Below are 56,797 nucleotides of genomic sequence, written 5' to 3' on the forward strand. Positions count from 1 at the left end.
CTGAGGTGTAGATGATGTAGGCGGGGTGGTCGAGCCGGTGCGGCGCCGACCGCGCGAAATCCGGACGCTCCGCATCCGACAGGTCCGCGCCGGGGAGCGCGTCCATCTCCGCCTGCACGGCCGGGTTGTCGAGGCGTACCGCTCCTGCGACATCCGGCAGTGCCGCCTTTGTCGTCAGCACGCAGACGGGAGCGGCGTCTGTGAGCATGTACGCGATGCGGTCGTCGGGCAGGTCGAGTTCGAGCGGCAGGTACGCGGCGCCGGTCTTGAGGACGGCGAACAGCGCGGCGACCATCTCGGCCGTACGCGGCAGCCCGAGCGCGACGGCCTTCTCAGGACCGGCTCCGCGCGCACGCAGCAACCGCGCGATGCGGTTGGCGCGTTCGTTGAGTTCGCGGTACGTCCACACGGTCGGCGCGGGCCCGTCGGGGTCCTGCACGACGGCGGTCTCGTCCGGGGACAGCGCCGCACGCTCCTCCAACAGGTCCGCGACCGTCAGGTCGGGAACCGCCCGGACCGTCTCGTTGAACTCGACCAGCACGCGGTGCCGTTCGGCGGCCGACAGCACATCGATGTCCGCGCAGGGCCGCTCGGGAGCATCGGCGAACGCTTCAAGAACGCGCGTGTAGCGGTCGGCCAGCGCCTCGACCTCGGCTCGGTCGAACACGCCCTCGTGGTACATCGCCCGCAGCCGCGTGGCCTCGCCGGGACTGATCACGAAGGAGACCGGGTAGTGCGTCGCGTCGCGGACCGCGTGGCCGAGGACGCGCACTGCCCGGTCGGGGCCGAACGCGCGGCTCTTGTCGGGCAACGGCAGGTTCTGGAAGACGAAGAACGTATCGAACAACGGACCGATCCCGGCCATCGTCTGGAGTTCGCTCAACCCCAGGTAGGGATGGTCGAGCAGTTCGGTTTTCTCGTCCTGGACCCGCAGCCACAGATCACGTGGGGCCTCCTCGGGCCGTACGCGCATACGCACCGGAACCGTGTTGAACAACAGTCCGACCGTGGTCTCCACGCCCTCGACATCCGGGTGCCGTCCGGAGACGAGCGCGCCGAAGGTCGCGTCGTCGCGTCCGGTCAGGCGGCCCAGCAGCAGGCCCCAGGCCGTTTCGTAGAGCGTGCCGACGGTGACGCCGGCGTCGCGGGCCCGGGCGGCGAGGCGTGCCACCAAGTCGGCGGGCAGTTCGCGGTGGAACTCCCGCGCGGAGTCCAAAGTGGCACCGTCACCGGCACGCCCCGCCTCGGCGAGCAGCGTCGGCTCCTCGACGTCGGCGAGGTACGCTCGCCAGGCTTCGCGGGCCTGGTCCTGGTCGCGCTCGGCCAGCCACTCCAGGTAGCTGCGGAAGGGCGTTGTGGGACGCGCGAGTTCAGCCTGCACATCGGTGTAGAACTCGAGGAGCGAGGTGAGCAACAGCCCGCCGGACCAGCCGTCGAGGAGGACCACCTCGGACGTCGTGACGAGGCGGTACGCGGACTCTCCGACACGGGCAAGGCCGAATCGGATCAGCGGCGGCCGGGCGGGGTCGAACCGCTCCGCGCGCTCGGAGTCGGCGAAGGCCTCGAAGGCGGTGTCGACGTCCGCGGGAGGCGTGCCGTCGTCGGTGAGGTCGGCGTACGTGAACGGGACCTCGAACCGCTCCGGTATGACCTGCATGGTCACGTCGTCGACGGTCACGAACCCGGCGCGCAGGTTGGGGTACTTCTCCAGCACGCGACGGGCGGCCTCGGCGAGCAGGCCCGGGTCCACAGGCCCGTCGAGGAAGAGCACCGCCTGCTGGATGTAGATGTCGCGTTCGTCGCCGCCCAGCAGGAGGTGGAACAGCAGGCCTTCCTGGAGCGGAGACAGCGGCAGGATCTCGGCGACCCCTGCGCCGCCGAGCGCGTCGTCCAACTCACGGGCCGTGTCGGGGTCGAGGGGCGCGCCCGGTGACACGGAAAGGTCGGCGGCGGCCGGAAGAAGGGGTTCGAGTGCCGCCCGCCACGCGGCAACCAGCGCCTGGGTGTCGAGTTCCGGCAGCGCCGACGTGTCGACTGTGACGCTCAGTCGCACGGCGCCGCGCACGTGGTCGACCCACGCGGCGAGACGCACCGCGTACCGCGACGCCGGCGGCGCGGCCGGGTCCGGGAGGGCGACGTCGACGAGCTGCGGGTCGTCACCGAAGTCGGTGCGCGCGTATTCCAGCAGCACCCCGGCCTGGGCCACGTCCGCAAGGGCGGCGGAGGTCTCCGCACCCATGTACAGCGCGGTACCGAAGTCCGCGGCGGAGTCGGCGTCGGGCGGCAGCGCGGCGCCCACCGCCGCGGAAAGACCGGTATCGGGTTCCCGCGGCACATCGATCAGCACCGGGAACACCCGGCGCAGGTCGCCGACCGTGCGGGCGAACCGATCGCCGTGGCGGTCGCGGTCGGCTTCCGCGACGTCGACGAACAGGTGACGGCCGAAGGAACCTTCGTTCCGGGCCAGGGCGTTCGCCGCGGCTGTCAGCAGCGCCTCGCGCAGGAGGGCGTCGGACACCACGGCCGTGCGGCCGTCGACGGGGGCGAACACGACTGAGGCGACAGCATGTTCGGCGGAGTCGGCGGCCTCCGAAAGATCTTCGGCGCCCATGGGCTCGCGGGTCACCCAGGGTTCGGGCAACTCGGCGTCGTCGAGTTCGTCCACCCGGTCCGCAAGCGACAGCCAAGGCGCGGCCCGGTCGATGAGATCCGGAGCGGCGGCCTCGTCGGCCAGTGCGGCAGCGTAGTCCCAGAACCCGGGGTCGGCCGCGTCGCTGTCCGTACCGGCCTCGGCGCCCACCTCGGCCCCGGCGGCCAAGCCGGCCAGTGCCGTCCGGAGTTCGCCGCCCAGGACAACCCATGACGTCTCGTCCGCGCAGGTGGGGGAGAGGGCGACCACGGCGAACCCGGAGGTACCGGCGGCCGTTTCGACCCAGGCCGCGGCAGCGGGCGCACCGGCACGCACCGCAGCCGCAGTCGACGCCTTGGCGTCCGCGAAGACGCCGACGAGGCTGTCACCCACGGAGGCGCCGGGGGCGAACTCACCGCACCAGGCGACGTCTTGGACGGCGTCGTGGCGCATGAGCACGGCCGGGACCACGGCCTGTGCGCGTACCGCATCGCAGCCGGGGCCGGCCAGGACGCGTACTGTCGCGGCGGTTCCTGCGAAGGCCTCACGGCGCCACAGCGTTGCGGGGGTGACCGGTGCTCGGGTCGCGGCCGGTTCGGTCGTGAAAGCGTGGAGCTCGCTCAAGTCGTCCGCCCAGGGTCCGTGTCTGTCATGGAGATCAGGGAGTTCGGAGAATGCGGGGAGTCAGGGGACTCCGAGGAGTCTGATGAGTTCCGGGGCGCGAGGGGCCCGGCGCCCGGAGCCGGGTCCGCCGAACGGCGTGCGACGCCATCCGACGAGACGGCCGCGACCCACAGGTCGAGAAGGTCCCGCAGACGGTCGCCGGGCACCGGGCGGCGCGGGGTCAGGCTCAGCCGGCATGCGACCTTGTCGCCGTCGGCGCCGCACGCCAGGGCGGCATCGAGCGTCCAGCGCGGCGCCGCGCCCCAGGCGGGGGCGAGGTCGACCGCCCCGGCGGCTCGGGCATCGCGGAGCAGCACTCGGGGCACGGTGGTGCGGGCCAACTCGCGCGCGCCGCCACGGCTCGCGTAACGGAGTGACGTGTACGCGGCGCCTCGCGCGTCCAAGTCGGCCACGTCCGGCAACGGTCCCGCGGCGGCGAAGGCCAGCGGATAGACGTAGGTGAACGACCCGACTGTGTCCAGGGATTCGAGAACGACGTCACGGCGGGGATCCACCATGCGGTCGACGACAAGTCGGTCCGCGTCCGTGGGCAGCCAGCCGCGTACGGCGGTCAGGAATGCGGTCACCGCGATGCTCCGGGCGTCGGCGGTCGTGCCGGACAGCAGCACGACCGCTTCGAGTCCGTGGCCGGGCACCGCCGCTGCGGGGTCCGACGCGGCACCGGAGAATTGCTCGGCCACGGGAGGCTCGACGGCCACCGCGTCGCGCAACGCCTCGACCCACCAGGCCACATCGCTCGTGCCCGAGCTCGTGCCGACGCCGACGCCGACGCCGGTGCCGGTGCCGGTGCCTGTGGCTTCGCGTGCGTCCGGCGTCGCCGTCGGTCGCGAGGCCGATGGCAGCTCGTTCGATCCGATCGCGGCACCGGACTCGTCCACGGCCGTGGCCAGTTCGTGCGCGATCCGCTCCACCGACGCTTCGTCGAGAGCCAGCGGATGGGCGATGACGAGCAGGTGGTCCGCCGCGCCGGCGGTGCCGGGGATCCCGACGACACGCAGCGTGCGGGCGGCGGTGAGGTCGAGCTGATCGGCGGCGCGCCGGACTTCTCGGCGGACGACATCCGCTAGCGCGCTGGGGTCGACGGGCTCGGCGACGGTGACGTCGGCATGGGTGTCCGACACGCCCGCCGGCGCCGCAGTGGTCCGCCACAGCCGTCGGCTGACGGGCGTGACCGTGAGCCGCAACGCATCGTGCCGCCGGGCAAGTTCCGTGCTCGCGGGGCCGAGCCGGCCCCAGCGCGCCGAACCGGTGGGGATCCCACGGAGTACGGCGACGTGACAGCCGCGAGGCCCGACGACTTCTGCCTGGTCGCGGAGGATGTGCAGCAGCGGGGGCGCCGGAACGACACGGGGCTCGGCCGTCGTGGTCGGCACCGCATCGCGTGCCGCGTCTCGGCCCGGTTCGGCCGGGGGCCACGCGGGCGTTGACGCAGCGGTCTCCGGCTTCGGGTCGGTGACGACAACGCGGGCGAGTGCGGCGACGCTGGGGTGCCGGAACACGTCGCGGACAGTGAAGCGCAGCCCTGCCTTCCGGGCCCTCGCGGCCAGCAGCGTCGCACCGATGCTGTCGCCACCCAGGGAGAAGAAGCTCTCTTTGGCGCCCACTCCGTCGACCTTCAGCACATCGGCGAACAACCGGGCCAGCGCCTCTTCCACCGGACCGGACGGCGGAACCGCCGCCTCCTGCTCGGTGCGCTCGGGTTCGGGGAGTGCGGCGAAGTCGGTCTTGCCGGTCGCCGTCGTCGGCAACGCGTCGAGCACCACGACCGCGGCGGGCACCATGTGTTCGGGCAGCCGTTCCGCGGTTTCGCCGCGCACCGTCTCGGCGTCGGGCGACGTGCCGGGGGAGGGCACCACGTACGCGATGAGCCGCTGTGCCCCCGTCGGACCGGGGCGGCTCATGACGACTGCCGTCCTCACATCCTGCCGCGATGCCAACTCGGCTTCGATCTCCCCGAGTTCGATACGGACGCCGCGCAACTTGACCTGAGTGTCCGTCCGACCGACGAAGACGAGAGCGCCGTCGGCACGACGGCGGACCAAGTCGCCCGTGCGGTACATACGTTCGCCGGGCGCACCGAACGGATTCGCGGTGAACCGCTCGGCGGTGAGCCCCCGCCGGTTCAGGTAGCCGTCGGCGAGCCCCGCACCCGTGAGATACAGGTCGCCGGTGCGGCCGACGGGTGCCAGGCGAAGCCTTTCGTCCAGGACCAGGGCACCGGTGTTCCATACCGGTCGGCCGATCGGCACCACGTCTTGGGCATCGCCGGTGCCCGGCGCCCACGCGGTGGCGGTGATTGTCGCCTCGGTGGGTCCGTAGGTGTTGTGCGGGGTGAGCCCGAGGACGCGTTCGCTGCGGATGGCGGTGCGCGGGGGCAGTGCCTCGCCGCCGCACAACAGGAGCCGCAGCTCGGGCGGCCGTACGGCTCCCGGTTGGTTCTCGGTCTCGATCGCGGTGAGCACGGCATCGAGAACCGGGGGCACGAAGTGCACCGCGCTGACGCGGTGTTCGATGAGCGCGGCGGCCAGGTAGGCCGGGTCGCGGTGCCCGTCCGGGGCCGCCAGGACCACGGCCGCCCCGGCGCACAGCGGCCAGAACAACTCCCAGATCGATACGTCGAACCCGATCGGGGACTTGTGCAGCATCCGGTCGTGCCCGGTGAGTTCGTACTCGTTCTGCACCCAGGCGAGCTGGTTGGCCAGCGCCTGGTGCGGCACGACGACGCCCTTGGGGCGCCCTGTGGATCCCGACGTGTACATCACGTAGGCGGGATGCGCGGCGAGCAGCGGCGTCACGCGGTCCGCGTCACCCACCGGCGAGTCCGGGAAGTCGCCCAGGCGCTCGGTGTGCTCCGGGCTGTCGCACACCACGAGTCGCCCGGGCATCCGGGCGGCGTGTGCCGAGGAAGTCACGGTGAACGACGGCGCCGCGTCGGCGATCGTGCCCGCGATGCGGTGGTCGGGATGGTCGAGGTCGATCGGCAAGTACGCCGCGCCGCTCTTCAGAACCGCGAGCAGGGCCACCACCAAGGCGGGTGAGCGGGGCACAGCCACCGCGACAATGCGTCCCGGGCCGGCGCCTTCGGCGATGAGGAGGCGGGCCAGGCGGTTGGCCCGGGCGTCGAGTTCCGCGTACGAGATCGTCGTGGTCGTAGTGGATGTGGCATCGACGAGCGCCGCCGCGGCGGGGGTACGCGTGGCCTGCTCCGCGACGCGATCGACGACCGTGCCCGCCGGGATCGGCCGCGTGGCGCCGACCGAGTCCCGGAGCAGGGCCTCGCTTTCAGCGGTCGGCAGCACCGGTGCCTCGGAGACGCGCAGTGAGGGGTCCTTGGTGACCGCGTCCAGCAGGTGGGTCAGCCGGACGAGCAGCCGGGTGACGGTGTCGTGGTCGAACAGGTCGGTCGCATAACCGGCGTGTACTGCAATGCCGTCGTTGCCGGTCTCGACGAGGCGCAGGTCCAGGTCGAACATCGCCGCGGTCGACGTGGGCAGGAAGGCCTCGGCGTCGGCGCCCGTGAGGCTGAAGTCGACCTCCTCCGCACGGTGGTGGGCGATCATCACCTGGAACACCGGGTGGCGTGCCGCGGAGCGTTCGGGGTGCAGCCGGTCGACCACGCGCTCGAAGGGGATGTCGGCGTGGGCGAACGCCGCGAGGTCCGCCGTGCGTACGCGGGCCACCAGGTCGGCGAAGGTCGGGTTGCCCCCGATGTCGGTGCGCAGGACGACGCTGTTGACGAAGAACCCGACCACGTCGTCCAGGTCCTCGTCGGTGCGCCCGGACACCGGGGCGCCGAGGACGATGTCGCTGCCGGATCCGTGCCGGTGCAGCAGCGCCGCGACGCCCGCGTGGAGCACCATGAACACGCTTGCCCCGGTGTCGTGCGCGATGCGGCGTACCGCGTCGGTGAGAGCGGGCGAGAGCGTGTGCAGGACGTTGCCGCCCCGATGGGACGGGGTGGCCGGGCGCGGACGGTCGGCGGGCAACGGTGTTTCGGCCGGGGCTCCGCGCAACGTTTCTTCCCAGTAGGCGAGTTGCTGCTCGGCCAAGGCAGTCGGCCGGTCGCGTTCGCCGAGAAGAGCACGCTGCCATGCGGAGTACGCGGTGTAGCGCACGGGCGGGACGTCGCCGGCGGGCAACGGGCGCCCGCCGCGGCGGCTTTCGTACGCGCGAGCCAGGTCGGCCAGGAGAGGGGTGAACGACCAGCGGTCGGCCGCGGCGTGGTGGAGCACGAGGACGAGAACGCTCGCCGGGGTCCCGTCGGGTTCCTGGCGTAGGAACAGCCCGGCCCGGACCGGGATATCGGTGTCGAGCCGGAACGGCCGCGCGACCAGTGCGGAGATCTCCGCGTCGAGGCGTTCGGCCGGCCAGGTGGCGGCTTCGACGACGTCGAAGCGCAGCCGGGCGACGGAGTCCGCGACCGGCAGGACACGCTGGACGGGCAGGGCGTCGGGGCCCGCGCACAGCACTGTGCGCAGGGCCTCGTGCCGGGCGACCACATCGCGCAGTGCGGCGCGCAGCGCCTCGGGGTCGACCGCGCCGCGTAGTCGGACGCCGAGGGGGAGGCAGTAGGCGGCGGAGGAGCCGCGTACGTGTTCGTCGAACCACAGCCCGGCCTGGGCGAACGAGGCCGGGGCCTCGACAGGTCGCGTTGCCCCGAGGCTGTCGGTCGCGTCGGCGGTCGGTGCCGCGTGCGCGAAGTCGCGGACCCTCGGGCGGACCGGAGGCGCGTCGGCGGCGAGCCGGGCCAGCGCGGCGACCGTCGGGGCGTTGAACACGTCCGCGACGGACACCTCGACGCGCAGTTCACCGCGTATTCGGTTGGCGACGCGGGCGGCCAGCAGCGAGTGGCCGCCGAGGGCGAAGAAGTCTTCGTCCACGCCGAGTTCGTCCGGCGGGAGACGCAGGAACTCCGCAAAGACCGCGTGCAGCGCGCGCTCGCGGGTGTCGGCGGGGGCGCGGCGCTCGGCGGACGACGCACGCGCACCCGGGGCGGGCAGCGCGGCGCGGTCGACCTTGCCGTTCGGGTTCAGCGGCAGCTCGTCGAGGACGACGAACGCGCCGGGGACAAGCTGTGCGGGCAGCTTCTGCGCGAGTGCCGCGCGCAGCTCGGCCGGGTCGGCCGTGGCGCCGGGCGCGGCGACCACGTAGGCGCACAGGATCGGCTCGGGCGGTACGGCGACGACGACCGCGCGCGCGACCTCGGGGCGGGCGAGGAGAAGCAGCTCGATCTCGGCGGGCTCGATGCGTATGCCGCGGATTTTGACCTGGTGGTCGGCGCGGCCGTGGAAGGAGAGGGTGCCGTCGTTGCGGCGGCGGGCGAGGTCGCCGGTGCGGTAGAGGCGGGAGCCGGGCGGGCCGAAGGGGTTGGCGACGAAGCGTTCGGCGGTTGCCGCGGGTTGGTCGAGGTAGCCGCGCGCGAGACCGTCGCCGCTCAGATACAACTCGCCGATGACGCCGGGCGGCACGGGAGCGAGGTGGGCGTCGAGGAGGTACGCGCGGGTGCGGGCGATCGGCCGGCCGATGGGCACGGCTTCGCCGGAATGCGCGGACGCCGCAGTGTGGGCGAGGCTGTCGCCCGCGGCCTCCGAGCAGCCGTACAGGTTCACCAGTCGCGCGTCCGGCGTGCGGGCCGCGACGGTGTCGGCGAGGGCCGCGGGCAGGGCTTCGCCCGAGACGATCCACGTCTTCACCGACGCGAGCGATCCGGGGGCGGCGGTGTCGAGCAGGGTGGCAAGAAGGCTCGGGACGGCGGTGACGACCTCGATGGCGTGGCGGTCGATGAGTGTGGTGAGGGCGAGGGGGTCGGTGGCGGTGGTGTCGTCGGCGATGACGACGGTGTCGCCGTCGACGAGGCCGCCGAGGAGTTCGGTGGTGCCGTCGATGAACGTCAGGGCGCTTTTCGCCACGCGGACGCGCGGGGTCTGCGAGCCGATGTCGGCGGAGTCGCGGCCCCAGCGCAGGCGGTTGGCGAGGGCGCGCTGTGTGCCGACGACCGCTTTCGGGCGGCCGGTCGAGCCGGACGTGAACACGACGTAGGCGGGGGAGTCGGGGCTGATGGCCGGACGGTCGTCGAGCGGCTTGGCGTCCGCTTCCACGGCGTCGAGGCGCAGCACCGGCACGCCCGAGTCGGGTACGCGGTCGTCATCCGTGCCGAGCAGCAGGTCGGGCTGTGCGTCGGCGAGCATCGTGGCGACGCGTTCGCGTGGGTGGTTGAGGTCGAGTGGCAGGTAGGCGGCGCCAGTCCGCAGCACACCGACCAGCGCCGCGACCAGGTCGGCGCCGCGCGGCAGGGCGAGGGCGACGACCGGTTCGGCACCGGTTCCGGGTTCTGCGCCCGACGCGCGCAGGTGGGCGAAGACCGCCGCGGCGATCTCGTCGGCGCGCGCGTCGAGTTCGGCGTACGTCCACGTCGTGCCGTCCGCGACCACGGCCACCCGGTCGGGGGCCTGCCGGATCCGACGGTCGATCAGGGCCGCGACAGGGCTCGGGGCGAGGGAAGGGGCCGTCGATCCGTCCTCGGCCTCGGAGTTCGCGGCGGTGAGGTCGGCGAGTTCGTCCGGGGTCAGCATTGCCAGCCGACCGACGGGTGTGTCCGGATCCGCGACGGCGGCGGCAAGCACGGTCTCCAGGTGGCCCAGCATCCGGTCGACGGTCTCGGCGGCGAGCAGGCCTTTGCGGTATGTCGCCTCGACGACCAGCGAACCGGGACGCAGGAACCCTTCCAGTGCCAGGTCGAACTGCGTGGTGCCGTTGTGGATGTGCCGCCACGTGGTGCGTAGTCCGGGGAGCTCCAACTCGCCGAGCTCCTGCGTCAGCAGCCCGAACATGGTGTCGAACAGGGGAGTCCGCCCGGGCCGCCGGGGCGGCCGCAGCGCGTCGAGGACCGCGTCGAACGGCGTGTCCTGGTGGGCGAACGCGTCGGCGCAGACGTCGCGCATCCGCGCTGCGGCCTGACGGAACGTCAAGGGAGCGTCACCGCCGGACAGATCGGCGCGCAGCACCACCGTGTTGCCGAAGTTGCCGACCAGCGGCGCGACATCGGGATGTGAGCGGTCCATCACGAGGGTGCCCACGGGGATGTCGACGTCGCCGGTGTACCGGTGCAGGACGACCGCGAAAGCGGTGAGTGCGGCGGTGAACGCGGTGACGCCCTCACGGGCCGCGAAATCGCGGAGCGAATCGGCGAGTTCCGGGGCGAAGGAGCGAACCCTCCGGCCGCCGCGCTCCTCGGCCAGGGCGGGCCGGGGGCCGTCGGCGGGAAGCGCGGTCGGCGCCGGCGGCGGGGTCAACCGCTCGCGCCAGAACGCGAGCCCGGCCTCGGGCACGGGCCGGGTGTGCTCCCAGGCGGCGAAGTCCGCGTACTGGATGCGCAGATCGGCGGCGAGGGATGCTCCGTCGGCGGCCTCGCCGGCCGATGAGGGCGCCGCTGCCGCGAAGCGCCCGTAGAGCTCCGCGAGATCGCGCGACAGGACGCCCCAGGTGCCGCCGTCCCACGCGATGTGATGGACGACCTGCACGAGCGCGTGTTCCTCCGGTGCGAAGCGCAGCAGTTCGAACCGGATCGGGTGGTCGCGGGAAAGGTCGAAGGGTCGCGAGGCGAGGCGCACCGCATGACGCTCGGCCTCGGCCTCGCGGTCGTCGGCGGCGACGTGCCCGAGGTCGTGCACCGGCAGCGGCGTCGTCACGTCGGCGGGCGACACGACCTGGTGCGGTTCGCCGCCGGCGTCCACGCGGTAGGTGGTGCGCAGGATTTCGTGGCGGACGACGAGGCCGTGCAGCGCCTGCCGCAACGCGTCCGTGTCGAGCGGCCCGGAGATCGCGACGGCGAGGCAGCCGTTGTACGAAGTGCTGCCCGGGTACATCCGGTGATGCGTCCACAAACTGTGCTGCACCGAGGACAGCGGGGCGCGGTCGGCCCGGTCACGAACCGGGATCGCGTCCTCCTGTCGGTTGGCGTCGAGGCCGGCGTCGGCGCGGAGGCGCCGCAAGAGTTCACGGCGTCGTGCAGCAGCATTGCTCGGGCTGGTCAATGGCGTGGCCTCCTCGGCGCCGCGTGTCTGGGACGGCCGCGAATACGGCCGTCATTTGGGGAAGCCTTGCCTAAGTTAGGTTTGCCTAGCCTATATTTGTGGCGCCTGAGATCAGTGTCAAGGCTGTGTCCGAGCGTCGGGGCATGACTTCGCGGACGATCCGGACAATCGCGGCAAAGGAGTATCAGCGTGCGCTTGACGGCCGAGGAACTACGCCGAGACGTTGCCCAACTGCTCGACGTGGAACCAGGAACCGTGCGGGACGAGGACGACCTCATCACCCACGGTCTCGACTCCCTCCGACTCATGCGGCTCGCCGGAGGATGGCGCCGGCGCGGCGTCGAGGTCACGTTCGCCGACCTCGCCGCCACCCCGAGCGTCGGCGCATGGCTCGCACTGCTCGCCGACGAGGGTGGCGCCGACGACGGCGGCAGCCGCAACGGCACCGAGGCCGCGGCGTCCGACGAAGCGCCCCCCGACACAGAGTTCGCCGATACGGAGTTCGCCGACACGGAGTCCGCCGGGGAAGGGGCCGACGAGGACGGCACGTTCCCCCTCGCGACCATGCAACACGCCTACTGGATAGGCCGGTCCGAGAACCAGGCGCTCGGCGGCGTCGCCGCGCACCTCTACATCGAGTTCGACCACGGCACCGAAGCCGCCGCGGGGCAGGCGGCCGCAGCGCAGCCGGCCATCGACCCGGCCCGCCTCGAAGCCGCCGCGCGGGCGCTCGTCGCCCGGCACCCCATGCTGCGCGCCCGCGTCACCGACGACGGACGCCAGGAGATCCTGGCCGCCCCGCCCGGGCCGGTGCTCCGCGTCGAAGACCTGAGCAAGCTCGACGAAACCGACGCCGCCGCAAGGCTCGACGAGATCCGCGACACCTGCTCGCACCAGATCCTCGACATCGAGGCCGGACAGGTCTTCGACCTGCGCCTGACCCTCCTCCCCGGGGCCCGCAGCCGCGTGCACCTCGACGTCGACATGGTCGCCGCGGACGCGCTCAGCTACCGCACGCTCCTCGCCGATCTCGCCCACTTCTACGAGCACCCCGACCGCCCGCTGCCCGAACTCGCGTACGACTACCGCCGCTACCTCGCCGAACGCCCCCCGCTGCGCGCCGCCGCCGCCGAACGGGCCCGCGCCTACTGGGACGAACGCATCCCCGACCTCCCCGGCGCTCCCGACCTCCCGCTGCGCCCCGAAGGCCACGAGCAGTCCGCCGGTCCCGCCCCCGACATGACCCGTGTCACCCGTCGCCACCTGTGGCTCCCGCCCGAGGCCAAAGCCGGCTGGACCGAGCAGGCGCACGCCCACGGCGTCACCCCCGCGATGGCACTCGCGACCGCCTTCGCGACGGTCCTGGCCGCGTGGAGCGCCGAATCGCGGTTCCTGCTCAACGTCCCGCTGTTCGACCGCGAGGAGATCCACCCCGATGTGCCGCGCCTCGTCGGCGACTTCACCGGGTCGGTGCTCCTCGACGTCGACCAGTCGACACCCGGCACCTTCCTGGACCACGCCCGCGCACTCCAGGCCCGCATGCACGCCGACGCCGCACACGCCGACCAATCCGGCCTCAACGTCCTGCGCGACCTGTCCCGGGCACGCGGCGAACAAGTCCTGGCCTCGGTCGTCTACACCAGCGCGCTCGGCCTCGGCGAACTCTTCGACCCCGCGGTGACACGCCTGTTCGGCGAACCGACCTGGATCATCTCGCAGGGCCCGCAGGTGCTGCTGGACGCGCAGATCACCGAAGTCCGCGGCGGACTCCTCGTCAACTGGGACATCCGCGAGAACGCGTTCCCCGACGGCCTCGCCGACGCCATGTTCGGGGCCTACCGCGACCTCGTCACCCGCCTCGGCACCCGCGCCGAGGACTGGAACCGCCCCCTCGGGAACCTCACCCCCGCCGCCCAACTCGCCGTCCGCGCCCGAGCCAACGACACCGCCGCTCCACGCTCGCACCGACGGCTGCACGAAGGCTTCTTCTCCCACGCCGCCGCGCACCCCGACGCACCGGCCGTGCTGTGGGGCACCGAGGACGCGGGCAACAGCGGTGGAGACACGACCGGTTCCGCGACCGGGCAGCTCACGTACGGCGAACTCGCCGACCGAGCGCTGCGCGTCGCGGCGGCACTGCGCGAACGCGGCGTCCGCCCCGGCGACCGCGTCGGCGTCACGCTGCCCAAGGGACCCGACCAAGTCCTGGCCGTACTCGGCGTGTTGAGCTCCGGCGCGGCGTACGTCCCGATCAGCGTCGAACAGCCGCCCGCGCGCCGCGAACGCATCCACCGCACCGCCAAAGTCGCCCTCGTCGTCGACACCGACGGGCAGGCGGGCGCGTCGCCGCTCGCCGAGGCGCTGCCGCTCGCCACCGCCGCCGCGCACCCGCAACCGCTCGACGCCCCCGAGCTCGGCCCCGAAGAGGCCACCGCCTACCTCCTGTTCACCTCCGGATCCACCGGGGAGCCCAAGGGGGTCGAGGTGCCGCACCGCGCCGCGATGAACACCATCGACGACCTCAACGACCGCTTCGCGATCGGCACCGGCGACCGCGCGCTCGGGCTGTCGGCGCTCGACTTCGACCTCTCCGTCTATGACATCTTCGGCCTCCTGTCGGCGGGCGGCGCCGTCGTCGTCCTGCCCGACGAGGACCGCCGCGAGGCACCGCGCTGGGTCGAACTCGTCCGCCGCCACCGCGTCACCGTCGTCAACTGCGTGCCCCCGCTCCTCGACATGCTGCTCACCGCGGGAGCGGGGGCCGGGCAGGGCGCGCTCGGCGACTCCCTGCGCGTCGTGCTGCTCGGCGGCGACTGGGTGACCGTTGACCTGCCCGGCCGCCTGCACGCACAAGCCCCCGGCTGCCGGTTCGTCGCGCTCGGCGGCACCACCGAGACGGCCATCCACTCGACCGTGTACGAGGTCCCGGCGGGCACTCGACTCCCCGCCGAGTGGCGGTCCGTGCCGTACGGCACGCCGCTGCGCAACGTCCGCTGCCGCGTCGTGGACGAACACGGCCACGACCGGCCCGACTGGGTGCCCGGTGAACTGTGGATCGGCGGCGACGGCGTGGCCCTCGGCTACCGCGGCGACCCCGAGCGCACCGCCGACCGATTCCCGAGTGTCGACGGAGAAGCCTGGTACCGCACCGGCGACCTGGCACGCTATCTCCCCGACGGGACACTGGAGTTCCTCGGCCGCCGCGATCACCAGCTCAAGCTGCGCGGCTTCCGCATCGAGGCCGGCGAAGTCGAGGCCGCGCTCGCGACCCTTCCCGGCGTCCGTCGCGCGATCGTCGGCATCCACGGCCCCGCCCTCGTCGCGGCCGTCGCCGCGGCCCCCGGCACCACGGAAGCACACGCCATCGAACGCGCCCGCGAACTGCTGCCGCCCCACATGGTTCCCGAACACGTCGTCGTGCTCGACGAGTTCCCGCTCACCGCGAACGGCAAGATCGACCGGCGCGCGCTGGCCGCGCTGTGGGACCGGCGGCCCTCGGACGCGACACACAACCCGCCGCGCACCGATCTCGAACGCGTCATCGCCGCGGTCTGGGCCGAGTCGCTGCCCGAGGGCACCGGACCCATAGGACGCGACGACGACTTCCTCGCCGTCGGCGGTGACTCCGTCCTGGCGACCGCCATCGTCGGGAACCTGCGGGAGGCACTGGACACCACGCACGTGACCGTGCGGGCGATGTTCGGCACCCGTACCGTCGCGGCACTCGCGCGCTACCTCGCCGAACGGCACGACGACCCCGCAGAACTCGAACAGGCCGCCGCGCTGTACCTCCAGGTCGCCGCACTCACCGACGAAGAGGTCGAAGCCGCGCTGTTGTGACGGCCGGGTGGCCGCCGGTTCCCGCGGCCCCGACAGGTCTCCCGCGCGCTACGACACCGGAGCCCTCGGGCGCCCGTGCCCGAGGGCACGGGCGCCGCGCGGCGGTCGCCCTGCGGACTCGCCGGAACAACCGCCCCCGGGGCACGCACAAACGACCGACCACAGTCCCGACCCCGACCCGCCCCCGACCGGACGACAAGGACACCCATGCCCGCCACGCCCGCCGAACCCAAACCCGAGGACACCGTCACCCGCAGCCGCCTGGACGGCTTCACGCCGTGGCCGGACGAGTTCGCCGACCGCTACCGCGCCGCCGGCCACTGGCGGGGCGACACCCTCGGCGACCTGTCGCGCGCGTGGGCGCGCACCTGGCCCGAACGCACCGCCGTCGTCGACGAGAAAGGGCGCCTCACGTACGCCGAACTCGACCGGCGCGCCGACCGCACCGCCGCCGGATTCGCCGACCTCGGCATAGCGCCCGGCGACCGGGTCATCGTGCAACTGCCCAACACCACCGAGTTCGTCGTCGTCCTGTTCGCCCTGCTGCGACTCGGGGCGGTCCCCGCCCTGACGCTGCCCGCCCACCGCGCGCACGAGATCGGGCACCTCGCCGCCCTCGCCGACGCCGCCGCGTACATCGCCCCCGACACCCACGCGGGCTACGACCACCGCGAACTCGCCCGCGAAATCCGCGGTTCCGCACCCTCCGTGCGCCACATCGTGATCGCCGGCGACCCCGGCCCCGCGAATGACGGATTCATCCCGCTCGACCGGGTCGACGCCGAGCCGCGCCCGCTCCCGGGGCCCGACGCGTCCGACGTCGCCGTGCTGTTGGTCTCCGGCGGAACCACCGGTCTCCCGAAGCTGATTCCGCGTACTCACGACGACTACGCCTTCAACGCCCGGGCCAGTGCCGAGGTGTGCGAGCTGACCGGCGACGACGTCTACCTCGTCACACTCCCCGCCGCGCACAACTTCCCGCTCGCCTGCCCCGGCATCCTCGGCATCCTCGGGGTCGGCGGCACCGCCGTGCTCGCGTCCGCGCCGAGCCCCGACGTCGCCTTCCCGCTCATCGAAGCCGAACGCGTCACCGTCACCGCGGTGGTTCCCCCGATCGCCGACCTGTGGTCCATGGCGTGGGAATGGGAGGACGGCGACCGCTCCTCGCTGCGTCTGCTCCAGGTCGGCGGCGCCCGCCTCAACGCCGACCTCGCCCGCACGCTCGGCCCCGCGCTGGACTGCACCGTGCAACAGGTCTTCGGCATGGCCGAGGGGCTGCTCAACTTCACCCGCCTCGACGACGCGGAGGACCTGGTCGCGGAGACCCAGGGGCGACCGCTGAGCGAAGACGACGAGGTGCTGGTCGTCGACGACGAGGGAAACCCCGTCGCACCGGGCGAGGTCGGCGAACTCCTGGTGCGCGGGCCGTACACCATCCGCGGCTACTACCGTGTCCCGGAGCACAACGCCACCGCCTTCACACCGCAGGGCCACTACCGCAGCGGCGACCTCGTCCGCCGTCTCCCCACCGGCCACCTGGTCGTCGAAGGCCGCGTCAAGGAGGTCATCAACCGGGGCGGCGAAGGCGTCCCCGCGGGTGAACTCGAAGAACACCTCGCCGCCCACCCCGCGGTCCGCCAGGTCGCCGTGATCCCGCTGCCCGACCAGGTCCTCGGCGAACGCGTATGCGCCGTCGTCATCCCCGCCACCGCGGGAGCGGCCCCGACGCTTCCGGACCTGAAGGCCTTCCTGACCGGGCGGGGCCTCGCGGCATACAAGTCCCCGGACGTCCTCAAGATCGTCGAGGAACTGCCCCGCACCGGCGTCGGCAAGATCAACAAGCGGGAGCTGAGCGCGCGCTTCGCCCCGGCCCAAGGCTGACCGGCGCGGTCACGCGGAAGAGAGCGGGCGCATGTGCGGTCGGCGCCGCAGGCGCCGGGCGGAGGCGACGGCCACCGCCGTGGCGAGCAGAAGCGTCGTCGCCACGCCATGCGCCGCTCCGCGCATGAGGAAACCCGAATCGGTGTGGTCGATCGCGTACGTCCCGATCTCCCGTCCCGACCAGAAGGGCAGCAGCCGCGCGGCGGGAGACGCCGGATCGATCATCATCTGCATGCCGGCCGCGACGAGCAGCAACAGCGCGCCTTCCAGTTCGCGCGGGACCAAGAGGCCCAACAGCAGGCCGAACGGTGCCGCCGCGGCCACGCACAGCGCCATCGCCGCCGCGATGGCGCCGATGCGCACGCCCGGCTGATCGACGGCGACAAGCACGAGGTACGGCGCCGCCACCAGCACACCCAGCGCCCACAGCGCCAGCATCCGCCCCACCCACACCTGTGCGGCGCGGTAGCCGGAAACGCTCAGCCGCTGCTCCAGCACCCGCCCGCCGTGCCCGACGAACAGCGCCGCCGCGCTCACCGCCCAGGCCAGGCCCAAGAACAGAAAGCGGATGGACTGCCCGGTGTGCTCGTTGTGCCGGCTCAGATAGAACGGCAGTGGGAACAACACCAGCAACACCAACACACCGCGCCGGCGCACCAGTTCGCGTGCCGTCGCCTCGGAGACGGCCAGCAGCCTGTGCAGATTGCCCATCGTGTTCATCGGCCGCTGCGCTCCTTGCGGGCCAGGCGTGCGGCAGTCCGGCCACCGGTCGGCGGCGACGCCTCGGTCAGGTCGAGCACCGTGTCCACGCGGTCGAGCCGGTCCAGCAGATGCGTCACGACGACCACGGCCTTCCCGGCGTCGCGCCACAGCCATATCCGCTCCCAGAAATCAAGGTACGAGCCGCGATCGAACCCTTGGTACGGCTCGTCCAGGAGCAGGATGTCCGGATCCCCGAGAACCGCCAGCACGACATTCAGCTTCTGCCGCGTGCCGCCGGACAGCCGCCCGGCCGGAGCCGGGTCGGGCTGCGTCCAGCGCAAGGAACGCGCCTGCCCGCGACCGTCGTTGCGGGACCGGCCGCGCGACAGACCGCGCCCCGCCCCGACCAGGGCGAAGTGTTCGTCACCGGTGAGGAAGTCACTGGTTCCCGACGCCTGCGGGCAGTAGCCGAGCGAACCGTCCACCGCCACATGGCCGGTGTCGGGCGACGCGAGTCCGGCGCAGATCCGCAGGAACGTGCTCTTGCCGCAGCCGTTGGCGCCGACCACCGCGGCCACTTCGCCGGCGTGCACGTCGAGGTCCACACCGCGCAGGACATGACGGCGGCCGTACCGCTTGCCGATGCCGCGCGCGCTCAACCGCAGCGGGCCGCGCGTGCGGGGGCGGTCGGGCGCGGCGGGCTGCCCGAGGCTTTCGGCCACGGCCGCCGCGTACCGGTCCACCGCTCCGAACACCGCGGTCGCGGGCTCGCCGCTGTCCCTCAGGTGCGCGGCGGCCTCGTCGACGACTTGGCGCGCCTGGTCCGGCCCGACTCCGCGCCGATGCAGGTCCTCCGCCAGGGCCGCGAGCCACCCGAGGTCGTCCGTCACGTCACCACTCCTTGCAGAATCGCGTCCACCCGGCCGCTGAAATCCCGCCACTCCGCCGCCGAGTCCCGCAGCACCGTGCGGCCTTTTGCGGTCAGCCGGTAGTACTTGCGGGCGGGACCGGAATCACCGGACCGCCAGCGGGCGGCGACGAACCCGGCCTGCTGGAGCCGCAGCAGAACGGGATACAGCGTGCCGCCCCGGATCTCGCCGAGGCCGGCCGCCTCCAACTTCTGCACGAGCTCGTAGCCGTACGACTCGCCGTCGGCCAACAGGCCCAGCACGCACAGGTCGAGCACACCGCGGAGCCACTGGCTCCGCCGTCCGGAATCCACGCGGCATAAGGTAGCAGCACAAGCTAGATGGCGTTGCAATCTAGCGTCGCAATCTAGATGGGCCCGCGGAAGTCGGAAGGCCTGCAATCTGGATGGCGCAGCGGAAGGCCCGGGAGGTTCGGGACTCTCCGTACAGCCTGTCGTCCGCGCCTACGCGTCGCCGCCGTTTTCCGTCTCCGGCGGGCCGAGGACATCGCGCAGCGCTTCGTCCAGGTGTCGCAGCGCGGCGGCGATCCACGGGAGCGCCAGGGGGTCTTCGGACGCCAGCGCTGCTTCGCGTTGCTCGGGGGCGGTGCCGTACAGCAGCGAGGTCGCCACCCGCAGGCGCAGCGCCTCGGGTGCGTCGCCGAAGACGTGGCCGGGCAGCACGCCGACCCCGTGGCGGTCGAGCAGCAGGTCGGACAGGTCGCCGCCGGTGGTCACCTCCCACTTGTCCGCCAGGTGGGCGCGCCGCGACTCCAGGTCGGGGTAGACGTAGAAGGCCGCCCGCGGCTCCGCGGCCCCCGCCCCGTACGCGCGCCACCGGGCCGCGACCGCGGCGGCCACGCGCGCGTGCAGCCGGGCGCTCGCCGCCACGTGCTCCACCAGCACCTCGGGCTCGTCGTACGCCGCCACCGCGGCGCTCTGCACCGGCAGCGGAGCCGTTGACCAGATCTCGCTGCCGATGCCGATGACATGCTCGCGCAGTGCGCGGCCGTGCGCGCTGTCGGGGAACCGCGCGACGCCGAGCCGCCAGCCGCCCAGCGCGTGGCTCTTGCTGAGTCCCGCGGTGACGATCGTCCGCTCCGGGGCGAACATCGCCGGGAACGACACCGATTGGCCGGGGTGGGCGAGTTCGCGGTAGATCTCGTCGGACACGATCGTGACGTCGTGCTCGCGCGCCACCTCGCACAGCGCGCGGACGGTCTCGGGCGACGCGATGGTGCCCGTCGGGTTGTCCGGCAGCGTCATGACGATCTGCCGGATCTCGCGACCCGCGGCACGCGCCAGGCGCACGGTCCGCGCCACACGCTCCGGGTCGGGCACGCCGCCGCTGTCCGGCAGCGTGTCGACGTGCCACACGCGTGAGTTGAGAAGCTCCTCGTGCGCCGCGTAGCTCACCCAGCTCGGACGCGGAAGGATGACGTCACCGCCCCACGCCAGACGCAGCGCGAACAGCAGCGCCTTGCTGCCCGGCGCGACCACCACCTGGTCGGCGTCCGTGCGCAGACCGCGCCGCGTCCAGTAACCGGCCGCGGCGGCGCGCAGTTCGGGCAGTCCGGCGACGGGGCCGTACGCGTTGCGCCCGGCCGCCGCGCACAATTCGTCGCGCAGCAGCGGATGGACCGGCAACCCCGCCTCGCCGAAGGCCATCGGCAACACCCGCTCACCACGCGAACGCCGCTGCTCCATCGCTTCGTTGGCTGCCAAAGTTGCGGATGTCCGGAGCATGGAATGCCTTCCCGTCGTTGGTTTTCCGCACCGCAATCAGAGCCGCGTCCGAGCCGCACCGAGGGCATCGGAAAATGGATTACCCGGTGATTCGGAGCATAGGAGCGGTTTATCGGCAGGGTCAATATCCGTGCAGGACAGCGCATTTCGGCTATACGGCGTGCTTTTTGCCCGGTGTGCACATGCGCACCTGGGGCTCCGCTCGCGGTGCAGAAATCACCCTCGGCTCTTCTTGCGCAGGTCGGGCGGTACGCACGAGTCTTGTGCCGCATGGGGTTCGACCTGCGCCGGCCAAGGCAGGGAATTCGCCGGGGCATCACGAAAATGACGGCTGCGGGGCCTCGCATATTGTTCTGGCCGGCCCGCGGCGGCCGCGGCGGAGAAATCGGTTCCGATCCCGCGAGCGAAATGCCGCGCGGGATGTTGTCGCCGGATCCGGCTCGTTTGTTCCAGGCCGACGGCCTACGGCGCGCTGCCGAGGGCCTGCCACAGCGGAAGCTTTCCGGTGGCTATGTGGATTCCGCGCGCCACGATGCGCGCGTTGGTCGTGTCGAGCGACGACAGCCGGGTCAGCGGCACGGGGCCGTCGTCGTGCAGCCCGCAGCACAGCAGGAGCAGCGTGCGCAGTGCCTCGTCATACGGGCTGTCGGGGCTCTCGGCCAGCGCTCGCAGCGTGTCCCACTGCACGGTCGCGTAGCGGCCGTCATCGGTCCAGGTCAGGCAGACCGCGTACAGATCCGCGCGGCGCACGAACGAGCCCTCCTCGGTGAGGATGTACGCGGCCGCCTCCGACGCCGCGTGGCCCTGTGCCGCGCGGTAGAGCGCCGCCTCGATCACCTCCGACGACAAGGCGGGCACGGCCGCGCCCGCGCGGCGCTTGGCCGCCGCGTCATCGTGGTCCGTCGTGCTGTGCTGCGTATTCATACGGCGCCTCCGAGCGCGAAATCCGAGGCGGGGAGCGAACTGCCCACAAGCTCGCCTGTCTTGCCTGCCTTGCCTGTCCTGTCCGTCCGGATCGTCGTTGCTGTCCTGTTTGTCCGAACTGCCCTGCTTGTATCAACTGCGCGGACTGTCCGGTCCGTTCTGCCTGTGTTGCGCGTGCCGAGGCCGATGATGCCGGAGTTGCCGGTGCGGCCTCCACACGCAGCAACGTTCGTCGGTATTCGCGCGTTCCCCACGACCATCCGTCTCGGCCCTCCCATCCCCGTTGCACGCGCCGAAGGCGCAGCGACCCTCAACGGAGAAGACTAGAACGTGACAAGGGCGTTCGGCGGTTGCCGTGGAATTGAACACGTGTCCCGCGCAGGTCGTCCCGGCGAAGTTCCGGGCGTCAGCCCGCCATCGGGTACGGCACGGCACGGCTGGAGTCGCGTACGACGAGCTCGGGGTTCAGGACGATGCTCCGGTGCGCGTGGCCCCGCGGCCCCGGCTCGGTGTTCTCCGTCTCGTCCAGCAGAAGTTCCGCGGCGGTACGGCCGATCCGCGCGGCAGGCTGGCGCACCGACGTCAGCGGGACCACCGCCGCCGCGGCGAACTCGATGTCGTCGTAGCCGACCAGCGCCACATCCTCGGGAACCCGCACACCCGCCGCGTACAGCGCCTGCAACACGCCCAGGGCCAACAGGTCGTTGGCGCAGAAGACCGCCGTCGGCCGCGGGGTCAACCCCAGCAGTCGCGCGCCCGCGTCGCGCCCCGAGGCGACGTCGAGCCGTTCGGCCTCGATGTGGACCAGCGCGCTGTCGGGGAGACCGGCCTCGCGGACCGCCGTCCGGGCGCCGAGGTGGCGGTCGCGCACCTGCGTCAGGTGGCCGGAACCGGACACGTACACGATGCTCCGGTGCCCCGCGTCGAGGAGGTGGCGGCCCGCCAGGGTGCCGCCCAGGACGTCGTCGACCGACACCGAACAGCCGTCCGCGAAGGGGAGAGTGCGGTCCACGAGCACGAACGGGATCCCCCGCGACCGCAGCGACTCGACGGCCCGGCCGCTGCCGTCCGCCGGGGTGACCAACACGCCGCGCACCCGCTGCTCCGCGAACAGCGAGAGATAGTCGGCCTCTTCGTCGACGCTGCCGGCACTGTTGCAGACCATCACGCCCAACCCGGCGTTCCGCAAAGTGCGTTCGGCGCCCTTGGCGACATCCGCGAAGAAGGGGTTGGCCAGGTCGAGGACCAGCATCGCCACGATGCGGCTGCGTCCGGCCCGAAGGTGCCGCGCCGATTCGCTGCGGACATAACCGAGTTGCGCTATCACCGCACGCACGCGGAGCCGCGTCTCGTCGGAGACCATCTCCGGGTTGTTGATCACGTTGGAGACGGTCCCGACGGACACGCCCGCCTGGCGTGCCACGTCCTTGATGCCCACCCTGCCTGTCACGTGCTGCTCCCCGCGCCCTTCCCCGCAGCCTTCCCCGTCCCGCCCTGCCGAGTTCCACCCCGCCCAGCGTCATCGTAGGGGTGGGTGCACACGCCACGGCACACCGGTGGCGGCTTCGGTGGAACGCTCGGCCCTCGGCATCGCCGAACGTATGTTCGGTCGGGGCTGGGGCCACGACCGGGACAACGCGCCGGCGTACGGCCGTCTCGGCCGTGAGGGGCCGGCGCGGTGGACGCGGTGCTGCGCCCGCGCAACCTGGGGGCAGGGCGCCCCCGGCCAGGCCCGGTTTCGCGTCTGCGCCGTGGGCCGCGGGCCCAACGAGCGGGACAACTGCACCGGGAAGCCCACGCGCACATACTGGAGATTCGCCGGGGATGCGTCCCGCACCTTTCGAGGGGACCAGGTCAATGGACGGACGACCGCAGGACGGCCCGCCGGACTTCGGGCTGCCCGCGCACTGGGCCGAGCCGTTGGCGCGTGCCGCGTTCACCCAGCAGATCGGGGTGGCCATCGCCCTGGACGCCGAACTGCGCGTACTCGCCGCCAACCTCGGCCCCGACGAGCTTCCCGGCGTGCCGATCCGCCCCGGCGTACCCGCGCGCGAGGTCTTCGCGGCGCTCGGTGCCCCCGACGCCGTCGCCTCACTCGAACGCGTGCTCGACACCGGCGAGCCCTTGGGCGACCGCACGACCGTCCTGCAAGCACGTCGCGCCGACCTCCGTCGCCCCGTCTACCTGCGCCTCGGCGCGCTGCGCATCGGCACCGACACCGAACCGCCGCACGGCGTCCTCGTGGTCCTCACCGACGTCACCGACGGAATCCGCGCCAACACCAGGCTGGAACTCACCCGGGCCGCCGCGCTGACCCTCGGCGCGTCGCTGGACGTCACGGAGACGGCCCAGCAACTGGCGGACCTGTTCGTACCGAGCCTGGCGGACCTGGCGGCCGTCCACCTCGCCGACGCGGTCCTGGTCGGGGAGGAGCCGACCCGGTTCGTCGGTGGCCAGACCAACGCGCGCCGCGTCGCCGTGGCCAGCCACGGGAAACCCTGGCCGGCGTCGCTTCTCCAGCCCGGCGAACCGATCCCCGAACTCCCCGACATCCCGGAGGTCCGCAGCTTCCACAGCGGCGAAACCGTGCTGATCCCGGACCTCGCCGAGCACCTGCGGACCGCCAAGGTGGTCGACATGGACTACCGGGACAGCAGGATCCCCGAGGACGCGCACTCGATCGTCGCCGTGCCGCTCGTCGCACGGGGGCTGGTGCTCGGCGGCGTGCAACTTTGGCGCACCGATCGGACGGAGGCGTTCGACGAGCACGACGCCCGCGTCGTCGAGGACATCGTGTCCCGGGCGGCACTCAGCGTCGACAACGCGCGCCGCTACACCCGCGAACACCGGGTCGCGCTCTCGCTCCAGCGCAGCCTGCTGCCCGCGGCCACGGTCGAGGCGCCGGGCGCCGAGACGTTCGGGATCTACCTTCCGACGGTCTCCTCGGCGGGAGTCGGCGGCGACTGGTACGACGTGATCCCCCTGTCGTCGCTGCGGCTCGCGTTCGTGGTCGGCGACGTCGTCGGCCACGGCCTGCGCGCCAGCGCCACGATGGGCCGCCTGCGGACCGCCGTGCAGACACTCGCCGACATGGACTTGGCGCCGGACGAACTCCTCACCCACGTCGACGACTTGGTGCTCCGCCTCGGCATGGCGCCGGGGGACGAGGCCGTGGTCGGCGCAACGTGCCTGTATGTCGAGTACGACCCGGTCTCCGGCGTCTGCCGCATGGCCTCCGCCGGGCACCCGCCGCCCGCGTTCGTCGCCCCCGACGGCCGCCCCCGGTTCGCCGACATGGAGACGGGACCGCCGCTGGGCATCGGCGGCATGCCGTTCGAGGTCTCCGAACTGCGTCTGGAACCCGGCAGCGTCCTCGCCCTCTACAGCGACGGCCTGGTCGAGGGCACGGACCACGACATCGACAGCGGCATGCGGAGGTTGCTCGACAACCTGCGGCAATCGAACTGCCTGACCCAGGACTTGGAGAAGGTCGGTCGCGACCTGCTCAACGACACGGCAGCCGGTTCCCCGGACGACGACACCACCCTGCTCCTGGCCCGCGTCCGTCCGCTTCCCCAAGTCGACAGTGCCGAATGGGAGTTGCCCGCGGACCCGGCCTGCGTCGGCCGTGCCAGGGAATTGGCCATGGAACGCCTGGCCGCCTGGGGCCTCGACGAACTCGCCTTCACCGCCGAGCTCGTGGTCAGCGAACTGGTCACCAACGCGGTCCGCTACGGCGGAGGCCCGTGCACGCTGCGGCTGTTGCGCGGCAAGACGCTCATATGCGAGGTGTCGGACCCGAGCAACACCCAGCCGCGCCTGCGCCGGGCCCGCACCACGGACGAAGGCGGACGCGGGCTCTTCCTCGTCGCACAGTTGACCGCTCGCTGGGGAAGCCGATATCAGCAGTCCGGCAAGACGATTTGGGCCGAACTCCAGCCGATTCCCGAGATATGACCGCCGCGATCCGTGTCCGGCGCACGGTTCTCCCGGAACTACCGCAGGACCAATGCAGGACCACCGCATAACGACTGGATCCCCGGGTAGCCGCAGACACGTGAACCTGACCTTTTTGCGACAGATGTACGAAAATGACGGTCCGTGGGCCACGGCATACATCGGAACACGTCGCGATGTCGAGAACGCGCCCAAGGAGATCAACTTGCGCTGGCGCGGCCTCCGTGCGCGGCTCGCCGAACGTGGCTGCGACGAGGCGACGCTCGCCGCGATGGGCTCCGTGATCGGCAACGACCGCTTCCGCGGGCATCCGCACGGCCAAGCGGTCTTCGCGGCGCGCGGCAAGGTCGCCGGGGTCTACGAACTACCGGATTCGCCGTCTCTTGACTCGGCGCACTACGGGCCGCTCCCGCACGCGATGCCGCTGCTGGCGCAGTTGGGCGATCCCGTGCCGTGCCTGGTCGTCCACGTCGACCGCACCGGCGCGGAACTCGTCGCCGAGGACGCCGACGGCAACGCGGACGACCGCAGGGTCACGCCGGTGACCGACGCGACCGCGCCGATCCACAAAGTGCAGGCCGGCGGTTGGTCGCATCCGCGCTACCAGCGCCGGGCCGCAAACACGTGGGAGGCCAACGCGCGCGGCGTGGCCGAGGAGGTCGAGCGGACCGCCGCGCGGATCGGTGCCGACGTCATCGCCGTCGACGGCGACCCGCGGGCCCGCGGACTGCTCCGCTCGCACCTGGACCGGCCGTGGTCGGAACGCCTCGTCGAAGCCGAGGGGAGGAACGGCTCGACCGTGCGTGAAGCCGTCGAAAAGGTCCGCGAAACGACCCGCGAGGCGCTCGCGGAGCGGTTCTGCCGACGCCGCGCGGACGGCGACGGGGTCGTCGAAGGCCTCGCCCCCACCGTGGAGGCGCTCGCGGCCGCCCGCGTCGACACGCTGGTGCTGCACAACCACCCCGAGTCCACGGCGCGCCTGTGGTTCGGCCCTGAGCCGGGACAACTGGCCATGACCGAGGCGGAGTTGCTGGCCCAGGGGGTCACCGAGCCGCAGTGCGACCGGGCGGACGCCGTCCTGGTGCGCGCCCTGACCACCAGCGCCGCCGCGCTGGAGGTGCTTGAGGAGCACCACCTCGGGCTCAAGGAAGGTGTCGGCGCGCTGCTCAGGCAGATGGAACGCGCGGAAGCGACCCGCTGAACCGCTGCCCCGCCCACCGCGGGGACCACAAGCGGGGGGGGGGGGGGGGGGGGGGGGGGGGGGGGGGGGGGGGGGGGGGGGGGGGGGGGGGGGGGGGGGGGGGGGGGGGGGGGGGGGGGNCCCGCTGAACCGCTGCCCCGCCCACCGCGGGGACCACAAGCGCGTCGCGGCCGGGACCGCTCCGGAAACGGTGGCGGTCCCGGCCGCGACGCGCTTCTGCGTTTCCCGCACCCTTGCTCGGGCCGTACGGGTCACGGGCGCGGCCAGGGGCGTCCCGCGAGGTGTTCGATCGTGGTGTTGAAGCGCTTGAGGTAGGCCGCGAAAGCGGCGACATCCTCTGGGGTCCAGTCCCCGAGGATCTTCTCCAGGCCGCTGACCATGGTGTTCCGCTCGAAGTCCAAGAGGCGTTCGCCCTCGGCCGTGAGGCGGAACTTGCGCGCGATGCCGCCCTCGGCGTCCGAGATGCGTTCGAGCAGCCCGTCGCGCACCAACGCGCTCGTCTTGCGGTTGAGGGTGGATACGTCCAGGCCGAAGGTCTCGCTGAGCTGCCGCAGCGAGAGGGGCCCGGCGAGCCTGATCCGGGTGAGCAGCACGTACGTGCTGCTGTCCAGGTGCCCTTCGCGGCCGATGGACCGGGCGGTCATGGTGAAGTGCCGACCGAGCAGCATGGTCTCGTACTCGATCAGATCCGTGGCCTTGCCCGCCATACCTCTTCCTTCCCGGTCTCCGAGCCGACGACCGCCCCGAAGCGCCCCACGGTGTCACCGGCGCACCTCTTTTATGCAGCTTACACATGTTGTGTGCTGCACATAACATGTGTAGTGTGCACACATTGTGCAGGGTGCACATCAGGGCGCGCATCGCGGGCGTCCGAATGCGGGGATGGAGCCGGGTGCATGACGCCGACTGAGCGGCCTGCCGGGATCGTCGTCGTCCTCGCATTCGCCGGTATCACCGCCTCGCTGATGCAGACCCTGGTCGTACCGCTCCTCGGCGACCTGCCGCGCCTGCTGGACACCTCGGCCTCGAACGCGACATGGGTCGTCACCGCGACGCTTCTCGCCGGATCCGTCGCCACCACGGTGATCGGCAGGCTCGGCGACCTCTACGGCAAACGCCGCATGCTGCTCGTCTGTTCGGTGCCGCTCGTCGCGGGCTCGGTGGTCTGCGCACTCGCCGGATCCCTCGTCACCATGATCGTCGGACGGGCCCTCCAGGGCATCGGCATGGGCATCGTGCCGCTCGGCATCAGCGCGCTGCGCGACCTGCTGCCCCCCGAGCGCCTGGGTTCCGCGATCGCGCTGATCAGCTCGTCGCTGGGCATCGGCGGCGCCCTCGGCCTGCCGCTCGCGGCGGTGGTCGCGGAGAACTCCAGTTGGCGCGCGCTGTTTTGGGGCGCCGCCGTGCTGAGCGCCGTCGTCGCGCTGCTCGTGTGGCTGCTGGTGCCGCCCACTTCGCCCGGCGCGGTCGGGAAGTTCGACTTCGTCGGGGCGGGGATTCTCGGCGTGGGGCTGATCTGCCTGCTGCTGGCCGTGTCCAAAGGTGCCGACTGGGGGTGGACGAGCGGCACCACACTGGGCCTCGGCGCGGCGGCCGTGGTCGTGCTGCCGGCGTGGGGCTGCTGGGAGCTGCGGACCAGGTATCCGCTGGTCGACATGCGTGTGACCGCCCGGCCGCAGGTGCTGGTCACCAACATCGCCTCGATCGCGCTCGGCCTGTCCATGTACGCGCAGGCGCTGATCCTGCCGCAGCTGCTCCAACTGCCCGGCTCCACGGGCCACGGCCTCGATCAGTCGATGCTCGAAATGGGCCTGTGGATGGCCCCGGCCGGCATCGTCATGATGCTGCTCTCGCCCGTGGGCGCGCGACTGTCCGACGCGCGCGGTCCGAAGGTGACGCTGGTCGTCGGCAGCCTGGTGCTTGCGCTCGGCTACGGAAGCTCCGTCGTGCTGCTCGGTTCGCCGTGGACCGTGATGCTCGTCTCGGCGGTCTGCGCCATGGGCGTGGGCCTGGCCTACGGGGCGATGCCCGCACTCATCATGGCCGGCGTACCGGAGACGGACACCGCGGCGGCCAACAGCTTCAACACCCTCATGCGTTCGATCGGCACGTCCGTTTCCGCTGCGATGGTGGGTGTGGTCCTGTCGCAGATGACCGTCGAACGAGGCGGAGTCCTGGTGCCGTCGGAGGGCGCTTTCCGGACCGGCATGCTGATCGGCTGCGGACTCGCCCTCGTCGCGGCAGCGGTCGCCGCGGCGATTCCCGTGCGGTCGGCCCGCCGTACGTCCGACCACGGCGTGGCCGCCGCCGAGCGTTCTGCCGCGTCGGTGAGCTGACCTGCGCACCTGGGCGACGGGCTGGGGCTGAACAGGTGTTGTACGGCGGGCTAGGATGCGCGCATGTCCCCCCAGCATCGCCCTGACCACAGCGGCGAGTCTCCGACGCTCGCGCAGCGGGCGGTCCGCCGCCGCGTGGCGGGCCTGGAGGAGACCGCGCAGTCCGACGTCGAACGCCTCATGCAAGCCGGACTGGCGCTGATGGTCGACAGCAGCGGACGCCGCGGCCCCCGCGTCGCCGACATCGTGGCCGCCGCCGGGCTCTCCAACGACGCGTTCTACCGCTACTTCGGCAGCAAGGACGCCCTGGTCGAGGCGATCGTCGAGCAAGGCTCGCGCACGGTGGTCAGCTATGTCCGGCACCGCATCGCGGCGGCCGACGGACCCCACGAAAAGCTCGAGGCCGGCGTCGACGCGATCATGAAGCAGGCCTCCGACGCCGACCTGGCCGGCAAGACCCGTGCCGTGTTGAGCAATTCCACGATGGTCTCGACGGGATCCCGCTACGGCACCGCCGAGTTCGTCGACGAACTCGCGGCACTGTTCGTGGCCTCCCTGACCGACCTGGGCGCCCACGACCCGGCCCGCACCGCCCGGGTCATCGCGACCACGGCGGTGGCGTCGATGCAGTACTACCTCTTCCGAGGCGAGGTGCCGACCGAGGACGACCTGGCCCACCTCTCCGCCTTCGCCCTCGCGGGCGCGACGGAACAACGCGACGCGTCCCCGACCGCCTGAGGCGCCGACACGGCCCACCGAGGGGCGGTCCCGACGCCGGCGCCGACGAACACTCCCGCCTCGGGGCGGGAGACCGCGCGGTGTCGGCCGGCCATGCGACTCGCGGTGTGGGGTGCGTCCTCCAGGAGCATCCGGGTGGCGGCGGGTGCCACCGCCGCCCGGACCGGCCGGCGTCGGCTCGGCCCTTGGTTCGCTGACCCCGCTCCGCCTGTGCGGTCGGCATACCCGCCTGTGGCGCCCAACACCGCTCGGCGCGGGCGCAGTTGCGGATCTGCCGTCTCGCCGCCGGCTTGCGTGTGACCTTGCGCCCTTCGCTGTGTCCAGTCGTCGCGGCGGTGCTGCCGCCGGTCCGTCGGTCGGGTCTGCGTTCTCAGGCCAAACCACTCCGCACCGACCGCCAACAAGCATTCCTGGATCGCAGAATGTCATTCTGCTATCTTGCGAAGGGCATTCCGCGCGTGCTTCCCGCGCCGCGTCATGAAGTCGCCCCGTTACACCGCCGAGGCAGAAGGAGCCGCCCGATGTGGGATTTCAGCACGGAACCTGAATTCCAGGCCAAACTCGACTGGGTGGCCAAGTTCGTCAAGGAGGAGGTCGAGCTGATCGACATCCTCTTCCCGGGCCACGGCGAGCCGTACGACCGGGAGAGCGAGGTCTTCCACAAGGTCATCAAGCCCATGCAGCAGAAGGTCCGGGACCAGGGGCTGTGGGCCGCGCACCTGCCGCCGCACCTTGGCGGCATGGGCATGGGCCAGGTCAAGCTCGCCCTGCTCAACGAAATCCTCGGGCGCACCTCGTGGGCGCCGATGATCTTCGGCACCCAGGCCCCCGACTCGGGCAACGCCGAGATCCTCGCCCACTACGGCAACGAGCGGCAGAAGAAGGAGTTCCTGGAGCCGCTGCTCGACGGCAAGATCGTGTCGACGTACGCGATGACCGAGCCCACCGGCGGCTCGGACCCCGGCGGCTTCTCGTGCACTGCCGTCCGTGACGGCGACGAGTGGGTCATCAACGGCCAGAAGTGGTTCGCCTCGAACTACCCGTACGCCGCCTTCGTCATCGCGATGGTCATCACCGACCCGGACGTCCCCGTGCACCGTGGTTCGTCGATGCTGCTCATCCCCGCCGGCACCCCGGGCATGGAGATGATCCGCGGCACCGGCCTGAGCGGCGAGAAGCTCGGCGAGGAGGGCGCGCACGGTTATCTCCAGTTCACCGACGTCCGCGTGCCCGCGGAGAACTGCCTCGGCGAGCCCGGCACCGGTTTCGCGATCGCGCAGACCCGTCTCGGCGGCGGCCGCCTGCACCACGCGATGCGTTCGGTGGGCCTGTGCAAGCGTGCGCTGGAAATGATGACCGAGCGCATGGTCAGCCGTACCACCCGCGGCAAGGTGCTCTCCGCGCAGCAGTCGGTGCGCCAGGACCTGGCCGACACCTGGATCCAGCTGGAGCAGTTCCGCCTCCAGGTGCTGCACGCCGCGTGGCAGGTGGACCGCTCGAAGGAGACCGGGGACCCGGCGCACGCCGAGCTGGCCCGCCTGCACATCTCGGCGGTGAAGTCCGCGACGCCGAAGACGCTCGTCGACATCATGTACCGCAACATGCACCTGCACGGCGCGCTCGGTGCCTCGAACGAGCTGCCGATCATCCGCTGGTGGAACGCCGGCCCGGTGCTCGGCGTGGCGGACGGCCCGACCGAGGCGCACAAGGACGTCGTCGCCAAGCTGCTGCTCAAGCACGCCGTCCCGGCCGAGGACAAGCTGTTCGGTTCGGAGCACATCCCGACCCGGCTGGCCGCCGCCCGCGAGAAGTTCGCGGACGTGCTCGGGGGATTGGCGGACGCCAAGTGAGCGAGACCCCCAAGAAGTCGGACGCCGCTCTCGTCGACCTCGACCGCCTCAACCAGTGGTCGCAGCTCGGCGACCTCCCGGGCGAGGGGCCGGTCGAGTCGCTCACGCGCCTGACCGGCGGAGCGCAGAACCTGCTGTTCACGATGCGCCGGGCGGACGGCACCGAGCTGGTCCTGCGTCGTCCGGGACGGTACGCCGGCCCCGAGGCGGCGGGCCCGTTCATCCGGGAGAGCCGCGTTCTCACGGCGCTGGCCGGCACCGGAGTGCCGCACCCGCGCCTGTACGGGTACAGCATCGACGACTCGGTCATCGGTGTCCCGTTCTCCGTCCTGGAGAAGATCGACGGGTTCATGCCGAGGGGCCAACTGCCCGGCACGTACGCCACGGACGTCGAGTGGCGTCGCTCGCTCGCGTTCGAACTCGTCGGCGGGGCCGCGAAGCTCGCGGCGGTCGACCCGGACGCCGTGGGTCTCGCAGATCTCAGCAAGACCGAGGACTGGGCGCAGCGTCAGGTCGCCCGCTACCTGCGGAACCTGCACTCGTACCGTGACACCCAGGGCTACAGCGAGACCGAGTCGCCGCTGGTCGACGCGATCAGCGACTGGCTGAAGGCGAACGCGCCGGGTGAGGTGCACATCGGTTTCGTGCACGGCGACCTGCAGTTCGCGAACGTCATGTTCAAGCACGACAGCCCGCACCTCGCGGCGATCGTGGACTGGGAGATGACCAGCCTCGGCGACCCGCTGCTCGACCTGGCGTGGATCCTCACGGCCTGGCGCGAGGCCGGCGACCCGCCCGGCAGCGACCCGCAGCTCCAGCCGTGGGACGGCATGCCGAGCCGGGCCGAACTCGTCGAGCACTACGGCAAGTTGACGGGCCGTGACACCTCCGGCTTCCGGTGGTTCCAGGTGCTCGCGTGCTTCCGGCTCGCGTCGCTGCTCGAAGGCAGCTATGTCCGCTCGCTGAACGGCAAGATGGACGCCGCGCTCGGCCGCGGCCTGCACGACTACGCTGCGTGGCTGTGGACGTTGGCCGCACAGGAGGTCGGACTGTGACCGAAGAGAACACGGGGCAGCGCAAGGGCAAGGCCATCGCGATGACGGCCGACGAGCGCGACGCGTTCCTGCGCGAAGCGCCGATATGCCGGGTCGCGACGGTGGGCGCCGACGGCCGCCCGCACGCCACCGCCCTGTGGTTCGTGTGGGATGGCACCGCTCTGTGGCTCAACTCGCTCACGCGCAGCCAGCGGTGGGTCGACTTGGACCGGGACCGCCGGATCAGCGTCATCGTCGACGACGGCGGCAAGGACTTCCTGAGCCTGCGCGGCGTGGAACTCCAGGGCAGCGCCGAGGTCGTCGGCGAGGTGCCGCGCAAGGGCGAGCCGGTCGACGAACTCGTGGAGCCGGAAAGCCTGTTCGGTGACAAGTACGCGGGCGGCGAGTTCCGCTACGACGGCCGCCACGGCTGGCTTCGCCTGGTCCCGGAAAAGATCGCGAGCTGGGACTTCAACAAACTGCGCCGCTGACCTGGAGCGGCGACCGTCGGTCGGTCGCCGCATCAGCGGCCGTGCCGTGCTGCAACGCGAACGTGCTTCGTGCGACAGCCTTTCCGCCCCCCGGGACCGCCGTCCCGGGGGGCGGAGGCGTTTCGGGCCGCGAAGCCGGTCCGCGTCGCAACGGGCACGCGCGGGGTGGCGCGGGGTCGGGGCCGTAGCCTTCGGCGCCGCGTCCCTCGGCTTATGGCAGCGCAAACCTTCTGCGTGAAGCCCTCCTCTCGCGGGTCTGGCGCGTCGCCGGCAGACTTTGACGTCGCCGCATGTTTGCGCAAACATTGGTGCCGGCAGCGGTGCCGTGAGACAGGGAGGCTGGATGGGCGCGTCGCGGGAAGGGGCTCCCAGGGCGCGCTCGCGCCCGACACGACGGGCTTCCATGGCCGACGTCGCGGCGTTGGCGGGGGTTTCGGCGCAGACGGTTTCCCGGGTGGTGAACGGCAGCGCGCGGGTCGAGCCGGAGACCGCGCTGCGGGTGACGCAGGCGATGCAGAAGGTGGGGTATCGGCCGAGCAGCGCCGCGCGGGCGCTGGCCACGGGGCACAACCGGATGATCGGGGTCATCAGTTTCGATCTGAAGACGTACGGCAACGCCCGCGCGTTGGAGGCGGTCGTCGACGCCGCCCAGGGGCGCGGATATTCGGTGCACGTCGTGACGGCGTCCGCGCGCACCCGGAAGGCGGTGGCCGAGGCCTTCGAGCGGTTGGGGCGGCACGACGTCGACGGGGTGATCCTGAACCAGGCGGACGCGCTCGACGCGCGGTTGGCGTTGCCGAGCGGAATGCCCGTGGTGGTGTTCGACGGCGACGACGACAGCCGGTTCCCCTGCGTGCAGACCGACCACGGCGCGGGGGCCGCGGCGGCGGTGGAGCACTTGTTGGGGCTGGGGCACCGGACGGTCTTCCACCTGGGCGGCCCGGCGGAATCGTTCCCGGCCCGACACCGTGCCGAAGCGTGGCTGCGGGTCCTCTCGGCCGCCGGGTGCCCGGTGCCGCGCGTCGTCTACGGGGACTGGACCGCGGAGAGCGGTTACCGGCTGGGCCGGTCGCTTGCCGAACGCCCGGAGATGACAGCGGTGTTCGTTGCGAACGACCAGATGGCGCTGGGGCTGCTCCGGGCCCTGCGGGAGGCGGGGCGCGATGTGCCGGGCGACGTGAGCGTGGTCGGTTTCGACGACATTCCCGAGTCGGCGTACTTTCCGCCGCCGCTGACGACGGTCGACCAGGACTTCGGGGGCATCGGGGACACGAGCGTGCGCCTGCTGCTGGACCGGCTCGCGCCGGGTGAACTCCCTGATGGCGAAGGGGAGTCGGGCGGTACGACGTACATCGCGCCGCGCCTGGTCGTCCGGGACAGCACGGCGGCTCCTGCGGGGCACCAGGCCCCTCGAACATGAAGGCGAATCCATGCAACGCGTGACGACACGGCTCGCCGACGGCCGTGAACTGCTGTACTACTTCGACGGTTCGGCTCCGGAAGGCCCGATGCCGCAGGACCGCCGCGAACTCGCGGCACACCGGCCCGCGTCCGAATTGCGCTATGACGCACTGCGCGACGAGTGGGTGGTCGTGGCGACGCATCGGCAGGGGCGCACACACCTGCCCGGCGACGACGAGTGCCCGCTGTGCCCGTCGACCGCGGAACGCTCGTCCGAGATTCCCGCACAGGCCTACGACGTGGCGGTTTTCGAGAACCGGTTCCCTTCGTTGGCCGAGAGGGCGGGGCAGTCGGCGGACGACCGGGGTCCCACCGGGGAAGCGCCGGAGCTGTTCGCGGTGCGGCCGGGGCACGGCCGGTGCGAGGTGGTGTGCTTCACCAGCGATCATGACGCGTCGTTCGCCGACCTGGCCGCGAAGCGCGTACGCACCGTCGTCGACGCGTGGTGCGACCGCACCGCCGCGCTGTCGGAACTCCCCGAGGTGGAACAGGTATTCGTGTTCGAGAACCGCGGTGAGGAGATCGGCGTCACGCTCGCGCACCCGCACGGGCAGATCTTCGGCTACCCGTTCGTGACTCCGCGTACGCGCCGCATGCTGGACAGCGTTCGCGGTTACCGGGCGCGCACCGGACGAGACCTCCACCACGATCTGCTCACCGCCGAACTCGTCGACGGCGCCCGCGTGGTGGCGCGTGGCGAGCACTGGGCGGCCTTCGTCCCGGCCGCCGCGCGGTGGCCGTTCGAGGTGCACCTGTATCCGCTGCGGCGCGTCGCGGACCTGCCGGCGCTCGACGACGCGGAACGCGACGAACTCGCCCTCGTGTACCCGGAGATCCTGCGCGGGCTCGACCGCGTTTTCGGAATGCGCATGCCGTACATAGCCGCATGGCACCAGGCGCCCGTGCGGCTCGACCGCGAATCCGCTTGGCTGCACCTGGAGTTGTTCTCCACCCGGCGGGCGCCCGCGAAGCTGAAGTACCTGGCCGGATCGGAGTCGGGCATGGACGTCTTCATCAACGACATCGCCCCCGAGCACGCCGCGGCCATGCTGCGCGGCGACACGAAGGCGGCGTGACGTGGGCGTGATGCGTGTCCTGGTGACCGGCGGCGCCGGATACATCGGTTCGGTGACCACGGCGATGCTGCTCGGCGCCGGCCACGACGTCACCGTGCTCGACGACCTGTCGACCGGGCACCGCGACGCGGTCCCGGACCGTGCGCGGTTCGTCGAGGCGGACGTGCGCGCCGCAGGCGACGTCCTCGCACGCGAACGCTTCGACGCCGTCATGCACTTCGCGGCGCGCTCCCTTGTCGGAGACTCCGTCGCCGACCCCGCCGACTACTGGCACACCAACGTCGGCGGCACGACGGCCCTGCTCGACGCCGTCCGCGCGCACGGTGTGGGGAGGTTTGTCTTCTCCTCGACGGCCGCCGTCTACGGCGACCCCGCGGCGATCCCGATCCGCGAGACGTCCGAGACGCGCCCGACCAATCCGTACGGCGCCTCCAAGCTCGCCGTCGACCACATGATCGGCTCCTACGCGACCGCGTACGGCCTCGCCGCCGTGTCGCTGCGCTACTTCAACGTCGCGGGCGCCCACGCCGGGCTCGGCGAGCGGCACGCCCGCGAGACCCACCTGATCCCGCTCGTGCTGGAGGTCGCCCGGGGGCTGCGCGAGCACATCGTCATTCACGGCACCGACTGGGACACCCCCGACGGAACGTGCATCCGCGACTACATCCACATCGCCGATCTCGCCCGCGCGCATCTGCTCGCCCTGGACGCGGCGGTTCCCGGACGGCACGAAGTCTGCAATCTCGGCAACGGAACCGGCTTCTCCGTTCGCGAAGTCGTGGACACCGCACGGCAGGTGACGGGCCATCCGATCCCGTCACGGGAGGGGCCGCGCCGCGCCGGAGACCCCGCCGTCCTGGTGGCCGCCGCGGAGCACGCCGCCGAGTTCCTCGGCTGGCGGCCCGAACTCCCGGACCTGGCGGGCATCATCGCCGACGCATGGGCCTTCCACAGTGCGCCGGGCACACCGGCCGACACGGCGCCGGGGGAGCGATGACCTCCGCCGCTTCTGCCGCCTTCGCCGGGGTCTACGGGCGACCGCCCGAACTCGCCTGGCATGCTCCGGGACGCATCAACGTCATCGGCGAACACACCGACTACAACGACGGATTCGTGCTCCCCGCGGCGATCCCGCAGGGGGTCACCGCCGCCGTCGGCGCCCGCACCGACGGACTGGTCCGCATCGCCTCCGCGCAATTCCCCGGCCCGCCCGCCGCCGTCCGGCTCGACGACCTCGCGCCGGGGAGACTGCCCGGGGGTGCCGGATACGCGGCAGGCGTGGTGTGGGAACTGGCCCGCCGCGGCCTGCCGGTCACCGGCGTCGACATCCACCTCGACGGCGACGTACCGCAGGGGGCGGGCCTGTCGTCGTCGGCGGCACTCGAATGCGCCGTCGCCGGGGCCCTGGACGACCTGTGGCGGCTCGGTCTGCCGCCGGCGACCCTCGTCGACGTCGCCCGTCGCGCCGAGAACGACTTCGTCGGCATGCCGTGCGGCGTCATGGACCAGTCAGCCGCGCTGCTGTCCCGCGCCGGGCACCTGCTCTTCCTCGACACCCGCGACATGACGACCCGTCATGTGCCTTTCGACCCGGGGGCGTTCGGCCTCGAACTGCTCGTGATCGACACCCGTGCCCCGCACCGGCTCGTGGACGGCGAGTACGCGCGCCGCCGCCGCGAGTGCGCCGAGGCGTGCCGCATCCTCGGCGTCTCCGCGCTGCGCGACCTGGATCCCGGCGACCTTCCGGCCGCGCTCGCCCGCCTCGCACCGCCCGTCGCGTCGCGCGTCCGGCACGTCGTCACCGAGAACGCGCGCGTCCTGGCGACAGTGGCCCTCCTGACCGAAGGTGCCGACCCGCGCCGCATCGGACCACTCCTGGACGCCGCCCACCGGTCGCTCCGCGACGACTATGAGGTGAGCAGCATCGAACTCGACACGGCCGCCGAATCGGCCGTGGCCGCAGGGGCGTACGGTGCGCGCATGATCGGCGGTGGATTCGGCGGGTCGGTGCTCGCGCTCATCGACAGCGATCGGCGCGGGGCCACCAAGGACGCGGTACGCAACGGCGCCGCCCGCGCGGGACTGCCCGAACCGGCCTTCCTCACCGTCACGCCGGCCGCGGGCGCGGGCCCGGTGCCACCCCGGGCGGGGTCCGCCTGACACTCTGGCCCACACCCCCGATTCGAAGCACCAGAGCGAGGCACGATCATGACGATGACGGTCACCAGCCGCCCCTTCGGCACGGCGCCGGACGGAACGCCCGTGGACCGCTGGGTCATCGACGGCCCCGGGGGGCTCGGCGCGGCCGTGCTGACCTACGGCGGCATCCTGCATTCGTGCCGAGTTCCGGACCGGGAGGGAGTCCCCGGCGACGTGGCTCTCGCTCTGGCGTCGGTCGGCGCGTACGCGGAGGACGAGTCGTATCTCGGGGCGCTCATCGGCCGGTACGCCAACCGCATCGCGCACGGCAGGTTCGCCCTCGACGGAACCACGTACCGACTCCCGCCCAACGAGGGCACCACCACGCTGCACGGAGGCCCGGACGGGTTCCACCGGCGCGTGTGGGCGGCGACCGGCTTCGAGGACGGAGATCGTGCGGGTGTTGTGCTGCGGTTGCACAGCCCGGACGGCGACATGGGGTTCCCCGGCAACCTCGACGTCGAAGTGACCTACAGCCTGGACCGGCACGGCACCCTCGCCATCGCCTACAGCGCCGAGACCGACCGGCCGACCGTCGTCAACCTCACGCAGCACGCGTACTGGAACCTCGCGGGCGACGGAACCGTGGACGGTCACGAACTCACCGTCGACGCCGACTTGTATCTCCCGGTGGATGCGGATGCGATTCCTCTCGGGCCGCCCGCGCCCACCGCCGGAACACCCTTCGCGCTCGGTGGGAAGCTCGCCGATGCCCTGCGCGATCCGCACCCGCACATCACGGCGGCCAAAGGCGTCGACCATTGCTATGTGCTGCGCCGCGGGCGTGCGGCGGAACCGCGCCCGGTCGCCCGGCTCGCGGAGCCGGCCTCGGGCCGCGTCATGGAGACGTGGACGACCGAGCCCGGCCTTCAGGTGTACACCGCGAACCATCTGGGAGCGCCCCATGGCCCGCACACCGCCGTCTGCCTGGAGACGCAGCACTTTCCCGACGCGCCCAACCGGCCTGAGTATCCGTCGACGGTGTTGCGCCCGGGGGAGGTCTTCCGCTCGGTGACCCAGTACCGCTTCGGGGCCGTGGCGACGACGCGGTGAGCGGCTGCCGCCGCAACCGGCGGCAGCACGGCAAGGAGACCTGAGACAAGATGGGCGACCACCGCCAAGACGTGGTCGCCCGACTGAGGTTCCGCCGAAGTGCCGCCGGTTCCACCGATGTGCCGCCGCAGTGCCACTGAGGTGGTTGCCCCGGTCCCGGGCGCGCTATCCCGCGAAGGACGGCTGCGGCAGGCCCTGGCCCGCGTCCGGCAGCACCAGCAAGGAGCCCGACAGCGGATGCGGCTCCGTCAGCCCGACGCGGGCGGTGGTGATGTACAGGTCGGTGAGACCCGGGCCGCCGAAAGCGCACGCCGTCGGGCGGGGGACCGGCAGACGCACTTCGCCGTCGAGGCGGCCGTCGGGGGAGTAGCGGCGTACCGCGCCGCCGTCCCACAGCGCGACCCACACCGCGCCGTCGGCGTCGACGGTGAGGCCGTCCGGCGATCCGGCGCCGGCCTCGATGCGCACCCACGGCCGACGGTCCACGGCGTGCCCGTCGGCGTACGTGAACACGTCGATGCGCCCGGTGGGCGAGTCGATGTAGTACATGAGCGTGCCGTCGGGGCTCCAGCCGGTTCCGTTGCTCACGGTCGCGTCCGCGACGACGACCGAGACCGAGCCGTCCGCGCCGACGCGCGACAACGTGCCGCCGCCCGGAGCCTCGTCGTACCGCATCGTGCCGGCCCACAGCGAGCCGTCCGGTGCCACGGCGGCGTCGTTGCCCCGGCGGCCCGGGACCGGATCGTGGTGCAGCCAGGCGAACTCGCCGTCGGCGCCGTACAGTCCGATGCCGTCGCGCAGGTTGACCACGAGCCCGCCGCCGGAGCGCGGCTTGACGGCGCCCACGTGCTCGTCGGTGGCGAGCACGTCGTCGGTGCCGGACACCGGGTCGTAGGTGTGCACGCGCGAGCCCAGGATGTCGACCCACAGCAGCCGCCGCGCGGCCGGGTCCCAGGTGGGCCCTTCGCCCAGCTCGGCGCCGGCGCGCAGCACTTCGTCGACGTCGAAGGTCATGTTCCGGCTCCTGTCGAAGTCACGTCGCGGGGGGCGGAGACCACCGCGTGACCAGCCGGGTCATCGGGTGGGTGACCCGGCGTGTCGCTTCCGGGCGCGAAGGTCAACCGGACCTCCGGTGTCCGAGCCGGGCCGACAGCTCCTCGGCGCCCGATGCCGCCAACCGCCGCAATTCCTCCCGGCGTTCGTCGTTCCACCGCTGTGTCGGGACGGAGATCGACAATGCCGCGACCACGTCGCCGCCGCGGTCGCGCACCGGCGCGGCCACACAGGACACGTCGGAGTTGGACTCGCGGTCCTCCAACGCCGTGCCGCGCTCCCGGGCTGTGGCCAACTCGGCGTACAGGACCGATGGTTCGGTGATGCTCTGCGATGTCATCGCGGCCAGCGGCACCCCTTCGGGGACGCGTGCCCGCAGTTCGTCGTCGGGCAGCGAGGCCAGCAGCATCTTGCCGACCGCGGTGCAGTGCGCGGGCAGGCGGCGGCCGGTCGCGGAGACCATGCGCACCGCCTGCGTGGAGTCGACCTTGGCGATGTAGATGACATCGGTGCCCTCCAACACCGCGACGTGCACGGTCTCATGGCACGACGCCGCGACACGCCGGGCGACTTCCTGGCCCTCGGAGGCGAGGTCGAGGCGCTCGGCGTAACTGCTGCCGAGCTGGTAGAGACGCACTCCCAGCCGGTAGCGGCCGTCGGCTTCCTGGACGAGATAGCTTCGTGCGACCAGCGTCGCCAGCAACTCGTGCACGGTTGTGCGCGGAAGCTCCAGCCGCCGCACGATCTCCGGTGCGGCCAAAGGGTCTTCGGCGTCGAGGAACAGCTCCAGGATGTCCAGCGCCCGCGTCACCGCGGGCGTGAGCCGGGCCACTACGCGCGGCTCACGGCGCCGGCCGCGGGCGCCGGGATCACCGCGGCGGGCACCGGGAACCGCTGGAGTTCGCCGGGCAGGCGGGAGCCGAGCGGCGACATGCCGTCGGCGGCGCCGTGGCGGGCCAGCAGGTCGAGCACCAGACGGCCGCGGCGCACGCGTTCGCGGGCGGTGGCGCGGACGGTCTCGCCGACGTGCGCGCCGGACGGGTAGAGGCCGGGGGCCTTGGACAGTCCGAACTTCAGGTACAGCGGGGCGCCGCGCCGGATGAGTTCGGCGGCGTCGTACATCCGCACGTATCCGCCGAGGTCGTCGGGGGCCTCGATGTAGAGGTCCATCGGCGCCCGGCTGACGCGGCGGATCTCGGTGAGGTGATCCAGCGTCAGGTCCGAGGGGATGTTGATCGAGTCGCCGCCGAGTTGTTCGAACACCGCGTAGGAGGCAGGGTTGACCGGGCCGATCAGCGCGGACACCTTGAAGGTGGTGTCGGCGGGCAGGACCCCGGCGACGCGCAGCCTGTGCAGCGTCCACAGCACGCCCTCGTCGGCGACGAGCAGGCACTTGACGCCCAGTTCGGTGGCGCGTACGGCGTCCTCGACGCAGCCGGCGAGCGCGTCGTGGCCGCGCGCCCGCAGCCCCGCGCCGCCGGACAGGGTCCGGGTGCCCGCGCCGATGTCCCACGTGCCGCGCGGGCCGGTGAACAGGCACAGTTCGATGTCGTGCTCGGCGCACATGCCGACCATGTCGGCGATTTCGGCGTCGGTCAGCATCCAGACGCCGCTGCCCTGGCTGACCCGGTGGACCGGCACGCCCAGGCGTGACGACTCCTCCAGAACCACGGCCAAGGCCTCGGGGCCTTCCACGGAAGGGACTTCGGTGCGCCAGGTGCCGCCGTCCGGGAAGGAGTGCGGCGAGGCGTCGGCGGGATCCGGGGCGGGCGCGGCGAGGCCGACGACCCCGAGGGGTTGTTCGCCGGGGCGGCGGCGGCCGGGAGGCGGGGAGGAGGGTGAGGCAGACATGGCTGTGGTGGACATCCTTGGCACGAGGGGAGGCGGGTCAGCGGTCGCGCGGGTGGTCACGGAAGGAGTCACAGGAGCGGTCGACGGGAGCGGTCGACGGCAGCGGTCACGGGCGAGCCGGGGTCACGCGTCGGTGCCGTTTGGGACGCGGCCGGGGAACAGCAGCACCTTGCCCACCGCCGGGTCGCCGCCGCCGACCAGGTCGACCGCGCGGGCGAACTCGGTGAGCGGAAGCCGGTGGGTGACGAGCGGCAGAGGGTCGAGCAGCCCGGCGGAAAAAGCGCGTACGGCGTGCGCCCACGCGGCGGGTGGCGCGCCGAATACGGTGCGCACGTCCAGTTGGCGCACCACGAGGTCCGTCGGGTCGAGGCCCTCCGCGCCCGGCGCCGGGATGCCGGTCAGGACCAGCCGACCTCCGCGCCGCAGCAGCGCGGCGGCGGCCCGGGCGCTGCCGGGAGCTCCGGCGGCTTCCACGACAACATCGAACTCACCTCGGGTGTCCGGGTGTTCCGCCGTGACAAAGCCGGTGGCACGGCATGCCCGGGCGCGCTCCTCATGGCTGTCCAGTCGGCCGACCGCCAGCAGCTCCGCAGGAGACGACGCCGCGAGCAACTGCATCGTCAGCAGGCCGAGCGCGCCGGTGCCGACGACGGCGACGCGGTCGCCCGGGCGCACGTCGGCGCGCAGGGCCGCCGCCGCTGCGCACGCCGAGGGCTCCAGCAGCGCGGCCGCGGTGAGGTCGGCGTCGTCGGGCAGCACGTGCAGCAGGCGCGCGGGCAGGGTGACGGTGTCGGCCATCGCGCCGGGCAGCGTGAAGCCGGTCTCCTCGTAGCCCGCCGTGCACAGCGTGGTCTCGCCGGCCCGGCACCGGTCGCAGGCCTGGCAGTTGCGGAACCCCTCGGCGACGACCTTGCGTCCGGTGAGGGAGTCCGGCACGCCCTGGCCGACCGCCGCCACCGTCCCGGACCACTCGTGGCCCGGAGTGACCGGGTAGCGCACGTAGCCGTCCGGGCGCGTGCCCTGGAACACCTCGCGGTCGCTGCCGCAGATGCCGACGGCGTGGACGCGTACCAGCGCCTCGCCCGGCTTCGGCGCCGACGCCGTGTAGGCGGTCAGCCGGGACGAGCCCGGCCCGTCGACGACGATGGCCTGGGCCCTGGGGTTGACATTCACTTGCGTGCCTCCGGGTCGCGCTTTTCCCAGCCTTCCGCCCACAGATCGAAGTGGGCGCGCTGCTGGGGGAATTCTGCCGCTGCCTCAGGATCGAACGTGACACCGAGGCCGGGCACGTCGCTGACGGCGAAGTAGCCGTCGACGACTTCGGGGGCACCGGTCACGACGCTTTTGATGCCTGCGTCGGCGAAGTCGTTGAAGTGCTCCAGGATTTTGAAGTTCGGTGTGCTGAAGCCCACTTGCAGCGACGCGGCGGTCAGCACGGAGCCGCCGACGTTGTGCGGCGCGACGAGCATGTAGTGCGTCTCGGCGGTCGCGGCGAGCTTGCGCGTCTCCAGGATGCCGCCGATGTGGCCGACGTCGGGCTGAAGGATGTCGGCGGCCTGCGACTCGAAGATCTCGCGGAACTCGATGCGGTCGTGGATGCGCTCGCCGGTCGCCACCGGCAGGTCGACCTTCCCGGCGACCTTGGCGAGCGCGCGCAGGTTCTCCGGCGGTACGGGCTCCTCGATCCACGCCGGCCGGAACGGCGCCATCTCGTGCGCGAGGCGCACCGCCGTGGCGGGGCTGAACCGGCCGTGCATCTCCAGCATCAACTCGGTGTCCGGGCCGATCGCGTCGCGGACCGCCTCGATGAGCGAGATCGCGTACATCGTCTCCTCATGCGGGAGTTCGAAGTGCCCGGCGCCGAACGGGTCGATCTTCAAAGCGCGGTAGCCGCGGGCGACGACCCCGCGCGCGGCCTCCGCGTACGCCTCGGGGGTGCGCTCGGTGGTGTACCAGCCGTTCGCGTACGCCTTGACCCGGTCCGTGACCTTTCCGCCCAGCAACTGCCACACGGGGACGCCGAGTGCCTTGCCCTTGATGTCCCAGCAGGCCATCTCGACGCAGGCGATACCGGACATGACGATCTCGCCGGCGCGGCCGTAGTCGCCGTACTTCATGCGGCGGACCAAGTCCTCGATCGCGAACGGATCGGAGCCGAGGATGTGGTTCACCTGGGCCTCGTCGAGATATCCGCGCAACGCGTCGGTGTGCCCGAGCATGCGCGTCTCGCCGACGCCGGTCAGGCCCTCGTCGGTGTGCAGGACCACGTACGTGAGGTTTCGCCACGGCGTGCCGACGACGTGCGTTTCGACGCGCGTGATTCGCATGGACGGGGCCCTTCTTGTCGTTCTGCTTGTTCGAAATTTCGACACTGGTTCGAAATACTGACGAGAAGGTAGGCTCCCCAAGAACCAAATGTCAACGTCAAAGAAGGGCGTTTCCGTGTCCGAAGCCCCCGTATGGAGCGTCGACCCGCGTACCGGTGAGCACCGCGCAAAAGTCACGGCGGAAGCCACGGCCGCGGACGTCGACACCGCGGTACGCGCCGCGCACGCCACCCGCGACGCTCTCGCGGACCGCCCCACCCGAGCCGCGTTCCTGCGCACCGCCACCGCCGAACTCGAAGCCGCACGCGAGGAGATCGTGGCGGAGGCCGACGCGGAGACAGCGCTGGGAACCGTCCGCCTGAACGGCGAACTCGCCCGCACCTGCACGCAGTTGCGCGCCTTCGCCGACGTCGTCGACGCCGGCGAATACCTCGACGTCATCATCGACCACCCCGACGACGCGATCGTGCCGCCGGTCCCCGACCTGCGCCGCTACAAGGTCCCGCTCGGCGTCGTCGCGGTCTACGCCGCCTCCAACTTCCCGCTCGCCTTCTCGGTCCCCGGCGGCGACACCGCGAGCGCCCTCGCGGCCGGCTGTCCGGTCGTGGTCAAGGCCCACCCCGACCACCCGGCCACCTCCGAACTCGTCCTCGCCGCGCTGCGCAAGGCCGCTGCTGCGCACGGCCTGCCCGAGACCGTGATCAGCGTGGTCCACGGTTTCGACGCCGGGCTCGCCCTGATCCGCCACCCGCTGGTCGCCGCCGCCGGATTCACCGGCTCCGTACGCGGCGGGCGCGCGCTGTTCGACGCCGCCGCGGCGCGCCCCACGCCGATCCCGTTCCACGGCGAGCTCGGTTCGCTCAACCCCGTCGTCGTCACGCGGGCCGCCGCGGCCGACCGTGCCGAGGAGATCGGCGCCGGCCTCGCCGGGTCGATGACGCTCGGCGTCGGCCAGTTCTGCGTCAAGCCCGGCCTCGTCCTCGTGCCCGAAGGCACGGACGGCGACCACCTCGTGGACACCCTGTCCCAGTCCGTGGCGGCCACCGCCCCCGGCGTCCTGCTCGACCACCGCATGCGCGACAACTTCCTCGCCGGCATCGCCGAACGCCTCGGCCTTCCCGGCGTGGACGCCCCGGTCACCGCAGGCGCCGACGGCGACCACGGCGTACGCGCCGGCGTGCTCAGCGTTTCCGCGGCGGCGCTCGCCGCAAGCGGTACGCACGACGCCCTGCTCGAAGAGTGCTTCGGCCCGGTCACCGTCGTCGCCCGCTACACCGACGACGGGCAGGTGAACGCCGTCCTCGACCGCCTGCCCGGCAACCTCACCGCGACCCTGCACGTCTCACCGCGCGAATCCGAGGGCGAGGGCGACGCCGGCGCCCTGCTGGCCCGGCTCACCGAACTCGCCGGGCGCATCGTCGTCGACGGCTGGCCGACGGGCGTCGCCGTCGCCCCCGCACAACACCACGGCGGCCCCTACCCGTCGACAACCTCCACCTCGACATCGGTCGGCACCACCGCGATCGAACGCTGGCTGCGCCCCGTCGCCTACCAGAACACCCCGGAGGCCCTCCTCCCGCCGGAGCTCCGCGACGCCAACCCCCTGGGCCTGCCGAGGCGCGTGGACGGCCGCCGGGAGGTCTGAAAGCCGGCGTGGCGGACGGTGCTTGCCCGCAGCGGTCGCTGCCCCCGGCAGTCGGTCTTCATGGTGCTTGTGTGGGGGCTGCCGGGTGGGTGGTGTTGTTGCGGGGCGGCCAGACGAAGGTCGCTGCTGCCCCGACGGCCGGGTCTGTGCGGTGATCGTGTGGCTTGCGGCTGTCGGGGGCGGTGGCCGACCGGTCGCCGCCGCCCGCCCGACAGCCGGCGCTCACGCGGGCCTCGAAGGGCGGCCCGCTCGATCTTGTGTCACGCCCACGCTCAGATTAATGTTCTCCGAGACCAGAATATTATTCTCCACAACGGATGCGGTTGGTCGTGCCGGGCGAAGCGTTCGGGAAGGCCGGCGGGAGGAGCACAGTGGGCTTCGCTGACGAACTCTTCGACATGACCGGCAAGGTCGTCCTTGTCACCGGCGGCAGCAAGGGGTTGGGCCGTGAGATGGCCTTCGGTGCCGCGCGGTGCGGTGCCGACGTAGTGATCGCCAGCCGCAACCACGACGCCTGTGCGGAGGTCGCCCGCGAGATCGAGGCGGAGACCGGCCGGAGCGCGATGCCGTACGCCGTCCACATCGGTCGCTGGGACCAGCTCCCCGGCCTGGTCGACGCGGTGTACGAGCGGTTCGGCAAGCTCGACGCCCTGGTCAACAACGCGGGCATGTCGCCGCTGTACGACTCGCTCGACTCGGTGTCGGAGAAGCTGTTCGACGCGGTGGTCAACCTCAACATGAAGGGCCCGTTCCGCCTCTCGGTCCTCGCCGGCGAGCGCATGGCGGCAGCGGGGGGCGGCGTGATCGTCAACGTGAGTTCGACCGGGTCGATCCGCCCGAACCCCACGATCGTGCCCTACGCCATGGCCAAGGCCGGCCTCAACTCCATGACCGAGGGCCTGGCCAAGGCGTTCGGTCCCACGGTCCGGGTCAACACGCTCATGTCCGGTCCGTTCGCGACCAGCGCCCACGACTGGGAGCCGGAATCCGTCGCCGAGGGCGTCCGCCCGCACGCCCTCCAGCGCATCGGCAACCCGCCGGAGATCGTCGGCTCGATCCTGTACCTGATCTCGGACGCGTCCAGCTACACATCGGGTGCGACTCTGCGCGTGGACGGCGGCATTCCGTAAGCCCGCCGGGCCTTCGCCGGCGAGACGGCCACGAACGCTGCGAGACGGTCAGGAGCCGGTCGGCAGGCGGTCCACCTCCGGGGCCGCCTGCCCGGCCTCGACCTCGTCCAGGCGCTTGACCTTCGGAATGAGTAGCGCGGCGATCGAGGCGGCGAGTGCGACGCCGGCGATCACGAGGAAGGCGTTCGTGTAGCCGGCATCGCGGTAGAACAGCACGTCGTGGCGTACCGCGCCGTCCTTCGCCATCACCACGAAGGCAACCTGGAGGACCACGGCCTGCACGATGCCCTGGACCATCGACTGCGCGCCGTTGCCGAGGGCCTGTTCGGCCGGGGAGACCGCCTCGATGACCAGGATGGGCACGACGGCGACGATGATGCCCAGGCCCACCGCACCCACCAGCCCCACGAGCATCAACTGCTGTGCGGAGTGGTGGAATTGCGAGGTCAGCAGGAACGCCACCGCGAACACCAGCGAGCCGCACGCGAGCAGTCTGCGTGCGTCGATGCGCCGCGCCAGGGCGCCGGTGGTGATGGCCACGGCCAGCACGAGGACGCTGGCGGGCGCGTTGATCATCGCGTTCTTCGTCGCGGAGAACCCCAGCCCGTCGGAGAATCCCGGTACCCGGGGCATGAGGGCCAGCAGGTAGAGCACCGTGCCGACGGTGTACGCGGTGCCTGCGGCCAGCGATGTGGCCAGAAGCGTCGTCCACACCTGCCGCCGTGACAGCAGCGACAGCGGGAACATCGGATGGGCGACGCGGCTCTCGACGAGCACGAAGGCCACGAGGGCGAGAAGGCCCCCGCCGACGAACAAGAACGTGCGGCCGCTGAGCCAGCCCCACTCGGTTCCCTCGCCGATGCCGTACACCGCCGCGGTGAGCCCGCCGCCGAGCAGCAGCCCGCCGAGCCAGTCGACTGGCGTACGTTCTTCGCGCACCGGGCTCTCGGGAACGAAGAGCATCATCGCCACCAGACTGAAGGCGGTGGCCGCGACCATGAACCAGAGCGCGCCGCGGAAGCCGTGGTCGTCGATGAGCCACGCGGACAGGAACGGCCCGCCGACCGCGACCAGACCGACGCTGCCGCCGAGCAGCCCGCTGGCCGGACCCACCAAGTGGCGTGGGAACACGTCTCGCGTGAGTGCGTACGCCAAGGCGCCCGCCGGAATGAAGACACCGGCGATGCCGCGTCCGAGGATGAGCATCCCGTAGCTCGTGGCCATGGCCGCGATCAGGTCCCCGACCAGGCCGATCGCGGTGATCACCACCATCACGCGCTTCTTGCCGTACATCCCGGCGGCCTTGACGACGAAGGGCGTCACGAACGTCCCGACCAGGGCCGACGAGAGGGTGAACCACGCGATGTCGGTCGTTCGGAAGTGAATCGCGATCTCGGACTGCGCGTTGCCGGAGAGGAGACCGATCACCGCCATCAGATGGGCGGCCCAGACCAACGCGACCAGGACCAACGCGTAGCGCGCGCCGAAGCCGGCCTTCTCGGGCTCGGTTCTGTGGTCGGGCTCCGGGCTGGGGCGGGGAGGTGCGGTCGTGATCGTCATGGAGAGTCCTGGCGGGGTGCGACGGCGATGGGAGATGCCGTGCGGGCCGTGGGTCGTACGTCCGAGGCGGGATGCGCGAAGTGGACGACGGCCGAATGCACGTGATTCAGGACACTAATCGGTGAAATCGGACGAATCCAGGTTTGGGGGCGAAAAATTACAAATCGTGCGCAAGGTGAGGTTTAGGGCGCAGGGCTCGTGTGGGGACGGTTGCCTGGGCGCTGGTGGGCGCTGGTGGGCGCTGGTGGGTGGGCGCTTGGGTGACCGCCCGCGTACCTCCACGATTGCGCGGCTGACGGCCGCCCGCATGACCGCCTGAGTCAGCGGCCGTCTGGGCGTCTGAAGACTGCGACGGTGCGTGGCCACGTGTGACGCGCGCAGCCGAGGCTTTGTCCCCGGTGCACCTGCCCCCTGCCTGCTTCAGCGTGATCTTGCGAGGAACCCCGGGGCTTCAGCACCCGGAGGAATCGCATCCTTGGTCCGGAGGCGCGGAGCGTCGGAGTTCTGTGCGTCTTTGTTGTGACGGTCGGGTCCGGGTGCTTCTGATCTCGAGGATTCCTTGATGGTGCCGAGTGGTGCGCCCGTGCACGATGCCGCGCAGGAGGGGGACGGTGCGGACGTCGGAGTTTGGTCCCCTTGTTGTGTCATGGGCCATACGATGCCGGGTGTGAAGGTCGTGGCGCGGGTGAAGCTGGTGCCGGAGGCCGGCCAGGCCGCCGCGCTGCGGTCCACTTTGCGTGCCCGCAAGGAAGCCCGGCACACCGCCGACGTCAACCACACCATCTCCAAGACCATCGTCACCGCCGCTGAACGCACCGGACGCGGGATCGCCCTGGAAGACCTCACGGGCATCCGCGACCGAGTACGGCACCGCAGGGACCAGCGGACCTCTCTGCACGCGTGGAGCTTCCACCAACTCGGCCGGTACATCGCATACAAGGCGAAACGGGCCGGGGTGCCGCTGGTGTACGTCGATCCGTCGTACACCAGCCGGCAGTGCTCCCAGTGCGGTCACACCGACCGACGCAACCGCGTCGACCAGGCAACGTTCGCCTGCCGGTCCTGCGGGGCCGTCATGCACGCGGACGACAACGCGTCCCGCAACATCGCCCGCAGGGGCGAGACCGTGTGGACCGCGGGGCGCGAGTCACGCGTCCCCGCCACCCCATAAGGGTGTCCGGACGGAGGAGGCCACGCGGCAGCCAGCCGCGCCCTACCTCCAAGCCCGGTCCTTCAGGACCGGGTCAAGTTGACCGGCCCGTCATGCGTACGCGCGGCGCTCCCGGTGTCGAGCGGCGGATCCGCGCCGTCGACCCCCGCGTGACCAGCTTGACCGGCAGCGTCATCGGGCGTCCCGCACGCGGCGACGGGGTGCCGCGCGACGACAGGACCGCCTCGACGGCGTTGTGCCCCTGGGCGCGCAGCGGAGCGGCGATGGTCGTCAGTGCGGGGGTGACGATCTGCGTGGCGAAGATGTTGTCGAAGCCAACAATGCTCACGTCCTCCGGCACCCGCACGCCACCCGCCTGCAACGCCAGCATCAGGCCGATCGCCACTTGGTCGTTGTACGCCACGACCGCCGTCGGCAACTCGTCGGCGAACGCTTTCGCCGCCGCCTCCCGGCCGCCCGCGACCGTGGGCGCGAACGGCCCGACGCGGTGCACCCGTTGCCCGAGCGCCGCCGCCGCGTCCCGCAGGCTGCGCCAGCGCATCCCGTCGACCCACGACGCCTCGGGGCCGGCCACGTACGTCAGGTCCCGGTGTCCGAGCTGGGCCAAGTGCTCGGCGGCCAGCCGCATGCCGTACGGGTTGTCCAGCACGATGCTGGGCACGTCCGCGACGTCCCGGTTGAGCACCACGAGCGGCCGTTGCTTGGCCGCCATCCGGATCGCCGAGTCCGACAGCCGGGTGCCGGCCAGCACGACGCCTTCGACGGCGGGCAATGTGCGCTCAAGGCTGCCGCGTTCGACCCGGTCGGACTCCTGGGTGTCGATGAGCAGCAGGACGTAGCCCGCCTCGGCGGCGGCGGTCTCGGCGCCCCGGATGATCTCGGCATAGAACGGGTTCGCCACATCGGAGACCACGAGAGCGAGCATGGACGTACGGCCGGTCGGCAGCCCGGACGCGAGCGGGTTCACCCGGTAGCCGAGCTCGGCCGCCACCTGCCGGATGCGCTCGGCCGTCGCGGCGTTGACGCGGCCCGGTCGCGCGAAAGCACGCGACACGGTCGACGCCGCGACGCCCGCGGCCTTGGCCACGTCGTAGATGGTCGGGGCCTTGGGGCGGCCCTCCGCATCCGTCGGTGTCCCGTCCTGCTCAGCCACCTATGCTCACTTTCGTCAACCCGATGGGTAACCGCTGTTTCACGCGGCGACAACTGACGGCAACCGCTTGCCACGCTACTCGACCCGAAGACTTAATGGGCCCGAAATCCAAGGACAAAAAGGAGCCCTCATGCTTCGCCCCCAGGACAGCGCGACCCGCGAGCGGAAGTCCCTGAACGGCCTCTGGGCCTTCCGGCTGGATTCCGCCGGCGCGGGGCGTGCGGAAGGCTGGTGGCGTTCCCGGCTCGACGGTTCCCGCGAGATGCCCGTTCCCGCGAGCTACAACGACATCGTGCCCGATCTCGCCGTACGCGATCATGTCGGTGACGCCTGGTACCAGACAAGCGTCCGCGTGCCCCGGCACTGGACCGAGGAGCGGATCGTACTCCGCTTCGACGCCGCCACCCACCGCGCGGTGGTGTGGGTGAACGACGTGCAGGTGGCCGAGCACGAGGGCGGTTACACGCCGTTCGAGGCCGATGTGACCGACCACGTGGAGCCGGGCGGTGAGGCGCGCGTGACGATCGTGGTCAACAACGAGCTCACCTGGGCGTCGGTGCCGCCCGGCCAGCTCGGGGAGGGGCCCGACGGCAAGCGCACACAGAACTACTTCCACGACTTCTTCAACTACGCCGGCCTGCACCGCTCCGTCTGGCTCTACGCCACGCCGAAGACCCGGGTCAGCGGCATCACCGTCGACACCGGCCTCGACGGCGGCACCGGAACGGTCCGGTACGCGGTCGAGCACGTCGGCAACGCGTCCGTGCAGGTCGCGCTGCGTGACGCCGCGGGAGCCGAGGTGGCGATCTCGGAGGGCGCGGAGGGTGTTCTCACCATTGCCGACGTGCATCCGTGGGCGCCCGGCGACGGCTACCTGTACGAGCTGGAGGCACGACTTCGCGACGCGGACGGCGGGCTGGTCGACAGCTACGTCCTGCCGGTCGGTGTGCGCACGGTCGAGGTGCGCGGCACCGAATTCCTCATCAACGGCGAGCCGTTCTACTTCCGCGGCTTCGGCAAGCACGAGGACGCACCGATCCGCGGCAAGGGCCACGACGACGCCCTCATGGTCCACGACTTCGAGCTGATGGAGTGGATCGGCGCCAACTCGTTCCGCACCTCGCACTACCCCTACGCGGAAGAGGTCCTGGACTACGCCGACCGCCACGGCATCGTCGTCATCGACGAGACCGCCGCCGTCGGTTTGAACGCCCGTATGACAATGTTCGGCCGGGCCGACGCGCCCTCGACGTACACCGAGAAGACCGTCGGATCCGAGACGCAGCGCAACCACCTTGAGGCCGTACGGGAGTTGGTCGTGCGCGACCGCAACCACCCGAGCGTCGTGCTGTGGTGCATCGCCAACGAACCCGACGGCGGAGTGCCGGAGGCCCGCGACTACTTCGCGCCGCTGTTCGCCGAGGCGCGCAAGCTCGACCCCACACGACCCGTCGGCTTCGTCAACATCATGATGGACGGCCCGGACAAGTGCGTGCTGTCCGAGCTCGCCGACGTCCTCATGGTCAACCGCTACTACGGCTGGTACTCCCAGACCGGCGACCTCGCCGCCGCCGAGCCCGTGCTCGAAGCCGAGCTGCGCGCCTGGGCCGACAAGCACGGCAAGCCGATCATCATCACCGAGTACGGCGCCGACACCCTCGCCGGGCTGCATTCGGTCGTCGACAACCCGTGGTCCGAGGAATACCAGGTCGACCTGCTCGACATGTACCACCGGGTCTTCGACCGCATCGACGCGGTGGTCGGCGAACACATCTGGAACTTCGCCGACTTCGCCACCCGTCCGGCGATCATCCGCGTCGACGGCAACAAGAAGGGCGTCTTCACGCGCGACCGGCGGCCCAAGAGCGCGGCGTTCTCGGTGCGGCGCCGGTGGCGGAAGGACCTCTGATCCTCAGTGGTCGCGGGTGCGTCGCGGGCAACAACGGTGTCTCACGGCCTCGTTGCCCACCTGACCGCCCGCATGCCGAGGTCTTGCGGCTTCGGCTCGTGCCCCGGGCACACCGGCACGCCCGGCCCGGGGGACGCAGCGCCCCGGACGGATCGACATGCGGTGCGGTGAGAGGCTTGCCACGCGATCTTCTCGCCACACCGGCCACCGGACGCGCCGGGCTTTGCCCCCGGGGGCACCGAACAGCGGCCACGGACTGCGCGCCCACGCAGGACGCCGGCCAAGGGCCCGGGGGCGACAACACCACCGACCGGGCCGCGCCGCCCACCGCACCACCGAACCAACCGGGCAACCCCCAGGAGGCACCATATGCTCCCCGAACTCACCGGCGTGAACGCCGAGTTCGCCGATCGGGCCGGCGCCCTCCTGCGTCCCCTGGGCGCCGGCCGCCTGGGCATCGCCTTCTCCGGGGGAGTGGACTCCTCGACACTGCTGGCGATCGCCGTACGGGAGCTGGGTGCGGACCGCGTGGTCGCGGTGCTCGGCGTCTCGCCCAGCCTCGCCGCCGACGAGCGGGCCGCGGCCCACGAGGTCGCCGCGTACGTCGGCGCCCGCGTGATCGAAGTCATCACCCACGAAGGGAACTTGCCCGAATACCGGGCCAACGGCCCCGACCGCTGCTACCACTGCAAGAACGAACTCTTCACCAGGATCACTGCGGAAGTGGCCGCCGCCCACGGCATCACCGCCGTCGCGTACGGCGAAAACGCGGACGATGTCCTCCGCCCCGACCGGCCCGGCAGCCGCGCCGCGACGGAACACACGGTGCTGCGCCCACTCGCCGACGCCGGCCTCGACAAAGCCGCGGTACGCCGAATCGCCGCCGAACTCGGCCTGCCGTGCGCCGACAAGCCGGCCGCGCCGTGCCTGGCCTCCCGCATCCCGCACTTCGACGAAGTCACCCCGGAGAAGCTGGCCCAGGTTGAGGAAGCAGAACACGCGCTGCGCAGCCTGGGGTTCACCGACTGCCGGGTACGCCACCATGGCGACGTAGCGAGAATCGAAGTGCCCGTCGCGGAAATCCCCTTGCTCGCAGGGGAGTTGCGACAAGCCGCGCTGACCGCCGTGCGCGCCGCCGGCTTCCGTTCGGTCGCCGTCGACCTGGCCGGCATCCAATCCGGGGCCTTCACCCTCCCGCTCGTGGGCGTGCACCATGGCTGAACCCTGGTCCCCGCCCCCGTCCTTCGCGCAACTCGACCACGACCGCACCGCCCGCCGCGGCTACCCCGAAGCCGTCTACTGTGCGGGAAAAACCTCCGACCAGGTGCGTGCGATCGCCGCCGAACTCCGCGAACGCGCCGACGCGGCAACCCTGTTCACCCGGGCGGACCCCGAACACGCCCGAGCCGTCCTCACCGAACTCCCCAACGCCCTCCACGCCGCGGACGCCGGCCTCCTGGCCTGGCCCCCCGAGCCCCCGCCGACTTCCGGCGGGTTGGTCGCAGTCCTCGCCGCAGGCACCTCGGACCTGCCCGTGGCCCGCGAAGCGGAACTGACGGCCCGCTACCTCGGCCGCCCCTGCGAACTCGCCGTGGACGTCGGCGTGGCCGGCCTGCACCGCGTACTGAACCGCCTGGACCTGCTCCGCTCCGCCCACGCCATCGTCGTCGCGGCAGGCATGGACGGCGCCCTGGCCAGCGTCGTGGCCGGCCTTGTCTCCGCCCCCGTCGTCGCCGTCCCCACCTCAGTGGGCTACGGCGCCGCCTTCGGCGGCCTGGCGCCACTGCTGTCGATGCTCAACGCCTGCGCCCCCGGCGTCGCGGTCGTCAACATCGACAACGGCTACGGAGCAGGCCACATGGCCGCCCAAATAGCCGCGAACCGATGACCTACAGCGGCGGCCCTGGTGTGTCCACGCGGGCGAACAGTCCCCGCGTGGCTGATGCAATGATCCGCGTACCGACTCAGGTGCGCGACCGCTTGGCGGTGCTCGCGCAGTCCCGGGGTACGTCCATCCGGTCTCTCGTGCAGGAGTTCGCCGAGTCGAGGGGCAGTTGGACGTCATCCACACCCTCGACTTGGACTACGCCGCGATGCGGGCGACAGCGCAACTCCATCGCGATGACGTACCTCTCGGCATCGGTGCCGACCGGCAACATTCCGCGCCTTCGACGCGCGACGCCGACATGCGAGCAGACACCGAGAGGGGAAGGGCTTTCACGGGGCTCGTGATGCGAGCGGGTCGACTCCTGCGAGAACTGTTGCGCACCGGTCGTCCAGTGGAGCCGGTCAATCCGTTGTCGGGTCGATCGGTGCGATGCCCGTTCCGGCGTAAAGCTTCGGGTCCAAGGAAATCAAGGGGCGACCATGCGGGTGGTCGACGGTTGGCCGGGCGAGGTGAACGGCGTGGGTGACTCGCCAGTCGATCCCCGCACGCAACAACTCTCCGGCGGCCAGTGAGGCGGACAGATCGAGGGGTTCGATCTCGATGCCGGGCAGCGACGCCACATGCTCCCCGAGGTGTGCACGATGGCCGACCGCTACGGTCAGCGACAGCGCCGGAACCTGCAAGCTGCCCCGACCGGCAGCCGCCGCGACGATGAATCCGGACAGTTGCCGGTGCCTGCCCAGTGCCAACAAAGCACTGTGATCGAGCAAGACGGGACTCACGCGGGATTCGCCGAGCCTTCCGGCCCGTGTGCGCCCGTGATCCTGTCCCACAGCCGGTGGCCGACCGCCTCGTCTTCGGCCGTCACCTCAACGCCAAATCGTTCACGCAGCTCAATTCGCGCCTGTTCGGCGCGAGCGGCCAGTTCGGCCCGCGTGGGAACGGACGCGGCCAGGCCGGCGACCAAGTCCCTTATCGTCGTGCCTTGTTCCGCGGCAAGCTCACCCAAACGCGATCGGGTGTCCTTGGAGACCTTAATACTGGTGTCCTGCTCTGTGCCCATAAAGCGTGACTCTACCAGCGGTAGAGCGGACCAGTGTCCTGAGCACCGCGCGGGACGCGCTGAGGACCTGTTGACGCCCTGCGCATGGGAAGGTTGACGTCACGAGAGATTGTCAAGATCGTGGCCGGGAGCCACGTCGAGCAGGCGGTGGTAGGTGCCCATGTCGACGTTGCTGCCGCAGACGATGGTGACGACGTGGCGGCCGGCGAAGCGGTCGGGGGCTTCGAGGATCGCCGCGATGCCAAGGGCGGCCGATGGTTCGACGATGAGTCCGGCGTGGTCGAGGAGCATCCGCATGCCGGCGATGATCGACGCCTCGCGGACCAGGACGGCGTCGTCGGTAACCAGGAGGAGGTCGTCCAGGACGGCCGGAATGGGGTGGCGGCCGGCGACGCCGTCGGCGATGGTGTCGGTCGATTCGGTGGTGACGACGCGTCGTTCGCGCCACGAGTACGTCATCGCCGGTGCGCCCAGCGGCTGGACACAGATCACCTCGACCTCGGGTGCCATGGCCTTCACGACGTGGCCTACGCCGGTGGCCAGTGCCCCGCCGCCGAGGGCCACCAGGACGGTGTCGAACGACGGTGCCCTGTCGACGAGTTCGAGGCCGATGGTGGCCGCGCCCTCGCAGGTCTCGATGTCCAGGCTGTCCTCGACCAGCCGGATGCCCTCGTACCGTGCGATGGCCGCCGCCCGCTCGCGCGCCAACTCGTGGTCGCCGTCAACCAGTTCCAACGTGGCACGCAGGGCGCGGATACGGTCGAGCTTGGCCCGGGTCGCGAAGCGGGACGCCACGACGGTGACGTCGAGCCCCCGACCGCGACCGGACCACGCGAGGGCTTGGCCGAGGTTGCCCGCGCTCGCGCAGACCGCGGCCTGCGAACCGTTGCCGGCGAGCAGGCTCGCGACCAACTCGGTACCGCGGCCTTTGAAACTGCGGACCGGGTTCGCCGTTTCGAGTTTGATGCTCACCGTGCACCCGAGCCCGGGCTCCAGCGCCTCGCAGCGGTACAGCGGGGTATCGAGAAAGACCGGGTTGATCACCCGGCGAGCCGCCCGTATCCGAGCTGTGTCGAGGCGCGTCTTCTGCACGACACAGGAGCGTATGCCACCCGAGCCGGTCGCATGAGCAACTGTCGGGACTCGTAGGTCGGTGGGGACGCGCGGGCGTCCGGCGGGGAACCGACGAGCGGTGCTGCGGTGACCGGGCCCGGTAATGCCGGCGATGGCACTCGTCTGTCAACGCTCCCTGAAATTTGACCCCTTGCGGGTCTCGGAAAATTGACCCCCAGCGTCGGTTCAGTG

The 56,797-nt window shown here is 71.7% G+C and carries 39 protein-coding genes; 20 read left to right on the forward strand and 19 right to left on the reverse strand.

The features are described 5' to 3' along the window. The coding region (locus ACRX5W_RS30045) for a condensation domain-containing protein (RefSeq protein WP_436791526.1) at positions 1-3,253 on the reverse strand (3,253 nt) is incomplete at its 3' end. After that, complete coding sequence (locus ACRX5W_RS30050) at positions 3,250-11,346, reverse strand: amino acid adenylation domain-containing protein (protein ID WP_436791527.1); 8,097 nt, start codon at positions 11,344-11,346, stop codon at positions 3,250-3,252. The genes ACRX5W_RS30045 and ACRX5W_RS30050, both read right to left, overlap by 4 nt. Positions 11,347-11,535: 189 nt before the next feature. On the opposite strand from ACRX5W_RS30050, the gene ACRX5W_RS30055 reads away from it, so the two are divergent. Both ACRX5W_RS30055 and ACRX5W_RS30060 read left to right on the forward strand, forming a co-directional pair. Beyond that, entirely contained in the window at positions 11,536-15,186 is a 3,651-nt protein-coding gene (locus tag ACRX5W_RS30055; protein WP_436791528.1) for an amino acid adenylation domain-containing protein, read from the forward strand. A 207-nt stretch (positions 15,187-15,393) separates the two neighbouring features. Further along, a complete protein-coding gene (locus ACRX5W_RS30060; RefSeq protein WP_436791529.1) occupies positions 15,394-17,067 on the forward strand; it encodes a (2,3-dihydroxybenzoyl)adenylate synthase in 1,674 nt (557 codons plus the stop codon). A 9-nt stretch (positions 17,068-17,076) separates the two neighbouring features. Here the strand turns inward: ACRX5W_RS30060 and ACRX5W_RS30065 are convergent, their stop codons facing one another. The 6 genes from ACRX5W_RS30065 to ACRX5W_RS30090 form a co-directional block, all read right to left on the reverse strand. Beyond that, complete coding sequence (locus ACRX5W_RS30065) at positions 17,077-17,787, reverse strand: ABC transporter permease (RefSeq protein ID WP_436791530.1); 711 nt, start codon at positions 17,785-17,787, stop codon at positions 17,077-17,079. Next, positions 17,784-18,434, reverse strand: coding sequence for an ATP-binding cassette domain-containing protein (locus tag ACRX5W_RS30070; protein WP_436791562.1), 651 nt, complete (start codon positions 18,432-18,434; stop codon positions 17,784-17,786). Before ACRX5W_RS30070 ends, ACRX5W_RS30065 begins: the two co-directional genes overlap by 4 nt. A 221-nt stretch (positions 18,435-18,655) precedes the next feature. Next, entirely contained in the window at positions 18,656-18,991 is a 336-nt protein-coding gene (locus ACRX5W_RS30075; RefSeq protein WP_436791531.1) for a PadR family transcriptional regulator, read from the reverse strand. Between the two features lie 150 nt (positions 18,992-19,141). Beyond that, positions 19,142-20,401 (reverse strand): pyridoxal phosphate-dependent aminotransferase, encoded by a 1,260-nt coding sequence (locus ACRX5W_RS30080; RefSeq protein WP_436791532.1) that lies wholly within the window; start codon positions 20,399-20,401, stop codon positions 19,142-19,144. Positions 20,402-20,884: 483 nt separating this feature from the next. Beyond that, entirely contained in the window at positions 20,885-21,346 is a 462-nt protein-coding gene (locus tag ACRX5W_RS30085; RefSeq protein ID WP_436791533.1) for a hypothetical protein, read from the reverse strand. A gap of 406 nt (positions 21,347-21,752) precedes the next feature. After that, positions 21,753-22,796 carry a LacI family DNA-binding transcriptional regulator gene (locus ACRX5W_RS30090; RefSeq protein WP_436791534.1) on the reverse strand — a complete coding sequence of 348 codons (1,044 nt, stop codon included), beginning with the start codon at positions 22,794-22,796 and terminating at the stop codon, positions 21,753-21,755. Between the two features lie 407 nt (positions 22,797-23,203). On the opposite strand from ACRX5W_RS30090, the gene ACRX5W_RS30095 reads away from it, so the two are divergent. Both ACRX5W_RS30095 and ACRX5W_RS30100 read left to right on the forward strand, forming a co-directional pair. After that, positions 23,204-25,303, forward strand: a complete 2,100-nt coding sequence (locus tag ACRX5W_RS30095) for a SpoIIE family protein phosphatase (protein ID WP_436791535.1) — start codon at positions 23,204-23,206, stop codon at positions 25,301-25,303. A gap of 124 nt (positions 25,304-25,427) precedes the next feature. Next, a complete protein-coding gene (locus ACRX5W_RS30100) occupies positions 25,428-26,504 on the forward strand; it encodes a Vms1/Ankzf1 family peptidyl-tRNA hydrolase (protein ID WP_436791536.1) in 1,077 nt (358 codons plus the stop codon). Between the two features lie 251 nt (positions 26,505-26,755). Here the strand turns inward: ACRX5W_RS30100 and ACRX5W_RS30105 are convergent, their stop codons facing one another. Next, the gene (locus tag ACRX5W_RS30105; RefSeq protein ID WP_436791537.1) at positions 26,756-27,211 is read right to left on the reverse strand and encodes a MarR family winged helix-turn-helix transcriptional regulator; all 456 of its coding nucleotides are present in this window, start codon (positions 27,209-27,211) and stop codon (positions 26,756-26,758) included. 189 nt (positions 27,212-27,400) lie between these two features. Here ACRX5W_RS30105 and ACRX5W_RS30110 point away from each other — a divergent pair, with 189 nt between their 5' ends. From ACRX5W_RS30110 to ACRX5W_RS30155, 10 genes are all read left to right on the forward strand, one after another. Continuing rightward, positions 27,401-28,840, forward strand: coding sequence for an MFS transporter (locus tag ACRX5W_RS30110; RefSeq protein WP_436791538.1), 1,440 nt, complete (start codon positions 27,401-27,403; stop codon positions 28,838-28,840). A gap of 63 nt (positions 28,841-28,903) precedes the next feature. Further along, positions 28,904-29,578, forward strand: coding sequence for a TetR/AcrR family transcriptional regulator (locus ACRX5W_RS30115; protein ID WP_436791539.1), 675 nt, complete (start codon positions 28,904-28,906; stop codon positions 29,576-29,578). 521 nt (positions 29,579-30,099) lie between these two features. After that, positions 30,100-31,428: an acyl-CoA dehydrogenase family protein gene (locus ACRX5W_RS30120; protein WP_436791540.1), complete on the forward strand. Its 1,329-nt coding sequence runs from the start codon at positions 30,100-30,102 to the stop codon at positions 31,426-31,428. After that, positions 31,425-32,483, forward strand: coding sequence for a phosphotransferase family protein (locus ACRX5W_RS30125; RefSeq protein ID WP_436791541.1), 1,059 nt, complete (start codon positions 31,425-31,427; stop codon positions 32,481-32,483). Before ACRX5W_RS30120 ends, ACRX5W_RS30125 begins: the two co-directional genes overlap by 4 nt. A 41-nt stretch (positions 32,484-32,524) precedes the next feature. Beyond that, positions 32,525-32,953, forward strand: a complete 429-nt coding sequence (locus tag ACRX5W_RS30130) for a pyridoxamine 5'-phosphate oxidase family protein (RefSeq protein ID WP_436791563.1) — start codon at positions 32,525-32,527, stop codon at positions 32,951-32,953. A gap of 403 nt (positions 32,954-33,356) precedes the next feature. Beyond that, the gene (locus tag ACRX5W_RS30135; RefSeq protein ID WP_436791542.1) at positions 33,357-34,373 is read left to right on the forward strand and encodes a LacI family DNA-binding transcriptional regulator; all 1,017 of its coding nucleotides are present in this window, start codon (positions 33,357-33,359) and stop codon (positions 34,371-34,373) included. Positions 34,374-34,383: 10 nt separating this feature from the next. Continuing rightward, on the forward strand, positions 34,384-35,490 hold the full coding sequence (galT, locus tag ACRX5W_RS30140) for a galactose-1-phosphate uridylyltransferase (RefSeq protein WP_436791543.1): 1,107 nt from the start codon (positions 34,384-34,386) through the stop codon (positions 35,488-35,490). 10 nt (positions 35,491-35,500) lie between these two features. Then, positions 35,501-36,487 carry a UDP-glucose 4-epimerase GalE gene (gene galE / locus ACRX5W_RS30145; RefSeq protein ID WP_436791564.1) on the forward strand — a complete coding sequence of 329 codons (987 nt, stop codon included), beginning with the start codon at positions 35,501-35,503 and terminating at the stop codon, positions 36,485-36,487. After that, positions 36,484-37,650 (forward strand): galactokinase, encoded by a 1,167-nt coding sequence (gene galK, locus ACRX5W_RS30150; RefSeq protein WP_436791544.1) that lies wholly within the window; start codon positions 36,484-36,486, stop codon positions 37,648-37,650. The genes galE and galK overlap by 4 nt, the downstream gene beginning before the upstream one ends. A gap of 54 nt (positions 37,651-37,704) precedes the next feature. Continuing rightward, positions 37,705-38,742 (forward strand): aldose epimerase family protein, encoded by a 1,038-nt coding sequence (locus ACRX5W_RS30155; RefSeq protein WP_436791545.1) that lies wholly within the window; start codon positions 37,705-37,707, stop codon positions 38,740-38,742. A 165-nt stretch (positions 38,743-38,907) separates the two neighbouring features. On the opposite strand, the gene ACRX5W_RS30160 is transcribed toward ACRX5W_RS30155, so the two are convergent. From ACRX5W_RS30160 to ACRX5W_RS30180, 5 genes are all read right to left on the reverse strand, one after another. Next, entirely contained in the window at positions 38,908-39,756 is an 849-nt protein-coding gene (locus ACRX5W_RS30160; protein WP_436791546.1) for an SMP-30/gluconolactonase/LRE family protein, read from the reverse strand. Positions 39,757-39,859: 103 nt separating this feature from the next. Continuing rightward, a complete protein-coding gene (locus ACRX5W_RS30165) occupies positions 39,860-40,627 on the reverse strand; it encodes an IclR family transcriptional regulator (RefSeq protein ID WP_436791547.1) in 768 nt (255 codons plus the stop codon). Beyond that, complete coding sequence (locus ACRX5W_RS30170) at positions 40,627-41,646, reverse strand: hypothetical protein (RefSeq protein ID WP_436791548.1); 1,020 nt, start codon at positions 41,644-41,646, stop codon at positions 40,627-40,629. The genes ACRX5W_RS30165 and ACRX5W_RS30170 overlap by 1 nt, the downstream gene beginning before the upstream one ends. Before the next feature lie 123 nt (positions 41,647-41,769). Then, the gene (locus ACRX5W_RS30175) at positions 41,770-42,819 is read right to left on the reverse strand and encodes a zinc-dependent alcohol dehydrogenase (RefSeq protein WP_436791549.1); all 1,050 of its coding nucleotides are present in this window, start codon (positions 42,817-42,819) and stop codon (positions 41,770-41,772) included. After that, a complete protein-coding gene (locus ACRX5W_RS30180) occupies positions 42,816-43,973 on the reverse strand; it encodes a mandelate racemase/muconate lactonizing enzyme family protein (protein WP_436791550.1) in 1,158 nt (385 codons plus the stop codon). The genes ACRX5W_RS30175 and ACRX5W_RS30180 overlap by 4 nt, the downstream gene beginning before the upstream one ends. Before the next feature lie 115 nt (positions 43,974-44,088). Here ACRX5W_RS30180 and ACRX5W_RS30185 point away from each other — a divergent pair, with 115 nt between their 5' ends. Next, entirely contained in the window at positions 44,089-45,618 is a 1,530-nt protein-coding gene (locus ACRX5W_RS30185) for an aldehyde dehydrogenase (NADP(+)) (RefSeq protein WP_436791551.1), read from the forward strand. A 371-nt stretch (positions 45,619-45,989) separates the two neighbouring features. Beyond that, on the forward strand, positions 45,990-46,748 hold the full coding sequence (locus ACRX5W_RS30190) for an SDR family NAD(P)-dependent oxidoreductase (RefSeq protein WP_436791552.1): 759 nt from the start codon (positions 45,990-45,992) through the stop codon (positions 46,746-46,748). Positions 46,749-46,796: 48 nt separating this feature from the next. Here ACRX5W_RS30190 and ACRX5W_RS30195 read toward each other — a convergent pair whose 3' ends face one another. After that, the gene (locus ACRX5W_RS30195; protein ID WP_436791553.1) at positions 46,797-48,308 is read right to left on the reverse strand and encodes an MFS transporter; all 1,512 of its coding nucleotides are present in this window, start codon (positions 48,306-48,308) and stop codon (positions 46,797-46,799) included. A gap of 667 nt (positions 48,309-48,975) precedes the next feature. Here ACRX5W_RS30195 and ACRX5W_RS30200 point away from each other — a divergent pair. Beyond that, positions 48,976-49,479, forward strand: a complete 504-nt coding sequence (locus ACRX5W_RS30200) for an RNA-guided endonuclease InsQ/TnpB family protein (RefSeq protein WP_436791554.1) — start codon at positions 48,976-48,978, stop codon at positions 49,477-49,479. Between the two features lie 73 nt (positions 49,480-49,552). Here ACRX5W_RS30200 and ACRX5W_RS30205 read toward each other — a convergent pair whose 3' ends face one another. Next, complete coding sequence (locus ACRX5W_RS30205) at positions 49,553-50,632, reverse strand: LacI family DNA-binding transcriptional regulator (RefSeq protein ID WP_436791555.1); 1,080 nt, start codon at positions 50,630-50,632, stop codon at positions 49,553-49,555. Positions 50,633-50,762: 130 nt separating this feature from the next. Between ACRX5W_RS30205 and uidA the strand changes: the two genes are divergently transcribed. The 3 genes from uidA to larB all read left to right on the forward strand — a co-directional run bounded on the left by uidA (position 50,763) and on the right by larB (position 54,429). Then, entirely contained in the window at positions 50,763-52,541 is a 1,779-nt protein-coding gene (uidA, locus tag ACRX5W_RS30210) for a beta-glucuronidase (RefSeq protein ID WP_436791556.1), read from the forward strand. Between the two features lie 369 nt (positions 52,542-52,910). After that, complete coding sequence (gene larE, locus ACRX5W_RS30215) at positions 52,911-53,762, forward strand: ATP-dependent sacrificial sulfur transferase LarE (protein WP_436791557.1); 852 nt, start codon at positions 52,911-52,913, stop codon at positions 53,760-53,762. Then, positions 53,755-54,429: a nickel pincer cofactor biosynthesis protein LarB gene (gene larB, locus ACRX5W_RS30220; RefSeq protein WP_436791558.1), complete on the forward strand. Its 675-nt coding sequence runs from the start codon at positions 53,755-53,757 to the stop codon at positions 54,427-54,429. The genes larE and larB overlap by 8 nt, the downstream gene beginning before the upstream one ends. Before the next feature lie 401 nt (positions 54,430-54,830). Here the strand turns inward: larB and ACRX5W_RS30225 are convergent, their stop codons facing one another. The 3 genes from ACRX5W_RS30225 to ACRX5W_RS30235 form a co-directional block, all read right to left on the reverse strand. After that, positions 54,831-55,178 (reverse strand): hypothetical protein, encoded by a 348-nt coding sequence (locus ACRX5W_RS30225; protein ID WP_436791559.1) that lies wholly within the window; start codon positions 55,176-55,178, stop codon positions 54,831-54,833. A 29-nt stretch (positions 55,179-55,207) separates the two neighbouring features. Further along, a complete protein-coding gene (locus ACRX5W_RS30230; RefSeq protein WP_436791560.1) occupies positions 55,208-55,492 on the reverse strand; it encodes a hypothetical protein in 285 nt (94 codons plus the stop codon). Between the two features lie 99 nt (positions 55,493-55,591). Then, positions 55,592-56,584 (reverse strand): threonine ammonia-lyase, encoded by a 993-nt coding sequence (locus ACRX5W_RS30235; RefSeq protein WP_436791561.1) that lies wholly within the window; start codon positions 56,582-56,584, stop codon positions 55,592-55,594. Between the last annotated feature and the right edge of the window lie 213 nt (positions 56,585-56,797).

The organism is Yinghuangia sp. YIM S10712, from assembly GCF_051388935.1.
GTDB lineage: Bacteria > Actinomycetota > Actinomycetes > Streptomycetales > Streptomycetaceae > Yinghuangia.

What these genes read in the sequence shown, in the direction of transcription:
- uidA (WP_436791556.1), top strand. Translation starts at nt 50,763, where the DNA reads ATGCTTCGCCCCCAGGACAGCGCGACCCGCGAGCGGAAGTCCCTGAAC.
- larE (WP_436791557.1), top strand. Translation starts at nt 52,911, where the DNA reads ATGCTCCCCGAACTCACCGGCGTGAACGCCGAGTTCGCCGATCGGGCC.
- ACRX5W_RS30085 (WP_436791533.1), bottom strand. Translation starts at nt 21,346, where the DNA reads ATGAATACGCAGCACAGCACGACGGACCACGATGACGCGGCGGCCAAG.
- ACRX5W_RS30180 (WP_436791550.1), bottom strand. Translation starts at nt 43,973, where the DNA reads ATGCGAATCACGCGCGTCGAAACGCACGTCGTCGGCACGCCGTGGCGA.
- ACRX5W_RS30120 (WP_436791540.1), top strand. Translation starts at nt 30,100, where the DNA reads ATGTGGGATTTCAGCACGGAACCTGAATTCCAGGCCAAACTCGACTGG.
- galE (WP_436791564.1), top strand. Translation starts at nt 35,501, where the DNA reads ATGCGTGTCCTGGTGACCGGCGGCGCCGGATACATCGGTTCGGTGACC.
- ACRX5W_RS30115 (WP_436791539.1), top strand. Translation starts at nt 28,904, where the DNA reads ATGTCCCCCCAGCATCGCCCTGACCACAGCGGCGAGTCTCCGACGCTC.
- ACRX5W_RS30195 (WP_436791553.1), bottom strand. Translation starts at nt 48,308, where the DNA reads ATGACGATCACGACCGCACCTCCCCGCCCCAGCCCGGAGCCCGACCAC.
- galK (WP_436791544.1), top strand. Translation starts at nt 36,484, where the DNA reads ATGACCTCCGCCGCTTCTGCCGCCTTCGCCGGGGTCTACGGGCGACCG.
- larB (WP_436791558.1), top strand. Translation starts at nt 53,755, where the DNA reads ATGGCTGAACCCTGGTCCCCGCCCCCGTCCTTCGCGCAACTCGACCAC.
- ACRX5W_RS30060 (WP_436791529.1), top strand. Translation starts at nt 15,394, where the DNA reads ATGCCCGCCACGCCCGCCGAACCCAAACCCGAGGACACCGTCACCCGC.
- ACRX5W_RS30160 (WP_436791546.1), bottom strand. Translation starts at nt 39,756, where the DNA reads ATGACCTTCGACGTCGACGAAGTGCTGCGCGCCGGCGCCGAGCTGGGC.
- ACRX5W_RS30095 (WP_436791535.1), top strand. Translation starts at nt 23,204, where the DNA reads ATGGACGGACGACCGCAGGACGGCCCGCCGGACTTCGGGCTGCCCGCG.
- ACRX5W_RS30065 (WP_436791530.1), bottom strand. Translation starts at nt 17,787, where the DNA reads ATGAACACGATGGGCAATCTGCACAGGCTGCTGGCCGTCTCCGAGGCG.
- ACRX5W_RS30110 (WP_436791538.1), top strand. Translation starts at nt 27,401, where the DNA reads ATGACGCCGACTGAGCGGCCTGCCGGGATCGTCGTCGTCCTCGCATTC.
- ACRX5W_RS30155 (WP_436791545.1), top strand. Translation starts at nt 37,705, where the DNA reads ATGACGGTCACCAGCCGCCCCTTCGGCACGGCGCCGGACGGAACGCCC.
- ACRX5W_RS30170 (WP_436791548.1), bottom strand. Translation starts at nt 41,646, where the DNA reads ATGTCTGCCTCACCCTCCTCCCCGCCTCCCGGCCGCCGCCGCCCCGGC.
- ACRX5W_RS30135 (WP_436791542.1), top strand. Translation starts at nt 33,357, where the DNA reads ATGGCCGACGTCGCGGCGTTGGCGGGGGTTTCGGCGCAGACGGTTTCC.
- ACRX5W_RS30100 (WP_436791536.1), top strand. Translation starts at nt 25,428, where the DNA reads ATGTACGAAAATGACGGTCCGTGGGCCACGGCATACATCGGAACACGT.
- ACRX5W_RS30230 (WP_436791560.1), bottom strand. Translation starts at nt 55,492, where the DNA reads ATGGGCACAGAGCAGGACACCAGTATTAAGGTCTCCAAGGACACCCGA.
- ACRX5W_RS30105 (WP_436791537.1), bottom strand. Translation starts at nt 27,211, where the DNA reads ATGGCGGGCAAGGCCACGGATCTGATCGAGTACGAGACCATGCTGCTC.
- galT (WP_436791543.1), top strand. Translation starts at nt 34,384, where the DNA reads ATGCAACGCGTGACGACACGGCTCGCCGACGGCCGTGAACTGCTGTAC.
- ACRX5W_RS30130 (WP_436791563.1), top strand. Translation starts at nt 32,525, where the DNA reads ATGACGGCCGACGAGCGCGACGCGTTCCTGCGCGAAGCGCCGATATGC.